The organism is Sporomusaceae bacterium (assembly GCA_031460455.1).
GTDB lineage: Bacteria > Bacillota > Negativicutes > Sporomusales > UBA7701 > Anaeroselena.
Map to the genome: position 1 here is coordinate 1 of JAVKTQ010000012.1, position 57,671 is coordinate 57,671.

A 57,671-nucleotide genomic window follows, 5' to 3' on the forward strand; every position below is an offset into this window, starting at 1 on the left:
AAGACAGGGAAAAGTGTATCACAGATCATTTTCGACCGCCGCAAATATGCAATTTTATATCGCCACTTTCCTACATTTTATCGTCGGCGCTGACACAAAAATACTGCCGGGAAAAAAGGGTGCAAGTACTGAGGCGCCAACCATTGAATCCCCCACTGGAGGCGATACAGGCCACAATAAAAAGGGCGATTGCCGCGATTCATGCGGCCGGTTTGACAACAGTTCACTGTGATGGTAAAGGGCGCGTTTATGGACTCTACCCCGATGGACGTAAAGAGTACTGTAAGCCAGATATATCGGTTCCTGAGGAAGAGGCGGATGATTGACTGGACAAAAGATGTAAAGATATTTTAAATCGGATTATTACTTACATTCGATTTAAGGTTGGTCATCTGTGTACGAATACTTGAAATGTGACAGTTGTAGGTACACTCCCGATGAATTCGATCTGGCCCAGGTGCGATAAAGCGTTTTGAGGTAAATTTTTTTTGCAGGATTTATGAATTTAAAGTCAAACAGAATAATGCTAGGGCCAAGAGTTATGCCAGAGTATTGGATTCGAGAGGTGGGCTACTATGAGTAAGTGCAAAGCGGAGCCTGTCGTAATAAGTGACTACTTTGATAGTATTCTTGATGTACTGAACGACGGTATCTATATATCAGATCGCTCAGGCAAGACTTTGAAAATTAACAGCACTTACGAGAAACTCACCGGCCTGACAAAAGAGGAGCTTATGGATCGGCTGGTGACCGACCTCATTAAGGAAGGTAAGTATGATGTGGCCCTGAATCCCGAAATCGTGAAGACTGGCAAGCCCAAAACATCGGTCCAGATTACTAAGGTTGGACGACAGGTCGTTCTCGAGGGCCATCCGGTTTTTGATAAGTCCGGGCAGGTTGTGCTTGTTGTCACCTTCGTCAGGGATATTATTTCGCTTAACCAGATGAAAGAGCAGTTGGCCTACCAAAAGGAGCTTATCGCCAGGTATAACGAGGTACAGTGTTTTAAGAAACCGGCCTACAGCACCAAGGTCATTGCTGAAAGTAAGTCGATGCAAAAGGTCCACAATTTATTAGGTGTTGTCGCCGTAACCGACGCTACGGTGCTGATTCTCGGTGAAACCGGTGTAGGTAAGGACGTGCTGGCCAGAAAAATTCACGAAAAGAGCTCGCGGGCCAGCCATCCGTTTTTTAAGGTAGACTGTGCTTCGATTCCGACGAACCTTGTCGAGTCGGAGTTATTCGGCTATGAAGCCGGGGCGTTTTCGGGGGCAAATACCAAAGGGAAACCGGGTTTTTTTGAGATGGCCCATAAAGGGACATTATTTTTGGACGAAATCGGCGAATTGCCTCTGACGATGCAGGCCAAATTGCTAAGGGTTCTACAAGACCAGGAAATTATCCGGGTAGGTTCAACGAAGGTTAAGAAGGTTGACGTCAGGTTTATTGCCGCGACTAACCGCGATTTAGAGGCGTCTGTGCGGGAAGGGTCATTCCGTAGTGATCTGTTTTACCGCTTGCAGGTGGCGGTTATTAAAGTTCCTCCTTTGCGGGACCGTAAAGAGGATGTGCTGCCGCTTGTGGCAAATTTCCTCCAGGGTTTTAATAATAAGTACCGGGCTGGAGTGAAGATTTCCCAAGAGGTCGAGAATATATTCCTGAACTACTCGTGGCCGGGCAACATCCGCGAGATGGAAAACCTCATCCAGAGCCTTATTATTACCAGTCAAAAGGGAATAATCGAGGTGGGGGATCTCCCTAATCATATGCTGCCGTCGACGATTAACAAAGACAACAATCTTTCGTTGGCCGAAATCCTCGATAATATCGAGCGGGAACTGCTGAAAAAGGCGCTTGAAAGCCATGATTCAATTTTGGCTGTCGCAAAATATTTTAAGGTTGATCGTACGACGATTTTTCGCAAAATTAGGAAATATGGATTAATTAAGGGTTGATGTTGCAGGATGGCCACTGTTGAGTGGCAAAGTTGCAACGTTGATAGAAGGGCTAATTATCACGCTATTCGGGCTATTTATGACCCGGATAGTGGCAAGGTTGCACAACTAAATAGTAAAATGCGTGCAAAAATGCCGATTTCCGGGCTTCCGGGGGTTGGCATTTTTCTTGCTTATAATATGTTCCGTATTGAACGCAATTCGATGGGGTATTTGGGTAACGTGTTTTGAGAGGTGACATTATGGAACTGTCCGCAGTTTCGCTGGAGCATTACATTCACATATTGCCGCAGGCTGCGGAGCTGGTACAGGCGGATATCAGCATCTCGATAGCCGACAGGGAAAAATTCTTGTATTATTGTCCCGGCCGGACACTGGACCTCAAGATAAAGGCCGGCACCGTCCTTAGCCCGGAAATGACCATCAAGATAGCGCAGGCGGAGCGGCGGAAGGTTGTTAAGCGCATGGATGCTTCTTTGTGGGGCGTCCCGTTCATCGCCGTGGCTACGCCTGTTTTCGGACAGGACGGCGAAGTGACGGGGGCGATATCCTTCCAGCAGGCGGTGACTTTGCAGGACGACCTGCGTAAAATGGCAGGGCAACTCACTGATAGTATGACAGCGATGGCGGCGACGATGGAAGAAATCAACGCCGAGACGGAGGAGATTTCTTCCAATTTTCACGTTATGGCCAGCCTGGCGGCGGAGGCCAAGCGACAGGCCGGCGATACCGGCCAGGTACTCACCGTCATTAAGAATGTTGCCGCTCAGACCAACCTTCTGGGTCTGAACGCCGCTATCGAAGCCGCCCGCGTAGGCGACGCGGGGCGCGGGTTCGGCGTGGTGGCCGACGAGATTCGTAAGCTGGCGGCCCAAAGCGCCGATTCGGTAGGCGAGATTTACGCCGTGCTGCAGGCCATTCAGAAAGGCAGCGGCCAGATGCACGAGCAGACCGAGCAGCTTAATCAGGCTATCGCGGTTGTTGCTCAGGCCATGGGCAATATTGCTGAGGCCGTCCAACAGGCGGCTGTCACCGCCGGCGAACTGAACGCGCTGGCCGAGTCGTTGTCTAATCAGCAGTAATGGCTGATGGTAGACGACACTGCTGCTTGAAGGAGGGATGTAGGAATTGGCCGCGCTCTGGCGTATATACTTCCTGTCGTGTCAAATAACGCCAGTCGTGGTCGAAAAACGAAAATAGATATGGGTCGACCAGTCAGGTTATTATTCTTTTTCATTATAACAATGCGTCCAACAACTGAAATCGGTCGACCGGAAGCGGCTTAGGCCGCGGCAAGTCAGCAGCTCGAGCATCGAAGGAGGAACGGAAATGGAAAATACCAACAAGCAAATGGTTAAACGGGTGGTAACCGCGAGCCTCATAGGAGCTACGATCGAGTGGTATGATTTCTTCCTTTACGGCGTGGTGGCCGGGATAGTGTTCAATAAGCTGTATTTCCCAACCGGGGACCCGCTTGTTTCCACCATGCTGGCGTATGCCACTTTTGCGGTTGGTTTTCTGGCCCGGCCATTCGGTGGCATAATCTTCGGCCACTTCGGCGATAAGATCGGCCGCAAGAGCATGCTTGTTATGACCCTTATGATAATGGGCGTATCCACTGTGGCTATCGGCCTAGTCCCCACATATGCCCAGATCGGCGTCTGGGCGCCGATCATACTGCTGGTGCTGCGAGTCTTCCAGGGGATCGGTCTTGGCGGCGAGTGGGGCGGCGCGGTACTCATGACCTATGAATACGCTGCTCCTTCCGAACGTGGTCTTTACGCCAGCATCCCGCAAATCGGCCTGTCAATCGGGCTTTGCCTGGCTTCGGGCGTCGTCGCTCTTTTGTCCTACACCCTGACTGACGCCCAGTTTATGGCCTGGGGTTGGCGGGTCGGCTTCCTCGTCAGCGTCGTACTTGTGGCGGTGGGTATCTGGATCCGGTTGAATGTCATGGAGACGCCGGAGTTCCAGAATGTCAAGAAACAAAATGCCGAAGTCAAGATTCCCTTCGTTGAAATGATCAAGAAATACCCCGGCAACGTGCTCGCAGGCATGGGCGCCCGCTATATCGACGGCGTGTTTTTCAATATCTTCGGGGTATTCATTATTGGTTACCTGGCCAATACCATCAAGATCTCCCGCACCGACGCTCTGCTCGGCGTCATGATCGCCTCGATCGTCATGTGCTTCTTCATCCCCTTGTTCGGCCACATGTCCGACAGGCTGGGGCGCACGAAGGTGTATTTCTGGGGCAGCCTTATCACCGGCTTTTCCTCGTTCCCGGCTTTCTGGTTGATAAACAGCAGCAGTGGCAATGTCACGCTCATCTGGATGTCGATCATCATTCCCTTCGGTATTTTCTATGCTTCGATCTACGGGCCGGAGGCCGCGTTGTTTGCCGAACTGTTCGATACCAGGGTCCGCTATACCGGCATATCCTTTGTCTATCAGTTCTCAGGCATTTTCGCGAGCGGCATCACGCCGATGATTGCCACGGCGCTACTGAAATACGGCAATGGGGACACGACGATGATCTGCGCTTATGTGGCCTTCGCTGGCCTGGTCAGCGCCTTGTCGGCCCGCTGGATAGGCGCCCGCGCCCGCGCCCGCCAGACCCAAGTCGCCGAAGCACCGGCCGCAGCCGTGCCGGAAAAGGTTTAACGCACCCGGCCGCCCAGCGCGAGGCTGCAGTCTCAAAGTTAATGTTAAGTTACAGATGAGGCCAGCCTCGCGGCTGGGAAATGAAGGAGGAGAGAAAATGACTACCTGCTGTACCGTACTTTCACCGCAAGAACAACGCATTCAAGAAGAGCTTCTGGGCAAGTCCCAATTTGGCACTTGCACCCGGGCATACGACATTCTCCAGTCAGTTAAGAATGTCCGGCCGCGCATCGATGTGGAGCGGGCGAAATACTTTACCGAGTCTTTCCGGCAAACCGAGGGCGAGCCCCTTATACTCCGGTGGTCGAAAGCGATGAAGTACATCGCCGAGAACATCACCGTTTACATCGACGATAATCAGTTGATCGTCGGCCGGGCGGGAACTCAGGGGCGCTACGGGATTCTTTATCCCGAACTTGACGGCGACTTCCTCGATCTGGCCATCGAGCAGCTGCCATACCGGGTGGAGTCACCCTTCAGCATCAGCGAGGCCGAAGCCAGGGTGGTTGTGGAGGAAATCGCTCCCTACTGGAAGGGCAAGACTTTCCACGAGAACCTGACCAAGTCGCTGCCGAAAGATACGCTGAAGCTGACCTATGATCCCAACGACCCGCTGAAGTCACGGTTCATCGTCAACGAAACAGCGTCCTTCCGCTCCTCGATCCAGTGGGTTCACGATTATGAAAAGGTCCTTAATAAAGGTTTCAAAGGAATAAGAGCAGAGGCTCAGGCAAAACTGGATGCTCTCGATTCGCTCAGCCCTGTCGACAATATGGAGAAAGCGCCCTTCCTGCAGGCGGTCATCCTGATCGCCGACGCGATGGTTATCTGGGCCCAGCGGCACGCAAAGCTGGCGATGGAAAAAGCCAAAGCCGAAAAGGATGCCAAGCGGAAAAAAGAGTTGCTGCAAATCGCCGAGATCTGTTCATGGGTGCCTGAGAATCCGGCCCGTAATTTCCGGGAGGCCGTGCAGTCCCAGTGGTTTACCCAGATGTTTTCCCGCCTTGAGCAGAAGACCGGGACGATAATCTCCAACGGCCGGATGGACCAGTATTTTTACCCCTTCTACAAGCGGGACGTAGAAGCCGGTCTGATTACCGACGAACAGGTGCTGGAAATTATGGAGTGCATGTGGGTCGGCATGGCCCAGTTCATCGACCTGTATATTTCGCCGACCGGCGGCGCCTTCAACGAAGGATACGCCCATTGGGAAGCGGTCACTATCGGCGGCCAGACTCCTGATGGTCGCGACGCCACCAACGAGCTCACCTATCTTTTCCTGCAGTCCAAGCGGGAGTTTCCTCTCCATTACCCCGACTTGGCGGCGCGTATTCACGGCCGGTCGCCGGCCCGCTACCTCTACGAGGTGGCCGAGACCATCAAGGAAGGCTCTGGTTTTCCGAAGCTGATAAACGACGAAGAGGTCGTGCCACTGCTGCTGGCTAAAGGGGCTCAGTTCGGCGAGGCATATGATTACGCTGTCTCCGGCTGTTCGGAGTGCCGCATGCCCAACCGGGATACCTACACCAGTCCCTGCGCCTATATTAATTTCCCGGCGGCCCTGGAAATGACGATGTACAATGGCAAGATGCTGCTCCACGGCGACGAGGTTATCGGCCTGGAGACCGGCGACCCCTGCAGCTTCAAAACCTGGGAACAGTTCTGGAACGCCTATCTGGCCCAGCATATCAATTTCCTCAAGCATGCTTTTGTGCAGCAGCATGTCATCATCAACCTGCGGGCCAAGCATTTTGCCTGGCCGCTGGGATCGGCCCTGCACGACCTGTGCATGAAGGAATGCAAGGATATCCACACGCCGGTTATCGAAGGCGGTATCGACCTCGGTTACTTCGAGTTTATGGGTTACGGCACGCTGGTCGACTCCCTGGCCGCCATCAAGAAGCTGGTGTTCGAGGACAAAAAGCTGACAATGGCCCAACTGATCGAGGCTATGAAGACCAACTTCGAGGGCAAGGAAGTCGTCCGCCAGCTGGTGGCCAACGCGCCCAAATACGCCAACAACGACCCATACGCCGACGGGATCGCCAAAGAACTTGACGCGGTATGCCTGGAGTTCACGCGCAAATATTCGCAGGAGCTTGGCGTGCACCTCGACCTTCGCTATGTGCCGTTCACTTCCCACGTACCTTTCGGCAAGGTTGTCAGCGCGACCCCGAACGGCCGCAAAGCCTACACGCCGCTGTCGGACGGTTCCTCGGCCTCCCAGGGCGCCGATGCCAACGGCCCGACCGCCGTCCTCCTGTCCAACTATGCTTCGAAAAACTACGACTATCGCGAGCGGGCGGCTCGTCTGCTCAACATCAAATTTACCCCGGCCTGCGTGGCAGGCGAGGAGGGCACCGAAAAGCTGGTTTCCTTCATCAAGAGCTGGTGCGACCTCAAATTGTGGCATATCCAGTTCAATGTAATCAACAAGGAAACGCTTTTGGCAGCCAAGAAGGACCCAGACAAATACCGGGGCCTCATCGTGAGGATAGCCGGCTACAGCGCCTATTTCACCGATCTGTCGCCTGACCTGCAGGACGACCTGATCGCCCGTACCGAGCACGCTGCCATCTAGCGCCTGCCATAGCGATGTGAGTCCCGTATCGGTTTGGCTGATTTCCGGGACGGGACTTACACGCTCTTTTTTAGGAGGAAGCATGACCGGACAATTTGGCTCAGGCCAACCACCAAAAGGCTTGGTATTCAATATTCAGCGCTATTCCGTCCATGACGGCCCGGGTATTCGCACAATTATTTTTTTGAAGGGGTGCCCGTTGGTCTGCCGGTGGTGCAGCAACCCTGAATCGCAGAACGGCACCCCTGAACTGGCGTTCAACGCCACCAAGTGTATCGGCGACACCGACTGCGGCCTGTGCCGGCAGGCATGCCCCCGGCAAGGAATAAAGGCGGCCGACGACGGCAAGATCGCTATCGACCGCCATACTTGCGCATCGTGCTTCAGCTGCGTCGATGTCTGCCCGGCGAAAGCTTTGCATACTTTCGGCAGAACGATGACGGTGGACGAGGTACTGAAAACGGCCGAGGCCGACGGTGTCTTTTACGGCCGCTCGGGCGGCGGCATCACCCTGTCCGGCGGGGAGCCGCTGGCCCAAGGGCCTTTCACGGTCGCTCTCCTGAAGGAGGCCAGGCGCCGGCGGATCAACACCGCCATGGAAACTTGCGGCCTGGGCGACTGGGCGGTGCTGGCCGAAGCCGCCAAGCATCTGAACACGATCATTTTCGACATCAAAACAATCAATGCTAAGAAACACAAAGAGTACACAGGCGCCGGCAACGAGGCGATATTGGCCAACTTTACCAGGCTGTGCGAGGAGTTCCCGGCGCTGCCGAAGCTCGCGCGGACGCCGGTGATCCCCGGGTTCAACGACAGCAAGGAGGATATTGCCGCGATTGCCGGGTTTCTTGCCGGCAAAGCCAATGTCGATTATGAACTGCTTGCTTATCACCGGATGGGCCAGCCCAAATATCGGTACCTGGACCGCGACTACCCGCTGGGCGACAGCAAGCTAGGCGACGACAGGTTCAAATCCCTCAAGCAACTGGCGAAAGAGCGGCTGGGAAAACAGTAAGCTCCCGGTTGCCCAACCCCCGAAGGAGGAGCTTCATGAAAATAATCGACTTTCGTTTCCGGCCGAACACGGCCGCCGTTCTCGACGGTATCGCCAACAACACGGCCTTCAAGGGCCTGTGCGCGGCTATAGATTTTACCAAGATGAAACCGCAGACACTGGAAGACGTGGTGTCTGATCTGGACCGCCATGGCGTCATCAAGGCGGTAATAACCGGCCGCGATTGTGAGACAACCTACGCGTCTAAAGCCAATAACGGCAGCGTGGCCGAATTTGTCAGCAAATTCCCCGACAAATTCATCGGCTACTGGGGCCTCGACCCCCATAAAGGCATGCGGGCGGTGTATGAGCTTAATAAGGCTGTCGAAGAGCAGGGGTTCAGGGGGGCGGCCATCGACCCCTATCTTGCCCAGATCTACGTGAACGACGCCAAATACTATCCCCTGTACGCCAAATGCTGCGAACTCGATGTGCCGCTGGTGATTACGACGGGGCCGGCGACTCTTGTGCCCAACGCGGTCATCGACCACGTCGCTCCCCGCTATATCGACTTTGTGGCCCGCGATTTTCCTGAGTTGAAAATCGTCGTCAGCCACGGCGGCTATCCGTGGGTCAACGAGATGATAATCGTCGCTCAGCGCAATGAGAACGTTTATCTCGAGCTGTCGGAGTACGAGTTCTTCCCGATGTCGGAAGCCTACACCCACGCCATAAACACTATCATCAGCGATAAGGTGATGTACGCCAGCGCCCATCCGTTCGTCGACTTCAAGGACGCGCTGCGAAACTACGAGAAGCTGCCTTTCAAACCTGAGGTCCGGGAAAAGGTGATGTACAAAAACGCCGCCCGCCTGCTGGGGCTGGAAGTAAAAGAAACAGCGGCCGCCGACAAGCAGCAGTTGGAAAGTATCATTATCGAGACCGTCATGAAGGAGCTCGCCAAGCGCGGAGTGGTCGGCGCACGCGCGTAGCTTGGAGATAAAGATTACGGGAAGGGGGGGCGGAAATGCGGATAGGCAAGGTTATCGACAACGTGTGGGCAACCCGCAAGGATGAGGCTTTGGTTGGGGTCAAGCTGATGATTGTCCAGTTGTTTGACCGATCCCGGGGTGAGGAAGGGGCGGTCATTGTGGCTGCCGACCTCATCGGCGCCGGCATCGGCGAAAAGGTAATCGTGACCGAAGGCAGTTCGGCCCGTCAGATGGGAAATCTCGACTGTTCCCCCATTGACGCAATAATTGTCGGTATCATAGACGCTGAAAAGAAGACCCCCGGAGGGGTAAGTTAGCATGCGTGAGGAAATCATCGCCAAGATCAGGGCGGCGGGAGTCGTCGGCGCCGGCGGCGCCGGGTTTCCCACCCACGTCAAGGTGGCGGCGAATGCCGACACGGTGATTGTCAACGGCGCCGAATGCGAGCCGCTTCTCCGCGTGGACCAGCAGCTTATGGAAATGGCTGCCGCCCAGGTTGTCAAGGGCCTGGCCGCCGTGATGACAGCCACCGGCGCCGCCGAGGGGATCATCGCTCTCAAGGGCAAGCATAAGGGGGCAATCGCCGCCCTGGAGGCGGCTGTCGGCAAGAATATGCGGCTTAAAATCCTCGGCGACTTTTACCCGGCCGGCGATGAGCATGTGCTTGTCCACGAAGCGATCGGCCGGCTGGTCCCCCAGGGGGCCATACCCCTGAGCGTCGGCTGCGTCGTGACCAATGTGGAAACGCTGCTCAACGTGGCCGCGGCCCTGGAAGGGGGCGCGGTGACCCACAGCTATGTGACGGTTGCCGGCGAGGTAGCTCAGCCGGTGACCATGAGGCTGCCTGTCGGCACGTCGGTGGCCGATGCGCTGGCCCTCGCCGGCGTCAAGAAGCTGGAAGGCCTGCGGGTGCTCGACGGCGGGCCGATGATGGGCAAATTGGTTGCCGACCTAAGCCAGCCGATCACCAAAACCACCAAGGGCCTTGTTGTATTGCCGGCAGAGCATCAGCTCATCAGGAAAAGAACTTTGCCGGTGGAAACGCTGTTCAAGCGGGCCCATGCGGCCTGCATGCAGTGCCGCTACTGCACCGATCTGTGTCCCCGCTACCTTTTGGGGCACCGGCTGGAGCCGCATAAAGTCATGCGCGGCGTCAAGCACATTAACGGCCAGGAGGCGCTTCTGAAGATGGCGCTGGCTTGCTCGGAGTGCGGCGTCTGCGAGCAGTACGCCTGCTCGCTCGGCCTGTCGCCGCGGACTATCAACAGCGCACTAAAACAGGCGCTGGCCAAGCAGGGGATAAAGGCTGACGGGCCGCCGGTCGAACAGTGCTGCGACAGGATGATGGACTACCGGAAGATTCCGGTCAAGCGCCTGATCGCCAGGACCGGCCTCGGCGGCTATGACCGCCAGGCGCCCCTCGACAGCCGGCCGCTTGCCGTCAAGCGGGTGGAACTGCTGCTCAAGCAACATGTCGGCGCTCCCGGCCAGCCGGTGGTCGAAGCAGGCCAGACGGTGCGTCAGGGCGACCTGGTGGCCCGCATCCCGGACGGGGCCCTCGGGGCCAGCCTCCACGCCAGCATCGCCGGCGTGGCGACGGTGGCGGCCGACCGGATTGTGATAACAGCAGCGGAAGGGAGTGCCGGCAGATGATTCGCGCCATCGGCTTTGTTGAATTCACCAGTATCGCCAGAGGCATGGAAGCCGCCGACGCTATGGTCAAAGCGGCACAGGTCGAGCTATTGGAGGCCAAGCCCACCTGTTGCGGGAAGTATCTGGTCATGGTCTGCGGCGAGGTCGCGGCTGTTCAGAGCGCGGCCGACACCGGCCGCAGCATCGGCGCCGAAGCGGTTATCGACGATTTTGTCCTGCCGAATGTTCATCCGTCGGTTATCGAGGCTATCAGAGCGGTGACGCCGGTTGCCGAGATCGGGTCGCTCGGCGTTATCGAGGCATTTTCTGTAGCGTCGCTGATTGTTGCCGCCGACACCGCCGCCAAGGCTGCGGCGGTGGAGATACTGGAAATCAGGGCCGGAACGGGCATCGGCGGCAAATCCTTCGCCACCCTCACCGGCGATGTCTCGGCGGTGGCGGCGGCGGTGGAAGCCGGTGCGGCCTCGGCGGCCGGCAAGGGCATGCTTGTGGACAAGGTGGTTATCCCTTCGCCGCACCCCAGTCTGAAACAATACTTGTGCTGACTAACGGCGGAAGCCGACGGGAGGTGAAGGAATATGCGCAATTTGGTTACAGCGGCTGATGTCAAGACATGGCTTGATAATAAGGAGAAGAGCGTCTGCCTGGAAGCCGGCACCATAGTAACGCCGGCGGCCCGCGACGCCGCCCGCGACTACGGCATCGAGATCGTCGAGGGAGCGGCGGTCTGCCAGCGTCCCGCTGGCGAACGGCCGGGCGGACCGGGACCGAAAGTCGTTGATCAGGCGACGATTGCCAGGATCGTCGAAGAGGTTATCGCCGCCATGGGGCTGGCGAAACCGGCGGCGCATGAGGCAGACCCCTGCGGTTTCAAGTTGGCGCGGGGCGAGTGCCTGAATATCGGCGACGGCAACGGTAAGGAAACGGTGAGCAATATTTTCGGCGGCACCGACTGTGCCCCGCTTTCAGCCGGCTTGCTGGTAGCGACGGCCTCCCAGGCCAGGGAGGTCAAGGGGAGTGAGATTCATTACGTGCTGTCCGGAGTGGTGAAGTACCGGATCAATGATCGAGAATACACCGGCCGGGCCGGCGATACGGCTTTTTTACCGGCTGGCGCCAGGGTAAGCTTGGCGGGGGCCGACACTGCGAAGATATTTTTTGTCGCCGGCCCGTAAAACTGGCTGGGCAGTATCTCCGGTGACCGCCAGGGCGGCGGATTAAACGTGAGGAGGAACTTTACGTGACCAATATTGCTTTAGGTATGGTGGAAACCAAGGGTCTGGTAGGGGCGATCGAAGCCGCCGACGCCATGGTGAAAGCGGCTAATGTGCAGCTCATCGGCAAGGTGCTGGTGGGCGGCGGCCTGGTAACGGTAATGGTACGCGGCGACGTGGGCGCCGTCAAGGCGGCTACCGATGCCGGCGGCGCGGCGGCCAAGCGGGTGGGCGAACTGATGTCGGTTCACGTCATTCCCCGGCCCCATGGCGATGTCGAGTTTATTCTGCCTGCCGATAACAATAATCAAGGATAAACGGCAAACACAGATAACAGGAGGTTTGGCTAATGGAACTGGCAGCTTTGGGTATGGTGGAAACAAAAGGCATGGTTGGCGCAATCGAAGCCGCCGACGCCATGGTGAAAGCGGCTAATGTGCAGCTCATCGGCAAGGTGTTGGTGGGCGGCGGCCTGGTAACGGTAATGGTACGCGGCGACGTAGGCGCCGTTAAGGCGGCTACCGATGCAGGGGGCACGGCTGCCAAACGGGTGGGCGAACTGATCTCGGTCCACGTCATCCCCCGGCCTCATAGCGATGTGGAAATGATTCTGCCGAATGATTGCCAGAAAAAGGCGAAATAGAAGAGTTTAGGAGGATCATCATGGAACTTGAAGCTCTGGGAATGGTTGAAACAAAAGGCTTGGTAGGCGCCGTCGAGGCTGCCGACGCCATGGTTAAGGCGGCAAACGTCCGCCTCATCGGCAAGGTGCTGGTGGGCGGCGGTCTGGTGACGGTAATGGTGCGGGGCGACGTGGGCGCCGTCAAGGCGGCAACTGATGCCGGTGCGGCCGCGGTTCAGCGGGTGGGCGAACTGATGTCGGTTCACGTCATTCCCCGTCCTCATGGCGAAGTGGAAATGATTCTGCCCAACGATGTTGCCAAAGCGGGGCGGTAGGCAATGGCTACGCAAGCTCTGGGCATGATTGAAACCAGAGGGCTGGTCGGCGCGGTGGAAGCTGCCGATGCCATGCTCAAGGCCGCTAATGTGATGCTGCTTGGCAAGGTGCATGCGGAGGGCGGGCTGGTGGCGGTTATGGTTGAAGGCGAGGTCGGCGCCGTTAAGGCGGCCGTTGACGCCGGGGCGGCGGCCGCCAAGCAAGTGGGCGAGCTGTTCGCCGTGCATGTCATCCCCCGTCCGGACGAAAGCGTCGCTGCGATTCTACCGCAATTGCCTGCCTGTCCGCCGGTCGCTGAAGAACAGGGCGACGCCGGCGGCGTCATGGATGAAATGACAACCGTTGATACTCTGGCGGCGATGACGGTTGACGATTTGCGGCGGTTGGCCCGCTCCATCCCCGATCTGCCCATCAAGGGGCGTAATATCACCTCGGCCACCAAGGCGATGCTTCTCGAAGCCATCATCAAGGCCAGCCGCTGAATAACAGACACAGGAAGGAATGATTGCCGGTGGCACTGGATTTTGACCTGAGTTCCATCCAGGAGGCCAGAGACCTGGTGCGCAAGGCGAAGAAAGCCCAGGAAGCTTTCTGCGAATACGGCGAACAGGCGATAGAGAAAATTGTTGCCGCGATGGCAGCAAAAGCGGCCGCAAATGCCGAACTGCTTGCCAGGGCGGCGGTCGAGGAAACGAATTACGGTATTGTTGAACATAAGGTCATAAAGAACTTGTTTGCCGCCCGCGATGTCTATGATTATATCAAGATGATAAAAACGGCCGGCATTATCGGCGAGGATAAAAACGGCAAGGTTGTCGAAGTGGCTGTGCCCATGGGGGTTATTCTGGCCCTGACGCCGACTACCAATCCCACGTCGACGGTTATTCACAACGCGCTAATTGCGGTGAAGGCCGGCAACGCCATAATTTTTTCACCGCACCCCAATGCCGCCAAATGCTCCGGGGCCGCTGCCCGGCTTCTTCAAGAGGCGGCTGCCGAGGCCGGTGCTCCCGACGGACTTATCGGCTGTCTGTCGCAGATGACGATGCAGGCCACCGAAGAACTCATGCACAATGAAGATGTTTCAGTCATCATCGCCACCGGCGGCTCGGCCATGGTACGGGCGGCTTACAGCGCCGGCAAGCCGGCTTTCGGCGTCGGGCCGGGCAACGTGCCGGCGTTCATTGAGCGCAGCGCCGATGTGGCCCAGGCGGTGCGGGATATCGTGACAAGCAAGACGTTTGACAACGGCATGATTTGCGCCTCCGAGCAGGCAATAATCGCCGATAAGCCGATCGAAGGGGCGTTGATTGCCGAACTGAAACGGCAGCATTGCTACTTCCTGAACGACGATGATGTCCGCAAGGTGAGCGGTGTGGTGATGACGCCGCGGGGCGGAATGAACGCAGCCATGGTCGGTAAGACTGTCAAGGAGATAGCCGATAAGGCGGGGATTAGCGTGCCGGCAGGCACGAAACTGCTTATCGCTCCCCTGCAGGGCTGCGGGTCGGCTTATCCGCTGTCCTATGAGAAACTTACGCCGGTGCTCGCCTTTTACACGGTTAACGATTGGCACGAAGCCTGTCTTCTGAGTATTGAGCTTTTAAAACTCGGCGGCATCGGCCACAGCTTTTCCATACACTCGACCGACGAGCGGGTCATTCGCGAGTTTATCCGCAAACCGGTGTTTCGGATACTTGTGAACACTCCGTCGGCGCTCGGGGGGATAGGCTACTCCACCGGGCTGACGCCGTCGATGACCCTTGGCTGCGGTACCTGGGGCGGCAGCAGCATATCCGAGAACCTTGGGCCCCGTCACTTAGTTAACGTTAAAAGGCTGGCCTACGGCACCAGGAAGGTCGAACTGGGAGAAACGCGGGAGGATCAGGTCGCCAGCGCTTTCTCACCCGACGATATTGCCGGTGTCGTAAGGCAGGTCCTTAAACAGATGCAGCTGCAATAGATATCGAAGGCTGGTGAGCCCGTGGATTCGAAACAACTGGCTAATGTTATCACCGAGGCGGTGATGAAGCGCCTGCAGCAGGACGGACAAGCGCCTTTACCGGTCCGGACGGCAACGTCCATTCCGGTGGGCATTTCCAACAGACATGTTCATCTGGCGCTGGCCGACATGCTGGTTCTTTTCGGCAGCGACCGCCTGACTCTTTGCAAGGATTTATCACAGCCTGGACAGTTCGCCTGCCAGGAGAAGCTGCTGGTGGCCGGGCCGAAAGGGGCGATAAGCGATGTAAGGGTTCTCGGGCCGCTGCGCGCTAAAACCCAGGTGGAACTTGCCCCTTCCGACTGCGTGCGCCTGGGGATAAAGGCCCCGGTGCGCGACTCGGGCGACCTGGAAGATTCCGCCCCCCTGACGCTCGTGGGGCCGACGGGAACGGTGACCGTCAAGGAAGGGGCCATCGTCGCCGCCCGCCACATTCATATGCAGCCTGCGGACGCGGGCGTTTTCGGCTGCCGGGATGGCGAACGGGTGAGCGTCAGGACAGGCGGTTCCAGAGGACTGGTTTTTAACGAAGTGCTGGTCAGGGTGAGCGATATGTTCAGGCTGGAGCTGCATCTCGATCTCGATGAGGCGAACGCCGCCGGCCTCAGGAACGGCGATACCGTTGAACTGATGAAAGAAAGCTGCTAGGCAGCTTTCTTTGTTCGTGGCGGAACGGCGCCCAGCAGGGGAAAACATTGCCGGGAGGAGAGGAAAACTTGGCATGGGATACGGGCAATAAAACAAGGGTGCTTGTGCTGCTGTGTCTGGCGCAATTTGCCGCTATGCTTATCTGGTACAATTTTGCCGCCGTTATTCCCGTGCTCAAAGAGGCATGGCGGCTGACGAACGATCAGACAGGCACGATCCTTGGGGCCTTTCAGTTTGGCTACGTTGCGGCTGTTCTTTTCACCGGCTGGCTTACCGACAGGATAGGCGGCCGGCTTACCTTTGCCCTGTCGGCGGTGGAGACCGGACTGGCGGGACTGGGGTTTGTCTTTTTTGCTCACGACTATACGTCGGCATTGTTGTGGCGGACTTTGGCCGGGTTTGGGCAGGGCGGATTGTACGTACCCGGCATGCAGCTGCTTTGCCGCTGGTATCCGGGCCGGGAGCGGGGACGGGTGATCGGCATCTATACCTGTTCGACCGTGGCGGCATATGCCGGCGCTTATTTTGTCGCCTCGCCGCTGGCATCGCTATTTTCCTGGCAGGCCGCCCTGCTCGCGACCAGCGTATGGGCTTTTCCGGCTGCCGCTCTTGTCTGGTTCAGGGTCTCGGAGCCGCCGGTCACAACGATGATTACCCGGGTGGACAAAACGCCCAGCTCCCGTCTGCCGCTGAAATCCAACCAAGCGGCCTGGCTGATTATCGGCGGCTATGCCGGCCATATGTGGGAACTCTACGCTTTCTGGGGCTGGATCGGCGCGTTTTTCAGCTATGCCCTGACCATGAAGGGGTTTGACGCCAACTCGGCTCTGGCTTTCGGTGGGGTAATCGCCGCCGCCTGCACGGGCATGGGGGGGATATCTCCAGGATTGGCCGGTTGGCTGTCAGACAGGATCGGCCGCAGTATTACCGCGGCCGTCGCCATGCTGGTAAGCGGGGCGTGCGCGCTAGCTTTCGGCTGGCTGGCTGCCGCGCCAATGTGGTTGTTCACGGTGATCGGCCTTGTTTACGGATTTTTCATTGTGGCCGACTCGGCCATTTTCAAAGCCGGCCTCACCGAACTCGTACCGGAGAATGGCCTCGGTCTGGCATTGGGTTTTCAGTCGGTGATTGGCTACAGCATGACAGTAATAACTCCGAAACTTTTCGGGATACTTCTCGATGGCTACGGTTGGGGGATTGCCTTTGCCAGCTTGGCGGCAGGGCCGTTTATCGGTGCGGTCTGTATGCTTTCTTTGCGAAGCTTGCCGGCCTCCAGGGCTATGGCTGGCGGCAGGCGCTAATCGTGGCAAGTACGGCGGGAAGCCGGTGATAAAATGATAGAATGGCTATATGCCGCGATAATTGTGCTTTTAGCCGCGACATTACAGGCGGTTACCGGCTTTGGTTTCGCGATTACGGCGACGCCGTTGTTGCTTTTGCTTTATAATTCGCGGGAAGCTATTCAAATAAGCATTTATCTTTCTTTTTTCATAGCGGTCATTTTACTGCCCCGAATCAGACAGAAGATTGACTATGGGCTGTTTCGCCGGCTTGTCGCCGGGAGTATTCCGGGGGTTCCGCTGGGTTTATGGATTTATCTGTTCATAAACCTGGATTCTTTAAAGGTAATAATTAGCGGTATTATTCTCGGGGTAACGATTTTTTCACTATACGGTCAATATAAAAAGAGGGCCGGCAAGAATAATAATGCTATCCGGCAAAAACATAATTCGCGCTGGGAATTGGCGGCGGGTATTATCTCAGGCATTCTTGCCGCAAGTATCGGCATGCCCGGCGTCCCGCTGGCGCTCTATTTTATTGCCAACAATACCGACAAAGAGGTCGCCAGAAGTACAACGCTTGCCTTCTTCGGCATTGTCTACACGGTTACTTTTGTGGCCCAGGCGGTGACCGGAAGTGTTGAAGCCGATGCCATCTTTGCGACGCTGATGCTGGCGCCGGTCACGGCTGCGGGGGTGTTTTTGGGGCATTCGATTTTTCCGTTAGTGCGCCAGGGGCTGTTTCAGGTGATAACAAATGTCATACTGATTTATACAGCGATATATATGCTGACAAAGGTACACTGATCTGGAGCCAAACGCCAAAACGATGAACATCGTATTGTTCGGGGCCCTGGTGAAAGGCATGGGGCTGACCGACATCGACTGGGGAGGCCGCCATCCGCGAGAACGTCAAGGCAAGCACCGCCGAGATAAACATCAAGGCCTTCCGGGCCGGTATGGAAGCAGGTCTCTAACGGAAAAACGCCCCGACATTTTGTCGGGGCGTTTTTAGTCGTCTCCCTCCTTGCACATATAGTTTGTGGGATGAGGGGGGCGAGGTGCGGCCTATTGACAAATAAAATAACAGTTGAAAGCGCGACCGCAATAAGAAGACGGCATTCCGCCTGGGCGTGACGGTCTGCGGCAAGTGGGCGGACAAAGACGGGGCCTGCCGCCAGTTTTACCGCAAGGTTAAATAAGAACGGTGTGTTTTGCTTAGGCAATTCATTTCAGGGGAATATGATTTCGACAATTCTGCTCGGGCGGCCCTTGGTCAGGACCCGTTTTCCGACTTCGGTACAGAACCCGTGAAGCGCCAGCTTGGACAGGATCCGGTTTATTGTTCGCGTCGTTACGCCTGCCAGGTCGGCCAGTTCAGCGGTGGTAAACCGTGTTTTTCCCTGATGCTCAAGGATGCTGTAAAGCCGGAATATCGTATTTATGCTGACGCCGGATTTTTCGGATATGGTAAAAAATTTTTTATCGATCTTTTCGCCGGTTTTTTCTTGGCGCTCATCGACGGTGTGGTGAATCGGGCCGACGATTTTGTTGCCGCCATAGACGATGAACGCTTTATTGCCGCCAAGTTTGCTGGCTCTTTCCATGCCGAGACTGGCGCTTTGCCTGGCCTCTTGAGCCGTTTGGCCGTAGCCTATGCCGATGCTGACCGTGCTGGAGGTGTTTTTCTCTACGGTTTCCAGCAGCTCGATTTTTTCGAAGTTATCGGTTACGCTTTCCAATAGCTGCTTGGTGGAAAAGAGAAGGAACTCCCGCATGCCTACCTCAACCACCGCCGCCTGGATGCGCTGGGCGAACAGGTAGATTTGCCTGGCGATATTGGTTTTGTCGATAATATACTGGTATTCATTTTCCCGCAGGAGCGAATACTCGCCCGGAGAGTCTGTCCGGACACAAAGGGTCACGATCTGGCTCTGCTGGCTTACCTGGATGAGATGATTGAGCTGCATTTTGTTCAAGGTTTGGCGAATGATACTGGCAGTGGGGTCGACGCGAAAACAGGGGATGTTTTTGGCGGTAAGCCAGTTATGGACATTGGTAAAGCCGGTAATGCAGCAGGAGGCCTTATTACAGCGATAAAGCTGCTCGTGAAAGGCGCAGATATAGTCAAAATAATCGGCGTCGAACGGGTTCTTGCTGACGGTGTACACTTTGACCTCGTCTTTGGTGAAGCCGATTTCTTCGAGAATTTCGGACAGCTGGTCCACACTGTATAAATCGAAGCTGATTCGCCGGATATCATACTTTCCCGCCAGGGCGATCTGCAGCAGCGTCCGGGCGAGAGCGCTGCCGCTGCGGGGGATGAACTCCCAGGGGATGGTCGGCTTAATCTGCTTTTCCGTATACGACATAATGGTCGCGCCGGCGAATAAAAGGGCGTTCAGATGCTCCTGGCGGCCGGCGATGAGCGTGGGTACATCGCTGTACTCACGGTACGGAAAAATCGTTGCCTCAATTTGATGAAAATCCCGCCCGATAATTTGGGTGATTTTCTCGACGACCGCCGGCGGTCCCACAATGCCAACTTTCATGTTTGGAGCCCTCTTTCCCGGAAGTTTTTACAGTCGAATTAAGGACATATTAAAGTCAAAACCATAGCTATATAATAACATTAACCGAATAAAAGCCACAATTCGAAAATCGATGTTGACAAATATTCGCGCGTTTGGTTGATATGGCAAGTTTACACCAGGAAGATAGGTGACCGGGCGTGATTAGGCGGGTAAAGAGGCGATGCAGCCACTATAGCTGAGGTATTCAGTTCTAGTGGCTATTTTTTCTAGGTGGGTAACCAGGAGATTATAGATTTTAAAGTTTATGAAGCAGGAGGGGTTGTCAATGGAAACGGCAGTTAAGAAAATCAAAGAGCCCACCGGAAAGTATCTCGTTTTTATCCTTTTGTATGTTGGCTGGTGTATTTCGTATATTGACCGGGCCGCCATCAATATCGCCCTGGCCTCCATAGGCAAGGAGTTCAGCCTGAATCCTTCGGTAATGGGGATGGTTTTAAGCGTCTTTTTTGTAGGCTATGCGCTCATGCAGCTGCCGGGAGGCTGGCTGGCCGACAGATTTGGCTCCAAGCGGATTATCGTCATTTCGCTGTTGGTATGGTCCGCGTTCACAGCCGTTACCGGCCTGGCGTGGTCGCTGACGGCGCTCATTGTCATTCGCCTCCTGTTCGGCCTTGGCGAAGGCGCTTTTCCCTGCGCCAGCCTGAAGGGCGTAGCCGAACATTTTCCGCGGAGCGAAAGGCCGAAAATGACCGCCGGCCTGTTATCCTCGAACTATGTGGGCAGCGCCATCGCACCGATGATTGTTGCGCCTCTCTTGATTTACCTCGGCTGGCGGCATATGTTCGGCGTAATCGGCATCGCCGGCGTCGCTTTTGTTCTGGTGTACTGGTTTGCAGTCCGGCCGGCTCAGGCCGAGGAAGTGCAGGAAAAGCCAGGCCAAACGGAAAAGGTTGGCCTCAGGGTACTGCTGAAGATGCCCCTGATGTGGCAGCTCGTTCTTGCCTGGTTCGGGCTGAGCCTTGTCAACAAGGGGCTCGACTCCTGGATGCCTACCTACCTGTTGACGGTGCGCCATCTGGATCTGAAGGCTATCGGGCTATTAACGCCGCTGCCATTTATCGCCGCCGGAACTTCTACGGCTATTGGCGGATGGGTCATGGACCGCTTTTTCGACGGCCGGGAGAAGTATATGTTGATGTTCAGCGCTCTGCTAACCGCATTTTTCCTTTACTTCATGTACACGGCGGAAACCGTTTATATGGTTATCGGCTTTCAGTGTCTGGTTTATTTCTTCAAGTCCTTCGTGCTGGCGGCGGCGATGTCATTGCCGACCAAGCTCCTCCCGGGCAAAGTGGTCGGTTCGGCCAGCGGCATGATAAATGTCGGCGGACAGTCGGCTGGCTTTATTTCACCGGTAATTATCGGCTTTATGATCAGTATCTTTGACGGCTCTTACGACGCGGCCTTCTGGTTCCTGATCGGGGCCGCCTGCCTGTCGGCTTTTGCCAGCATGACGATGAAAAGCGGTAAACACACCTATATAGACTGATACGCGCTTGGTTATAAACGGGAGTTTGCGCGGAAGCGGCCTGAACTATGAAGGGGGAAGGTATTGTGAAAGTAAATAAGATTGTTCTGCGGCGAATGAAAATGACGTTTAAAGCGCCTTTTGAAACCAGTTTCGGGGCTATGCACGAAAAACACTTCATCCTGGCGGCGTTGCATACGAAGGACCATGTCGGCTACGGCGACTGCCCCGCTTTCGCCGCTCCGTGGTATAACGAGGAAACCACCACCACGGCCTGGCATATCATTGAGGACTTCCTTATTCCGCTGCTTTTCAGCAAAGACGAAATCAATCACCCGGAAGAAATTCAGCAGCTTTTCGCCCAGATCCGCCGGAATAACATGGCTAAATCGGCTCTGGATTGCGCCCTGTGGGATCTGTACGCGAAGGAGCGGAATATTCCGCTGGCTAAGGCACTGGGCGGCACGCGCGACAAAGTTGAATCCGGCATCAGCATCGGGATTCAGGAAACTCCCGACGCTTTGCTGCGGGTTGTCGAGAAATTTATGGCCGAAGGCTATCAGCGGGTAAAGATCAAGATCAAACCCGGCAAAGACCTGAAATATCTCGAAGCCGTTCGCAAGCGTTTCGGCGACATCATGCTCATGGCTGACGCCAACTCCGCCTATACCCTGGACGACATTGACCTGTTCAAGGAAATGGACCAGCTTGACATGATCATGATCGAGCAGCCGCTGGCCCATGACGACATCGTCGACCACGCCAAGCTGCAGGCGATTATGAAGACCAGAATCTGCCTGGACGAAAGCATCCATTCGGTCGAAGACGCCCGCAAGGCGATTGAACTCGGCAGCACGAAAACTATCAATATCAAAGTCGCCCGCGTCGGTGGCCTGACCCAGGCCAAGAAGGTTCACGACCTGTGCGAAGCCTACGGCATCCCGGTATGGTGCGGCGGTATGCTGGACTCGGGGCTGGCCAGGGCCCACAATATCGCCGTGGCATCGCTGCCCAACTACAAATTCCCCGGCGATCTGCCCGCCTCCGACCGTTACTGGCATCAGGACTTCATTACGCCGCCCATTACGATCGACAACAAGGGCATGGTGGCGGTCCCCACGAAACCGGGCATAGGTTTTGACCTGATCCCGGAGCTGGTGGACGCCTTCACCTATGAGAAGAAGGAAATACTCAGGTAGATAAAGAGGCGCTTCCGGCCACGGCCGGGGAACTGCTGAGAGAGGGCTAGCATGATAATTGACCGCATTGATATTATCAACGTAAAAACGCCGTTTACCCATCCGTTCGAAACAAGCTTCACCCGCTTTGTCGAACGCGATGCCCTAATAGTCAAGGTATATTCGGAGGGGCTGGCCGGCTTCGGGGAGTGCAAGGCTTTTTTCGCGCCGCTTTATAACCCCGAAGATAACGGGACCTGCTTCCATATCATCAAAAACATGATTGCGCCGGCCATCCTCCACAAGGATATCGAGGGGCCGGAGGACTTCCTGCGCCAGGTGGCGTTTATCCGCGGCAACCGGCTGGCCATCGCCAGCGTTGAGAACGCGCTGTGGGAGCTGAGGGCGCAGCGGACGGGGAAATCGCTCAAGACGCTGCTGGGCGGCGCCCAGGATGAAGTCAAGGTCGGCGTCAGCCTAGGTATCGAAACTACCATCCCGGCGCTGCTGGCTAAAATCGAAAAGTACCTGGCTGAAGGATATCACCGGACCAAGATCAAAATTAAGCCAGGCTGGGATATCGAAGTGCTGCGGGAAATCCGCCGGCATTATCCGGATATCACGCTGACGGTGGATGCCAATTCGGACTATACGCTGGACGATATCGACCTTTTCCGGGCGATGGACGACCTGAACCTTCAGTATATCGAGCAGCCGCTGGCCGAGGACGATATTATCGACCACGCGGTGCTGCAGAAGGCTATCAAAACGCCGATCTGCCTTGACGAGAGCATCGTTTCCGTCGCTACTGCCAGGCATGCCATCGAGCTTGGAAGCTGCAAGATAATCAACATCAAGTCCAGCCGCTGCGGCGGTTTGTGCGAATCGGTCAAGATTCACGACCTGTGCATGGAGCATAACGTGCCGGTCTGGGTCGGCGGCATGACCGAGCTGGGCATCGGCCGGGTGCAGAATATCTCTTTCGCCAGCTTGCCTAACTTCGGGGCCCTGGCCCATGATATCGCGGCAAGCAAACGGTATTTTACCGAGGATATTACGCTGCCGGCGGTCGATATTACTTCCCGCTGCACGCTCATCGTGCCCGACGAAACCAACGGGGTACGGTATGCGGTGGATGAGAAGGCGCTGGAGCGGATGATGGTCAGCCGCGAAGTGATAAAGTAGCCGGCTAAGATTTTTTGGTAGCGGAAAGGATGTGGCCTACTTGAAAGAAAAAGCGTTTCGCTTTATTGATGACCACCGGGAAGAGATGCTGGCCTTATGGCGCGACTTGGTCAACCGGGACAGCGGGTCGGCTGACAAAGCCGGAGTGGATGAGCTCCAAAGCCGTATCGGCGGTATTCTGGCAGCGGAAGGCGCCGGCGTCCGCACGGTAAATTTCGAACAGGCCGGCAATATGCTTATTGCCGAGATCGGCAGCGACCGCGCCAAGCCGGCGGTGATTTTTCTCGGACATATCGATACGGTGTTTAAGGCTGGCACTGCCAATGCGCGGCCGTTTACCATTCGCGAAGGCAAAGCTTACGGTCCGGGGGCCCTCGACATGAAAGGCGGTGTGGTGGCTTTTCTGTATGCCATTAAAGCTTTGAACGCGGCGGGCTTTTCCGAGCGGCCGATAAAGGTGCTGCTGGCCGGCGACGAAGAAACCGGGCACGCCAATTCGAATGCGCCCGAGCTGTTTATCGCCGAGGCCGCCGGCGCGGCAGCGGCCTTTAACTGCGAGACCGGCTTCACCGACGACGCCATTGTCGTCGGCCGCAAAGGCGTGGCCCAGTTCGAAATGGAAGCGCGGGGCGTGGCCGCCCATGTGGGTAATGACCCGGAGAACGGCCGCAGCGCTATTGTCGAGATTGCCCATAAGCTACTGGCGATAGAAAAGCTCACCGACTGGCAGGAAGGCACCACGTTCAATGTTGGGGTCATCGAAGGCGGCACCGTGGTCAACGCCACCCCCGACTACGCCAGGATCAAAATCGACGTCCGCTTTGTCGACGAAAGCGCCGTCGCCAAGTTTACCAGCCTGCTGGAAGCTATCGCCGCGCAAACTTACGTGCCGGGAACGACGACGACTCTTAGGAAGGGCGCCTGCTTCCAGACCATGAAGACCACCGACGGCGTCAAGCGCCTTTTTGCGCTTGTCAAGGAGACCTATGCCGAGAACAGTTTCGGACTGCCGTACGAGAAGACAGTGGGTGGCGGCTCGGATTCGGCCTATACGGTGGCGGCCGGTGTACCTACCGTCTGCGCCATGGGCGTTAAGGGCGGGCGAAACCACAGTACCGATGAATACGCGGTGGTCGATACGCTGTTCGAACGGGCCAAGCTGCTGGTCGCCTGTGTGCTGAATCTGAAAAGCTGGTGAGCGGGCTTTAAAATGCCGGTAATTGTTGCAAAGCAAAGAGTTATTGCGTGTGTTGTATACAATCGAAAATTTGCTGGCTGCAATGAAGCCGATGAATGTATAATTAAGTTATGAAAAACTTCAATCAGCAGATTCATAAAAAAATACCCTATCGTACGCTGCCGGGTATGATTGCCAACATCCTGCGGGAGGAAATTGTATCCGGGGCCCTGGGCGGCGGGCTCCAACTAAAGCAGGAAGAGCTCGCCACGAAGTACGGCGTGAGCCTGAGCGTCCTGCGGGAAGCGCTGAAGAGCCTTGAGGCCGAAGGGCTGGTGGTCTTCTTTCCTAACCGAGGGGCGATCGTCAGCGAGTTATCGGCGGCAGAAGCCAGGGAAATCTTCGATATCAGGCTGTATCTGGAGCTGGGGGCGCTGGAGCTGTCGATTCCCAACCTGACCGCCGACGACCTCGCTGAGGCCGAAGGGCTGCTAAGGCAGGCCGACACCGAGGATGGCGGCCTGCGCCTGGGCGAACTCAACTGGCAGTTTCACGAAACCCTTTACCGGGCCTCGAACCGGCCAAAGCTTTTATCGCTTATCCAGAACATGCACAACAACGTCGAACGCTATATGCGTCTTTATCTGTCGATCCTGAACTACCGGGCGAAATCGCAGGAGGAGCACCGCCGGCTGCTTGATGCCTGTTCAAGGAGGGACGTCAAGGCGGCCCAGGAACTGCTGCGCCGACATATGGCGGAGGCGAGCGCCCTGTTGAGCGGTTACCTGAGCCGGTAGGCCCGCCGCCACAGGGGTAATTATCCGGTATACATTCGAAAATCGAAAATATCGCCAGCGAAAGAGGGTTATTAGTATTATGTCGACTAAAAGAGTCGAAGAGTTCAAAAAGGCGTACCTCGAAGGTAAGCCTTCCATTAGCATCAAACGGGCCGAAGCCTTCACTGCGTCCCATAAAAAAACCGAGGGCGAGGCTGTTATCATCCGACGGGCTGCCGCCTTCAAGGCGGTGTGCGAGACCATCCCGACAACCATTTTCGCCAACGAGCTTATCGTCGGCGCGATCGGCGAGTTCCGGAAATCCGGTATCGTCTGCCCCGAGTATTCCTGGAAGTGGGTCGACGACGAACTCGATTCCTTCGAGAGCCGGACTCAGGACCCGTATCGTATCGACGACGCGGCCAAAGCGCGGCTGCGGAGCGAGATTTTCCCCTACTGGCAAGGCAAGTCGCTGGAAGAAACCTTTTTGACGCGGATCAACCCGGAAACGGCCAAAATTCTCATCGATACCGGGATCATCGACAACGACTCCAAGTGGCGCAGCGCCGTCGGCGAGGTTACCGCCGACTATCAGGACGTAATTTTCAAAAAAGGCTTTGGCGGTCTGCGGGATGAGGCGCAGGCACACCTGAAAGAGCTTGAGCCGACCACCCCGGAGGCTCTCGAAAAAATTGCCTTTTACCGTTCGGCCGTGCTGGTGAGCGAAGGCATCATCACCCTGGCCGGTCGCTACGCCGACAAAGCCCTGGAGTTGGCCGCCGCCGAGACCGGCGCCGCCCGCGCCGCCGAGCTGCGGGAAATAGCCGCCGTCTGCCGACGCGTGCCCGCGCAGCCGCCGGCAACCTTCCGCGAGGCCATCCAAACCGTCTGGTTCACCCAGCTCGGCTCGATCCTGTCGGAGAACTCGCTGGCCCTCAACATCGGCCGCTTCGACCAGTACATGTATCCTTACTACGCCCAAGATATAAGTGCCGGCACGCTTACGCCGGATGCAGCCCAGGAGCTGATCGAGGCCATGTGGATCAAGCTGTCGGAATGGGTTTGGGCCATTTCCAGCAATACGGCCAAATTCTTTGCCGGCTACAACTCCTTCCAGAACCTTACCGTTGGCGGCCGCACGCGCGACGGGCGCGACGCGACCAACGAACTGTCTTACATGTGCCTTAAGGCTACGGAAAATGTGAAGACCCATCAGCCGGGTCTCAGTGTCCGGATTCATCCCGACAGCCCGGAGGAATTTTTGCTGGCGGTCTGCAAACTGATCAGCGCCGGTACCGGCTTCCCGGCCGTCCATAACGACCGGGTCGGTTCGGCGATGCTGCTGGCCGCCGGCCTGTCGCCCGAGGATGCGCGGGACTGGAACAATTGCGGCTGCGTCGTGCCGCATTTCCGCAAAGTGGGCGAGTGGACCTCGGCGGTGAGCGTCAATCTGGCGGCCGCCATCGAATACGCCCTGAACTGCGGCAAGAGCCGTATCACTGGCAAGGAAATGGGGCTGCCGGAAAAACCAGCCGGCGAATTTGCCAGCTTCGAGGAAGTAAAGGCGGCGTATTTCAAGCAGCTCGCCTACCTGATAAAACACTCGGTCATTGGTTCGGTCACCGCCCAGCAAATCCACGCCGAGATGGTGCCGCGGCCCTACCTGTCCCTGTTGGTGGACGGCTGCATGGACAAGGGCAAGGACCTCAGCCGCGGCGGCGCCAAGTATAACGTCGGCCCCGTTCTTACCGGCATCGGCGTGGCCGACTCGGCAAACTCGCTGGCGATGATCAAAAAACTTGTGTTTGAGGAACAAAAGTATACGCTGGCGGAAATATGCGAAGCGCTGGCGGCCGACTGGCAAGGGTACGAAGAGCTGCGGCTGGCGGCGCTGGCCTGCCCGAAATACGGCAACGATATCGACTACGTCGATTCGATAGCGGTGGAAATCAGCGAGTTCTACTATAGCGAAATCAAGCGATACAAGGACTACTTCGGCTCGCCGTTCAACTCGGCCTTCATGGGTATTTCCAACTATATACCCGCCGGCAGCGTTATCGGCGCGACCCCTGACGGCAGAAAGTCCGGGAGCCCGCTTACCGAAGGGATTTCGCCTCATGCCGGCACCGACCTGACGAGTCCCACCGCCGCCATGCGGTCGGTCGCGAAAATCAACCATGACGTCCATTCCGGCGGCACGCTGCTCAATATCAAGTTTGCGCCGGAACTCCTTAAATCGGAGCGGAACCTTAGAAATTTGGGGTCACTCATCAGGGCGTACTTTGCTCTCGGGGCGTTCCATGTCCAGTTCAACGTCATTTCGGCCGACATCCTCCGCAAAGCCCAGGCCAATCCGGACGAATACCGCGACCTTCTGGTCAGGGTCGCCGGCTACAGCACCCAGTTCGTCAACCTGTCCCGGGAAGCGCAGGACGCCATTATCGCCAGGACCACGTACGAAACGCTGTAAGTCCCGGGGGTAAATGATGGATAATGTTTCGGGAACGATTTTTCAGGTCCAGCGGTGGTCGATCCAAGACGGCGACGGGATAAGAAGCACCGTTTTTCTGAAAGGCTGTCCGCTGCGCTGCCAGTGGTGCGCCAATCCGGAGTCGTGGACCGGTAAGCCGGAGGTGCTGTTTTTCCGTGAGCGCTGCACAGGTTGCGGGCGCTGCGCCACGGTTTGCGACACCGGGGTGGCCCGGCCGCCGGACGACATTGCCAGTGCCTTTTCGCGGGACAGCTGCCGCGGCTGCGGGGCGTGCTGCGCGGTCTGTGCCAGCGGGGCCCGGAAGCTGATCGGCTCCACCGTCACGGTCGCCGATGTTCTAAAGGTTATTAGCCGGGATTCTGTTTTCTACCGCGAGTCGGGCGGCGGGGTGACGTTTTCCGGCGGCGAGCCATTCGCCCAGCCCGAATTCCTGCGGCAGCTAGTGGCCGCCTGTGGCCGCCTGGGTATCGATACCGCCGTTGAAACCTCCGGCTACTTCGATTGGGAACAGGTAAAAGACATAATCGAACAGCTGGACTGCGTTTTCATCGACATCAAACATATGGACGATGCTGTTCACCAGCGGCTGACCGGGGTCAGCAACCGCCGGATACTCGAAAATATAGCGCGGATAGCCCGGCTGAAGCCGCGAACGATCGTTCGCGTTCCGCTGATCGCCGGGGTTAACGCCGACGAACGCAATATCCGGAAAATGTGCGAATTCCTCATTCGGCAGGCACTGATAAACGGGGTGGAGCTTTTGCCATACCATGACTACGGCCAGGCCAAATGGACGGCGGTGGGCGTAGCGGCGCAAGTTTTTACCGCTCCCGACGCCGCGGCGATCGATGCCGCGAAAAAAACGATAGCCGACTATGGACTGCACATCGTCGACTTTTCCTGAAGCTTGACACTGATCCATGGCGGGAAACCGACCGCATATATTAAGGAGGCTGAAAAATGGACCAGAGGAAACAGGTGGCATTTCAGTTCGTGGACGATCACCGGGAAGAGATGATGGCCCTGTGGCAAGAGGTGGTCACAATGGAGAGCGGGCCGCACGAAAAGCCGGGGATCGACGCTGTCGGCGCCCGCTTCCGGCAGGTGCTGGAGGCGGCCGGCGCAACCTGCCGCGCGGTCGAGTTCAAAAACGCCGGCAACATGCTGATCGGTGAGTTCGGGGTAAAGAGCGCCCAGCCGGGGGTGATTTTCCTCGGACACATGGATACCGCCATCGCGGCCGGCGCCATCGCCGAACGGCCGTTCACCATAAAGGACGGCAAGGCTTACGGCCCCGGAGTCCTCGATATGAAAGGCGGCATCGTCGCTTTCCTCTACGCCATAAAGGCGCTGAAGGCGGCCGGTTATGACGCGCGGCCGATCAAAGTCCTGCTGGCAGGCGACGAAGAAGTTCTCCACGCCAACTCCACCGCCCCGGACGCGCTGATCGCCGAAGCCGCCGGCCATGCCGCGGCCTTTAACTGTGAAACCGGCTTTGTCGACAATGGAATTGTCGTCGGCCGTAAAGGCGTAGCCCGCATCATGATGGAGGTCAGGGGGGTAGCCGCGCATGCCGGCAACGACCCGGAAAACGGCCGGAACGCCATCATTGAACTTGCCCACAAGGCGATCGCCGTTCAGGGGCTGACCGATAGGGACAAGGGCATATACTACAACGTCGGTGTTATCCAGGGCGGCAAGACTTCCACCGCCGTGCCCGACTATGCGAAAATCTACATCGACGTGCGCTACAAAGACCCGGACGATCTGCCCGGCGTTATCGCCCAGATCGAGGTGATCGCCGCCAAAACCTATATTGAGGGTACCTCGACGAGCGTTGCTATGCTCGATGGCCTGAAACCGATGAAAACCACTGATGGGGTCAAAAAACTGTATGAGTTGGTGGAAAAGGTCAGCGAAGAAAACGGTTTTGGCAAGCCTTATGCCAAATATGTGGGCGGCGGTTCCGATTCCGCCTATACCGTGCTGGCCGGCGTACCCACCGTATGCGCCATGGGGGTGAAGGGCGGCCGCAATCACAGCCCGGAAGAATTCGCCCTTGTCGATACACTGTTTGAGCGGGCCAAACTGCTGGCCGCCTGCGTGCTGAAACTCGACGTCATTTAGGGGACAGCTGCCAGGGGCGTAGGTGAAAACAAATCGTTAGGAGGGAAACCATGGAAGGCCAAAAGAAGGAAGAGTACAAGGTTACCTGGAAAGGCTGGCTGTCGCTGGCGATACTGATTATCGCTTTCTCGGGCGTCTTCGCTAAAGCCGACGGACCATTGCGGGCCCTGGATTTTCAGGTGCTGACCGGCGAGTTCGGTCAAGTGGCTAAAGGGGTCATTTTCACCGGAAAAGGCGGCATGGGAGCGCGGGACGGTTTTATGTTCGCCTTGACGCTTTTCCCGACGCTGATGTTTGCCCTGGGCTGCATCCAGGTCGCTGAGTCGCTGGGGGCGCTACGGGCGGCCGAGATACTGTTTCGGCCGATACTGAGGCCGTTTATGGGCATCCCCGGCGCCAGCGGCCTGGCCTTTGTCAGCAGCTTCACCAGCTCTGACGTGGGGGCGGTAATGACCAAGGGGCTGGTCGAGGATAAGATGATGACCGACGAAGAGCGGACGATTTTTGTCGCCTATCAGTACGCAGGCTCCGCGCCTATCACCAATACATTCGGAACCGGCGCCGCCCTGCTGCCGATCACGGTCTTACCGGTGGGCGTGGTTATTGCCCTGATCTTCATCGTCAAGGTAATGGGGGCGAATATCGTCCGTCTGTACCTAAAGTGGCATTTTTCGAAAAATAAGCCGGAGGGGTGTGGCGTCAATGGCTGAGCAAACCGCCGGGCTGGATTTACAGAAAGTAAGACCCAGTATTGTTGAGGAATTTGTCGCCGGCGCCAAAAAAGGCTTTTACATCGGCGCGGAAATGATCGCCCCGGCCATGGTGCTGGCCTATGTACTGATTCAGTTTCTCGATATCACCGGCCTCATGACCATCGTCGGCAAGGCGCTTGGTCCGGTCATGGGCATATTCGGCCTACCCGGGGAAGCCATCGTGGCCTTGGTCGCCGCGTTTTTCGCCAAGGCTGCCGGCTGCGCCACCGCGGCCACACTGTACTCCAAAGGCGTCATTACCGCTGCCCAGGCCACCATACTCTTCCCGGCCTGTGTCACCATGGGCACGCTGATCGGCCATTTCGTGCGGATCGTTATTGTATCGAATGCGAACAAGCGCTGGCACCCACTGCTATTGTGCGTGCCTATCGTGGACGCGGTGGTGGTTATGCTCATGACCAAGCTGGTCTTGAGTGTGATGGGGATCAGCGGCTAGCGCCACGGGTTCGACTGAGATGTACAGGGGCGGGAAGTGGTGACTACCATGGACAACCAGGAGTTATACGGGGCACAGCGATGCTTGTTCTCCAGCAGAAAAGGCTCGTGAGTAGACCGATCTCGGTGGGATTGTCGGGCCATGGATCGCCTCCACCATGCAAATCCCATTTAAAATTATCACAAAGACATTGCCAGCCTCGTTTTCCGCTATAAAGCGGATGACGAGGCTGGCTTGTATAAGTATGCAGACGAGAGCCTGATTTTGGTTACTTTTTTCGGCAAGCTTATGCTTCTGATTTCTACTTTCGGCAATATTATGGTTCTTTTTGCTCTGGTGGCTGAAAAAGGAAATGCCGGTTTGAAGGAATTTTTCCGGCAAAATTATGATTCCAAGCCTGGCAATATTATGAGTAAAGTAACAGCCAACTGAATTGCGGCTGCAAGCCTTTTTTCATTTTAACTATAAAAATTGTCTTGTGGTGAAGAAGTGGTGATTGAGCTGTCCCCCCAAAGTAGGTCCACTTTCAATGAGAAAAATTGACCCCTTTAAATGGCTTCAGACCTTGCGCCGGCTGCGAATTCAGCCGGCGTTTTGTATGTTAGTCCGCTATGCGGTCTGAACTCGTTATAATCTTTTCGCCACTTTTCGATCTTCTGTTTCGCATCCTCCAGGGACATAAACCAGTGGATATTCAGGCACTCGTCCCGCAGGCTGCCATTAAATGATTCGATATGGGGATTGTCCGTCGGCTTCCCAGGGCGCGAGTAGTCTAGTTTAACCTTGTTGAAGTAGGCCCAGATATCCAAGGCCCTGGAGATGAACTCCGGCCCATTATCCACCTTGATTTTCTTGGGCAGGCTCCGGCTTTCCCTAACCCCCTCCAATACCTCGACTACGCTATCGCCTTTGATTGCCTTGTCCGCGTGTATGGCAATACACTCCCGGCTATATGTATCGATAAGCGTTAAAGCCCGGATGCGTTTACCGTTGTAGAGCTGATCAGACACGAAGTCCATAGCCCAGCATTCATTTACGGCGGCGGCCATGGTTTTTTCGGGAACCCTGGGGGCACTAACCTTTTTGCGCTTGCTTCTACTTCTCAGGTTAAGTCCTTCTGTTCTATAGAGCCGGTAAACCCGCTTATGGTTGATTTGCCAGCCCTCCCGGCGTAGTAGCAAATGAATCCGCCTATAACCGTACCGAAGACGGGTAGCGGCAATTTCCTTGATCCTCATGCGTAAAAAGGCCTGCTCATCCTTTTTCGGTTTTCGCCTGTAGAGGGAACGGTTTAACTTCAGCACTCTGCAGGATCGGCGCTCGCTTACGGCATAAGTCCGCCCGAGATACTTAACCGCGTCTTTTTGGGCAGCAGGCTTTAGAACTTTTTTGATAATACATCTTGCAGCATGATTTTATCCAGACTCAGGTCAGCAACCAACTGCTTGAGCTTCCGGTTTTCCTCTTCAAGCTGTTTCAGCCGCTTGATATCGCTGGGGAGCATGCCGCCAAATTTACTTTTCCAGCGGTAAAAGGTCTGCTCCGATACGCCAACTTTCCGGCAGACCTCGTCAACGGGTGTCCCCAGTTCCACCTGCTTGAGTACAAAAGCGATCTGCTCATCCGTAAATTTTGCCTTCTTCACGTTCATCCACCCCTTCTTCATATTAGCATTTTTCTCATTTGGAGTGGGCTATCTTTTTAGGGTTAAGGTCAAAGTGTCTGGCAGGTATTGCTTTTCAGAATATGGAATAAAAGGGCAATTGACGGGCTTCGCTTAATAATTAACTAAGATGAGCAAAGAAAAGAACACGCGATTTTCGAAAAAACAAATAGTGCAGTTTGAGACCACCTGCTTTAATCTTAGAATTTTGGGTAAGGAGAACAAAAGTGGTAACTTCAGATAAGAGCGCGCTGATGTTTTTGTTCTGTTCGGATGAAGGGACTATATTATATGCCGATTCCCGCTTGTCATCCGAGCTTAAGGTCGGCACTAAGATCAAAGGCCTGGCGGGGAAGCGACCGACAAATCCTGGCGATTTTTCGGTGCTGAAGATTGGCGGCGGCATTCTGGAGTTCTGCCATGTTGATAGCGAGTTCTTCCACGGCTATATCGGGATAATGTGCAACGCCGAGCTCAGGGATTCGGTGATCAATAAGTTGGAGGAAATCAACAAGGAGCTTGAGGCTATTTTTGAGTTTTCCCATGACGGCCTTGTGGTCGCCGATGAAAACGGTGTTTTTATCCGCATCAACTCCAACTATGAACGGATAACCGGCATACCCAAGGAGGAGATCCTTGGCGAGACGGCACATTCAATCATCGCAAAAGGCTTGGTTTCCGATTCGGCCACGCTGCACGTGCTGGCGAACAGCCAGCCGCATACTTTCAGCCAGACTTTCCGCACAGGCCGGCAGAGTGTCATCACCGGCAGCCCGGTCTTCGACAAGAACGGGAAGATTATCCGCGTCGTGACCAATGTGCGCGATATGACCGAGATAAACAAGCTGAAGGAAGAGCTGGCCGAGTCGCAGAAAAAGCTGACCCAGTATAGCAAAATTGTCGAGACGCTGACCGAGGAGCAGATGTTCAACGAAAAGCTGGTTTTTCGCAGCCGGCAGATGGAACTGGTGCGGTCGAGCGCCATTAAATTCGCCAAGGTGGACGCTCCGCTGCTGATTACCGGCGAGTCGGGCGTCGGCAAGGAAGTAATCGCTGATCTCGTTTATAAGAATAGCCTGCGCAAAGGCCGGCCGTTCCTGAAGATCAACTGCGGCGCCATTCCGGAGACGCTGCTGGAATCTGAGCTCTTCGGCTATGAGGGCGGCGCTTTCACCGGGGCCAAGAAGGAGGGGCGGACCGGCCTGTTTGAGATGGCCAACGGCGGTACGTTGATGCTTGACGAGATTGGCGAGTTGTCGCTGCAGCTGCAGGTAAAGCTTCTGCGGTTTGTTCAGCAGAAGGAGTTTTACCGGGTGGGGGGCAAAAAAGTCGTGCAAGTCGATGTGCGATTGATCGCAGCCACAAACCGCGACCTCAGGGCGATGGTCGAGCAGAAGCAGTTTCGTTCCGATCTGTTTTATCGTCTGAATGTGCTGAAGATCGGCATACCGCCGCTGCGGGAGCGGTCGGAAGATATAATTCCGCTGACCAATTACCTGCTGAATAAGTATAACGCTAAATACGGCGTTGCCAAGAGGCTGGCCGGCGATTTATACCGGGCCTTCGTCAGCTACTCCTGGTCAGGTAATGTGCGGGAACTGGAAAATCTCATCGAACGCCTGGTGCTTATCTGTGACCGCGATGAGATCACTGCCGAATATTTGCCGGACGAGATGAAAAAGGCGCTGCCTGATTTTGGCGGCGCTAATGCCGGACGGGAACAGCGCTACAAGGAAGCCCGTGATGAGTTTGAAAAGGAATTTCTCAGGCGGGCGGTAGAAAAATATAAAAGCGCCCGGCAAACCGCGGAGAAGCTGGGGCTCGACCATTCGACGATTGTGAAGAAGGCCGCAAAATACGGCATCGATTTGTTGCCGCGAAACGGAAACTTTGGAGGAGATGAGGGAAGATAAGCCCCCAAACACAGCGGTACGGTGAAATTAATCACCAATGGTGATTAATTTCACCGTACCGCTGTGCGCTTTTACTGAGCTTTGTGCCAACGCGAAGGTGATTTTTTTCACCATCGCGCTTTTTTTGTAACCGGAAAGTGCGCGAAAATACTGAATTGCCAGACTGGCATGATAATTGCGAATGGTAATGTTTGCCTGAAACGGCGCGATGAGATTTTAATTATGAGAGAGGAGTTAGCTTATGAGCGTTATCCAAAGCGGGGCTAAGAAGGTCTGGGGGTACCGTTGGGTCATTGTTATCATGCTTTGGTTATTGTACATCATTAACTACTTTGACCGCATCAGCGTGCTCACCTTTTTGCCGCTCATCAGGAAGGATCTCGAGTTGAGCCATCAGGAGATCGGTTTTGCGGCTTCGATCTTTTTCTTCGCCTATGCCTGCGCCCAGGTCAGCGCCGGCTACCTTGCCGACAAGTTCGGTCCGAAAAGGGTCATGGGGATTGCCATCGTCGTGTTTACCGTGGTCACCTTCCTGACCGGCATGGTACGCAGCTACACCCAGTTCGTGCTTTTAAGGCTCGGCCTTGGTCTCGGTGAAGGCCATCATTTCGCGCCGGCCAACAAGACGATCGGCGATTGGTTCCCGAAGAGCGAGAAAGGTCGGGCTACCGCTTTTTTCTCGACGACCTGGGCGGTCGCGCCTGCAGTCATCCCGATAGTGATAACCTCGCTGGCAGCGGCGATGGGCGGCGACTGGCGGACGATTTTCTACATCCTGGCCTTGCCGGGGATTTTGGGCATCGCCCTGCTGTGGTATTATGTGGCCGATAAGCCGGAAGATATGCTCAAGCGCGGCCGGCTGTCCCAGGAAGAGTACGACTATATCAAAGCCGGCCTGGTGACCAATGAGGCCGCCGTGAAAAAACTCGGCGTCGGCGTTATCTTAAAAGACGCTTCGCTGTGGATGTATGCGGCCCAGCTCTTCTTCCTGCTGGCTATCTATTGGGGCAGCACCTCGTGGATTTCCTCGTTCCTGTTTGAGCAGCACGGTTTCAGCCTTGCCAAGATGGGGGCCCTCGCCGCCCTGCCGTATGCGGTGGCCATTGTGTCGACGATGTGCGGCGGCTGGCTGATGGATAAGGTTTTCCACCGGACCAAGCAGGTGGCGCTTATCTCCTTCCTCGTATCCATCCCGGTCCTGATGTATCTGGGCCAGGTGCCGAAGGGCAGCACCGGCACCCTTATCGCCATGCTGATCCTGAACGGCTTTTTCGTGAATATGATCTGGGGCGTTATCTATGCTTATCCCCAGCTGCGCTATCCGAAAGAAGTGGTCGGTTCGGCGGTCGGCCTGACCAACGGCATCGGCCAGCTGGGCGCGTTCCTGTCGCCGCTGGCGGCCGGTTACCTGGTGGAAAAGACGGCCCAGGGCATTTTCTATGACAAGGTTTTCTATATGTTCGCCGCTTGCGCCGCCATGGGGGCACTGGTGACGTTCCTGCTCAAGGAAGACCCGCTGAATATCGAGGACTTGGTCGACGCCAAGGACAACACTGCCGAGGGACCGAAAGTATCAGGTTAGTAAAGCTTCGCGATCAATTTTCAGGAGGTGGATATATATGAATTTTCCCAGTAGCGATCTGAGTGGCAAGGCGGCGATAGTCACCGGCGGCAGCAAGGGCATCGGCTTCGGTATGGCCTGCGCCCTGGCCCACGCGGGCGCCGATATCGTCATCGTCAGCCGCAACCTGGCCGAAGGGGAAGAGGCGGCCAAGGAGATCCAGGCCATGGGCCGCAAGGCTGTCGCCGTTTCCTGCGACGTTACGTCGCCGGAGGCTGTCGACGCCATGGTCACAAAGGCGGTGGCGACTTTCGGCAAGGTGGATATCCTGCTCAACAACGCCGGCATGAATATCCGCAAGCCGGTGGTCGAGCTGGCCGCCGACGAGTGGGATAAGGTGCTGAATACCAATCTCAAGGGTATTTTCCTGGTGGCCCAGCGGGTCGGCAAGGAGATGATCAAGCAGAAAAGCGGCAAGATCATTAACATCGCTTCCATTCTCGGGCTTATCGGCCTGCCGATGCTGGCGCCCTACGCCGCCAGCAAGGGCGGCATCGTGCAGCTCACCAAGGTGTTGGCCCTCGAATGGGCCCCGTATAACATCAATGTCAACGCCATCGCCCCTGCCTATATTCGCACGCCGATGACCGAGGGCTGGCTGACCGACAAGGAGCGGTTGAACGCTATCTTGTCGGCGACGCCGATGGGCCGCCTGGGCAGTATCGAGGATCTTGCAGGCCCGGTGGTTTTCCTGGCGTCGGACTGGGCCAGCTATATAACCGGCCATACGCTGATGGTCGATGGCGGTTGGGTCGCCCGTTAACACTACAAGGGGGAAGAAACATGAAAACAGGGAAAGAGTACAAAGACAGCCTACGCAAGCGCAATATCAAGGTGTATCTTAAGGGACAGCTCCTCAAAAGCGACGAGGTGATCGACCATCCGTTCATCCGCGGCCATGTCAATTCGGCGGCCATGACTTATGATCTGGCTAACGACCCGGCCTATGAGGACCTGATGACCGTCAAGTCCAGTCTTACCGGCAAGAAGATCAACCGTTTCACCCATATCCACCAGAGTGTCGACGACCTGGTGAAGAAGGTCAAGATGCTGCGGATGATCTCCCAGAAGACCGGCACCTGCTATCAGCGTTGTGTGGGTTTTGACGCCGTCAATGCCCTTTATACGGTGACCTTCGAGATGGACAAAAAACTGGGAACGGATTATCACCAGCGGCTCAAGAAGTTCCTGGAATACTGGCAGGAGAACGACCTGATGGTGGCCGGAGCCATGACCGACCCCAAGGGCGATCGCAGTCTGCGCCCCAGCCAACAGGCCGACCCCGACCTTTTTGTCCATGTCGTCAGGAAAGACGACAAAGGCATCGTCATCCGCGGCGCCAAGGCCCACATGACTGGCATGGTAAACTCCCACGAGATGATTATTATGCCGACGATGGCTATGGGCGAGGAGGATAAGGAGTACGCCGTTTCCTGCGCCATACCGGTCGACGCTCCGGGGATCCTCCACATTTTCGGCCGCCAGACTAACGACGACCGCAAGTGCGAGGGCGATATCGACCAGGGCAACGCCCGCTACGGCATTGTCGGCGGCGAGTGCCTGACCGTTCTCGAAGATGTGTTCGTGCCGTGGGAAAGGGTATTCATGTGCGGCGAGTATGAGTACAGCGGCCTGATTGTCGAACGGTTCGCCTGTTATCACCGCCAGAACTACGGCGGCTGCAAGGGCGGAGTGTCCGACGTGGTCATCGGCGCTGCCGCCGTCATGGCCGATATGAGCGGCTACGGCAAGGCCGCCCATGTCAAGGAAAAGATCAACGAGATGATCCATCTGACCGAGACGCTGTACGCCTGCTCGATCGCCTGCTCGGCCGAGGGTAAGCCGACCGCCGCCGGCTCCTACTACGTCGATCCGCTGCTGGCCAATGTCGGCAAGCACAATGTCACCCGCCTCATCTACGATATCGACCGCCTGGCCCAGGACATCGGCGGCGGCATCACCGCCACCATGCCGTCCGAGTCCGACCTGAAGAGTCCGGAAATCGGCAAGTATGTCGAGAAATACATGAAGGGCGTGGCTTCGGTGCCGGCCGAATACCGGCTGCGCATCGGCCGCCTGATCGAGAACATGACCGGCGGTACCGCTCTGGTGGAAAGTATGCACGGCGCCGGCTCGCCACAGGCCCAGAAAGTATTTTATTCCAAGCTGTCCAATCTTGAGCATAAGAAACGCTGCGCTATGGATATAGCCGGCGTGCCGGCCGAGGCCGCCAAGGCGATGCATGAGGCGGCGGCCGGTAAAGGCAAGTAGTAGGAGGCGGCGTGAGGGTCGGCGTAAAGTTCTGCGGCAACTGTAACCCGTACATAGATATGCCGGCGCTGGTGGGGGATATGGCCGCGCAGGCTGCGGGGGTAACGTTTGTCCGCTGGGAGGATGCGGGTTATGACGTCCTCCTGGTGCTCAGCAGCTGCGGCTGCGATTGCGCCACCCGCCCGCCGTTCGCCGGACCGGTGGTCATTGCCACCAGCGAGGCCGTCGACCGGTGGCCGGTGGCGGCGGCGGAGCTGCCGGCGGCGATTCTGGCTACCCTCAGGCGATACGGTACCGTCGGATAGGACGGAGGCGAAGCGGTGTGGGCAAGCCCACACCGCTTACTAAAATCAGCCGATATGGGAGTGAAAATGATGGTCGAACAAAATCTCGCCGGCATCCGCGTGCTCGATTTTACCCGTGTGCTGGCCGGCCCCTATCTTACGCAAATGCTCCGCGACTTGGGAGCCGAGGTGATAAAAGTCGAACAGCCCGGCAAGGGAGCCGATGAGCGGGGAATGCCGCCGTTCGCCAAGGGGCAGAGCGGCTACTATATGATGCTTAACCGCGGCAAGAAATCGATAACTCTCAACCTCAAAGCGCCGGAAGCTAAGGAAATAATTTTCGAACTGGCCCGGCAGTCGGATATAATCACCGAAAACTTCAAACCGGGAGTTATGGCATCGCTTGGCTTCAGTTATGAAGCGTTCAAAAAGGTAAAACCCAACATTATTATGTGCTCGATATCGACCTTCGGCCAGGAGGGGCCGTATTCACAACGGGTGGGCTACGACATCGTGGCCCAGGCGATGAGCGGGCTGATGTGGATGAGCGGCGACAGCGACCGGCCACCTACCCGCTCGGGCACTTCGATCGGCGATGTCAACGCCAGCGCCCACGCCCTCGGGGCTATCGGCGCGGCCCTCTACTACCGGGAAAAGACCGGTAAAGGCCAGTATATCGATATATCGTTGCGCGACTGCCTGTCGGCCATCATCGAAACCGCCATTCCCCGTTTCACCATGAGCGGCGGCACTGACAAGCCCATGCGCAGCGGTCGCCATCACGCTACCATGGGACCGTACGGGGTATTCGATGCCGGTCGCGGCAACTATGTCGTTCTCGGGGCCCTGAATCCGGCGATTTGGTCCCGCCTGTGCACGGCCATGAAGCGGCCGGAGATGATCGACGATCCCCGTTTCGGCGATGCGGGGCTGCGCGGCCAGAATCGCGACGCTGTCGTCGCTGCCGTCGAGGAGTGGCTGCAGTCGTTCGCCGCGGTGGAAGAACCGCTGGCCATATTGGAACAGTACGAGGTGCCGTCGGCGCCGGTGCTCAGTATCGATAAGCTGGTGGATGATCCCCAGTTCCTGATGCGGGATATGCTCGTCGAGGTCAATGATCCGCTGTTCGGGTCGGTCAAATTGCCAGCCACGCCGATGCGGTTTTCGGAGACCACGGTCGTCAACAGCGAAGCGCCGCCGCTGCTAGGCGGGAATACCGCCGAGGTTTTAAAAACGCTGCTCGGCATGACCGACGGCCAGATCGCCGCTCTTAAAGAGAAGAAAGTAATTTAGCGTAAGGAGAGGTTTAGCATGCGTGAAGTAGTTGTCGTCGGTGCGAAACGGACCCCTATCGGCGATTTCCTCGGGGCGCTCAAGGATGTTTCCGCCGTTGATCTGGGAGTGGTGGCCGTCAACGCCGCTCTAGCCCAGGCCGGCGTGAAGCCCGATCAGGTCGGCGAGGTGGCCTGCGGTATGATTTACAAGGCCGGCGTCAAAGGCAATCCCGGCCGTCAGATTCAGCTCAAGTGCGGCATGCCTGAAAGCGGCTACGCTTACACCGTCGATCAGCAGTGCGGCTCTGGCATGAAGGCTTTCGAGCTTGCCAGCCAGTCCATCCTGCTCGGCAAAGCCGACATCGCGGTTGCCGTCGGGGTCGAGAGTATGAGTCAGGCCCCCTATCTGCTGAAAGGGGCCCGCGAGGGCTATCGCATGGGCCATGGCGAGATATACGATTCGATGCTTTACGACGGGCTGGTCTGCGCCCTGATGGGCTACCACATGGGGTTGACTGCCGAGAACCTGGCCGAGCGCTATAGTGTCACCCGCCAGGAGCAGGACGAGCTGGCCTTCATGAGTCATCAGCGCGCCGTCAAGGCTATAAAGGAAGGCACTTTCAAGGAAGAGATCGTTCCCGTGACCATCCAGACCCGCAAAGGGGCGGTAATCGTCGATACTGACGAACACCCCAGGGTCGACGTGACGCTGGAAAAGCTGGCGGCCATGAAGCCGGCTTTCAAAAAAGACGGCACCGTCACCGCCGGCAACGCTTCCGGCGTCAACGACGGCGCCGCCGCCCTGGTGCTGATGAGCGCCGACAAGGCCAAAGAGCTGGGCGTCAAACCCGTGGCCAAGTTGCTGGCCACCGCCAGCGCCGGCGTCGAGCCGTCGGTCATGGGCATTGGGCCGGTGCAGGCCGTGCCCAAGGCGCTGGCATACGCCGGACTGAAGCAGGCCGATATCGATTACTTCGAGATCAACGAAGCTTTCGCTGCCCAGTTTTTGGCCGTCAACCGCGAGCTGAAGATACCTTACGACAAGGTCAACACCAACGGTTCGGGTATCGGCCTCGGCCACCCGGTGGGCTGCACCGCCGCCAGAATAATCGTCTCGCTCATCTATGAGCTGGGCCGCCGCGGCGAGCGCTACGGACTGGCTTCGCTGTGCGTGGGCGGCGGGCCGGCCATCGCGAGCGTGGTCGAAAACTGTAGTCAGGCATAGGAAGGGACAATAGTGTTTACGGTCATCAAAAAGAGGGCTGAACCGCCGTCGGCGGCGCAAGCACCGGAAAATAGGAATCATGCAAGGAGGGAAAGAGATGGCCATTAAGAAGCTTTTGGTGGTCGGCGCCGGCCAGATGGGCAGCGGCATTGCCCAGGTAGCCGCTGCCGCCGGACTGGAGGTCGTGATTCAGGACATCAAACAGGAGTTTATCGACCGCGGGCTCAAGGGCATCGCGAAGAACCTGGCCAAGCTTGTGGAAAAGGGGAAACTGGCGGAGAGCGACAAGCAGGCCATGTTGGGGCGGATCAAGGGCCAGGTGGATCTGACCGTCGCCGCTGCCGACGTCGATTTGGCCGTGGAAGCGGCAACCGAAAATTATGAAGTCAAGAAAAACATCTTCGCCACTTTGGATCAGACTGCACCGGCCCGCGCCATCCTCGCCAGCAACACCTCGTCGCTGCCGATTACCCAGCTGGCGGCGGTTACCAAACGCCCGGACAGGGTTATCGGCATGCACTTTTTCAACCCGGTGCCGGTCATGCAGCTGGTGGAAATAATCATGGGCCTGGCGACTTCCCAGGCTACATATGAGGCGACGCGCGAACTGGCTCTGGCTCTTGGGAAGACGCCGGTCAGGGTCGAGGACTTCCCTGGCTTTTGCGCCAACCGGATCATGGTACCGATGATAAATGAGGCCATTTACGCCCTGATGGAGGGGGTGGCCACCGCCGAGGATATCGATGCCTGCGCCAAGCTGGGCTATAATCACCCGATGGGGCCGCTGGCCCTGTGCGATCTGATCGGTCTCGATACCGTCCTTTATGTCATGGAGGTACTGTACAAGGGTTACGGCGATCCCAAGTACCGGCCGTGCCCGCTGCTGCGCAAGTACGTCGATGCCGGCTGGCTCGGCCGCAAGAGCGGCCGCGGTTTCTACGACTATTCGGTTAAATAGGGGGGGCGCCGTATGTATCAGAATATCGTGCTGGAACGGGACGGTAAGCTGGCGATCCTCGCGATAAACCGTCCGAAAGAACTGAACGCCCTTAATCTGGCGACAATGCGGGAGCTTGACGACGCCATCGGTAAGCTGGCTGGCGATGAGGGCCTGGGAGCCCTTATCATAACCGGCGGCGGCGAAAAGGCCTTTGTGGCCGGGGCAGATATCAGCGAAATGGCCAATATGGGCGCAATACCGGCGAAGGAGTGGGCCCGGCTCGGGCAGGAGGTGTTCTCCCGCATCGAGAACTTCCCCCGCCCGGTCATTGCCGCCGTCAACGGTTTTGCACTGGGCGGCGGCTGCGAGCTGGCTATGGCCTGCGATGTCCGTCTGGTGTCCGATAAGGCCAAATTCGGCCAGCCGGAAGTCAATCTGGGGATAATTCCGGGATTCGCCGGCACCCAGCGACTTACCCGCCTGGTGGGGAAAGGCCAGGCCAAGATGCTGATCTTCAGCGGCGAGATCATCGGCGCTGACGAAGCCTTGCGCATCGGGTTGGCGGATGCGGTCGTCCCCGGCGGCGAGCTCATGGGGGCGGCCAAGTCGCTGGCCCAAAAGTTTATGGCCAAGGCCCCGCTGGCTGTCAGTCAGGCCAAGCTGGCCATCAACAAGGGGATCGAGATGGACTCTGAAAAGGCGTATGCTTTTGAGGCCGAGGCCTTTGGCATGTGTTTCACCACCGCCGATCAGAAGGAGGGCATACAAGCCTTTCTGGAAAAAAGGAAGCCGGTGTTTAAGGGTAAATAGCGGTAGCGGGGAACGGCGGCTTTGCCGACCGTTCCTCGTTGTTTCGGTTAGGAGAAACAGCTGTGGCAATACTCGATTCGTTGGTGGAATCGGCAGGCGTGATTCAAAAACGGATTCCGCTGGATTGCTCGGTGACGCTGTGCGACGCTGAGGGAACGGTGGTGGCGTTCGTTGCCGCCAAGACTTTTGCCCTGAGCCTGGTGGCAGGCGGCAAGGTGGCCCGCCGGCGGTTCGCTGCAGGAATGCCTGCAGACGGGGCAGCCGAACCAGAAGCTCATCCCGGCCGAAGTCTACGGTGTCCCGGTGAAGGCTATCAGCCTGCCTTTACAGGAAAACGGCGTGTTGGCCGGCGGCGTGTCGGTCGGCCTCAGTCTGGAGTCCCAGTCGATTACCGGAACGGCCCAGCAGATCGCCGCCACCGCTCAGGAACTGGCCAGGGCGGCGGCTGAGCTGGCCGAAGCCCTGGCGTCGATGCGGGAATACGGGGCGAGTGTTGTCGGTGGTGGCTGGTCACATGAAATAATTATAGCCACTTTATGGTTCCACCGCCCCAAAGCACTAAAAAACGGGACCCGCGTAAAACGCGGGTCCTGCAATGTATTTCGGCCATTTTGTGGTTCCAACCCCGGCCAAAGATGTGGTCATATTCACACATTTATCGGGGCCGCTTGGACAGGCTTTTGCGAGACGATCAGACAGGAATTAGGAAGAAAAGGACGAAAAAATTAAAGCACTAATTTGGATTTTCCACAAGATTTGAGTTTTTAATATGTTATCTATACAGTCTTTATGTTTCTGTTGTTTAATTATGGGGGTGATACGATGATAAATATTGACGAATGTACACACAATAGGCTGTTAACTGCTAAATCTCTTTTAGATGATATTACGGAAGGTTATTCGGATGGTATCTTTATTACTGACGGCGAGGGGATGGGTCTTTATATTAACCGAGCCATTACAGAGATAACGACTGTAACTGAAGAGCAGATTGTTGGTCGAAATATTAGCGATGTGGTCGCGGAGGGGATCCTTTCTGCATCGTCGGTTTTAGAGGCGCTTAAGACAAAGAAACGCGCAACGGTTTTACAGGTTACGCCAAATAAAAAAACTGTTTTAGTATCAGGTTTCCCGCTTTTTGATGAAGCGGGAAATATTCGACGGGTGGTCGTAAGTACTCGGGATATAACTGAGCTGAATCATTTGAAAAACCAGTTGGAACACGCCCAAATGTTGAATAATAAATATTATTCGGAACTGATGTCTCTTAAAATGTCAAATCTCAGCGAGGTTAAAGACAGCATTATTGTAAATTCAAATGCAATGCGTAAAGTAGCTGAACTTGCTCTGCAGGTCGCCCGAGCAGATTCAACGGTGCTGATTACGGGGGAATCCGGCGTGGGCAAAGAGGTGGTCACCCGCTTGATCCATAGCGAAAGTCTGCGGGAAAAAGGGCCTTTTATTAAAATAAATAGTGCGGCAATACCCGATACTTTGCTTGAGTCGGAACTTTTCGGGTATGAAAGCGGCGCCTTTTCCAGTGCTAAAAAGGAAGGTAAGGCAGGATTAATTGAATTAGCGCATAACGGTACGCTTTTTCTTGATGAAATCGGCGAATTGCCACTCCCTTTACAAGCAAAAATGTTACAGGTTCTTCAGGATAAAACGTTTTATCGAATTGGCGGAACAAAGCCGCGGAGTGTCAATATCAGGATAATTGCGGCAACCAATGTGCCTCTAGAAGAGTATGTTGCCCAAAAAAGATTCAGAGGAGACCTATATTATAGATTGAATGTAGTGCCGATTGCCATTCCTCCGCTAAGAGAACGGATAGAAGATATACCGCCTCTTACGCATACGTTTTTGTCCAGGATGAATAAGAAATATGATATGCATAAGACCATTTCCAGCGATGCCCTTGATTTGCTGCAATCCTATTCTTGGCCAGGGAATGTACGTGAACTTGAAAATATGATTGAGAGAATATTCGTGATGACGCCGGACAATGAAATTACTTCAGACTATTTGCCGCCAACGATAAAAAGGCAGAAAAATAAACCCGGAGTTGTTTTGAATGGTGTCATGTCCTTGGGTGAGGCGCAGAAAGAAGTCGAGAAACAATTGCTGGAGCGTATTTACGGTGAAACCCAAAGCACCTACAAAACTGCGAAAATACTAGGAGTGAGCCAATCGACTGTCGTTCGTAAACTTAAAAATATAATAAAATGAAAGCCGGTAAGGGCCGCTCGTCGAGCGGCCCTTACTGTATGATGCGAAAGCGACTTAATATAATGCAAAAATGACTCGGCTCTTGCTCCTTGATATTGTTGTTAAACAGTAAAGCACTGAGTCAAAAATGACTTAATGCCTATTCGCTTCTTAGTACGAAAGCTTGATATTAAGCCATTTCTTAGGTTGGCACAGAAAGTGCAAAAGTATTATTGCGGAGGTGATAATGCGAATAGTCAAAAAAAAAGGACACACTTTAGTTAAATACTATATCTGGAGGTTGATAGCTACATGATACCATCTAGTTCGGACATTCAAGGAAGGCAGACAATCGTAAAACCGATGTCAAACACGCGCTGGCTTGCCGTGGCATTGGTTTGCGGATTAACAACCATCAACTATATTGACAGAGTCAATATCGGTGTCGCTGCTCCTATTCTCATGAAGGAGTTCGCGCTGACACCAGCTTCAATGGGTCTATTGATGTCCGCGTTTTTTTGGTCCTACTTTTTCGCAATGGCTCCGACCGGCTGGTTTCTGAATAAGTACGGTCCAAAGCTCGTTATGTTTTGGTCTTGCTTCGGTTGGGGCGCAACAACAATGCTTACTGGCTTAGTACAAGGTTTTTATTCTTTGTTTGCAGTCAGGGTGGCGCTCGGTGTAACTGAGGCTCCCGGTTTTCCTGGCTCAATCCGGGTCGTCCAAGTTTGGGTTCCTGAACGAGAGAGGACGCTGGCGTCTTCGCTGTTCGACAGTTGCGCGCGGTTGGGCAATGCGTTTGCGCCCCCGTTGGTTGCCTACATTATCGTTCTTTGGGGTTGGCAATGGTCCTTCGCGGTTACCGGTGGCCTGGCGGTACTATATAGCTTTGTCTGGTTGGCTCTGTATAAGGAACCGGATGATCACCCGAAGATCACTGAATCCGAGCTTGCTTACATCAGGCAGAATGAGAAACTGACCAACGAAGGCAAAGTCATGTCCCAGCCCATATCTATGATGAAATTGCTGACCTATCCACGCGTGATACTGGCCTGCTTGGGAATGGTTTTCTATATGTATTTCTTTTCCACCTTCAATATGTGGATTCCCAGTTATCTCGTTTCCGTGCGCGGGTTTGACATCAAGGCCATGGGAATTGCGGCAATGTATCCGTACATTGCCGGCGTGGTTCTGGAAATCATCGGCGGATATATTTTTGATCAGTGGTACAGGCGTGGAGCAACGATCAGTGCATTAAGGCGCACGGGAATGGGTGTCGGTCTTTTAGGAGGAGCGGTGGGAATGTATCTTACCGTAATGGCTACTTCGCCGGAAATGGCCGTATTCTGGCTTACCGTCGCCATGGGGGTTACTTCTTTCGGCGCTTCCAACGTATCGGCAATTCCTAGCGATATTGCTCCTTACGGGCAAAGCGGCGGGGTTGCAAGCGTAATTTTTGCCGCTGGAAGTATCGGTTCGATGCTCGGACCAATTATTACCGGTATTTTTGCCAGCGGCTCGTTGGGCTATAACGGCGGACTCCTCGCAATGGGCTTTTGTACACTCCTCGGGGCGATTTGCTATATGGTAAATACCTACAAACGGCTCGAACCACGTACAAACTAGCATCCTGGCAGTGTTGGCGGGGGTTAACCCCCCCGCCAAGCTACGCAGGAAGTTAAGAGGTTAATATGAACAGTATTTATTGGGCGGTTGCTTTTGTGATTGTGCTTATCGCTCTTTATTATATCGGAAAGCGAAAGCAAATGCAGACGAAGTGCGTTGATGATAAGGTACTAACTGAGGTTAATAATGCTAAAGTGATTGGCCGGATTATTTACCACGGCGGTATGCCGCAAATGCCAAAACCATCTTCATTGGCGGCGGGGGTTCTGCCAGATTCGCTTTTGCTGTGGAATCACCGCGGGGAAAAAGCCATTATTAATTTCGCCCGTTGGATTCAATGCGAAAAACTCACCATGGAGTTGCGACCGAATACTCGCGGTTTGTTGATTACCTTGCTCGGGCCACTAGTTTTCTTGTTTACAAAGCACAAGATAAGACATTTTATTGTGATAAAATACCTCGACTGCAACGACGAGGAGAACAATATTCTTTTTGAGTGCAATGGGGAGACTAATCAACAACATGTATACGATATTTTACACAACAGCTGGCAGGGGGTAAAAAAACAGCGCCTGTTTAAAAGAAACGCCTGTAAAGCGTTGAGTGAATCATGCTAGATGGCCGAGAAATACTGTTAGCAACGTTATGTATATTATGGGAGGAGACAAAACAAAATGAGAGACAAAAACCTCAGCGATTTACGTGTCCTTGATTTCGGCAGGGTAATGGCCGGTCCCTATTTAGGGCAAATATTCGCCGATCTGGGAGCGGAAGTGATTAAAGTCGAGCAACCGGGGAAGGGAGCTGACGAAAGGCACTTCACCCCATTTGGTAAAGGTCAAAGCGGTTATTTCATGCTTGTTAATCGCGGTAAGAAGTCTATTACTCTCGATTTGAAGAGTCCGGCTGCAAAGGATATTATCTTGAAATTAGTGCGTATTTCCGACATCGTAATCGAAAATTTCAAGCCAGGTGTAATGAAGTCGTTGGGGTTGGATTATGAGGAATTACGCAAGGAGAATCCGCAAGTTATTATGTGCTCGATCTCAACATTCGGGCAAACTGGACCGTACGCTCGGAAGGCGGGCTATGATATTGTTGCCCAGGCTATGAGCGGCATCATGTGGATGACTGGAGATTCGGACCGACCGCCGATGCGTTCGGGTACGACTATTGGCGATTATAATGCAAGCAGCCACGCCTTTGGTGCGATTATGGCGGCATTGCATTACAAAAATCGGACCGGTATAGGGCAGCACATTGATATCTCGCTCCGAGACTGCATGACCGCAATTCTGGAAACAGCTATACCAAGATATACGATGTCAGGCGGAAAAGATCAGCTTATGCGAACCGGATCGCATCATGAGACAATGGCTCCCTACGGCATATTCGAGGCGGGAGATGAGAAGTATGTGGCCATTGGCGCACTCAACCCATCTTTGTGGGAAAAACTTTGTATGGCTATCGAGCGTCCGGATCTCATTAGCAATCCCGACTTTGCCGATTCGTTGACACGCGGTAAAAACCTGCCACAGGTGATATCGATTATCGAAGGATGGTTAAAAAGCTACGAAGATGTGAAAGAGCCTCTCGAAATACTTGATAAGTATGGAGTCCCGGCAGGACCGGTTTTGGATATCGCGGGGTTATTCAACGATCCTCAGCTTAAAGTGCGGGATTTATTCGTTGAGGTAACTGACCCGAAATTTGGTAAAGTCGTTCTTTCCGGTACGCCGATGAAATTCTCTGCAACGGACTCGGTAACTACTAACCCGCCGCCGATGCTTGGTGAGCATACTGAAGAGGTTTTAAAGAATCTGCTGGGATATAAGCAGAGTGATATAGATAATCTGCATGCTCAAAAGGCAATTTGAATATTGTTCAGAAATCGTGGGAAGGGCAAGATACATCCGGCTAAAGCCGTGAGGATGGCGATCATCCTGGGAGGCTTGTCAGTCGGAGAATTGGGGTGATTTTAATGGCTGAATTCAAGAACTTGCTGTATGAGTGTGAGCGTGGTATCGCCATGATCAGCATGAACAGACCGGAAGCGATGAACGCATTTAATGCCGACACCCTCGGAGAGCTGGAGGCGGTGTTGGCTGTGGTGGAAGAAGACCCGGCGGTTGGGGCGGTTATTATCACCGGTGTAGGCAAAGCGTTTGTCGCCGGCGCTGATATTGCGATGAATAAAGGCCTTGCGCCCATTGAGGGGCGGGAGGTGTCCGTCCGCGGCCACCGACTATTTTCGAAGATCGAGAATCTTGGGAAACCCGTAATCGCTGCCGTTAACGGTTATGCATTGGGCGGCGGCTGTGAATTGGCTCTGGCTTGCGATATCCGGGTGGCCGCGGAAAAGGCCAAATTCGGTTTGCCGGAAGTCAGTCTGGGGATTATTCCTGGATGGGGAGGGACCCAGCGGTTACCGCGTCTCATAGGCAAGGGAAGGGCAAAATACTACGCCATGACGGCGGAGATGATCGATGCCGCGGAGGCCTGCCGAATCGGTCTTGTTAACAAGGTCGTAGCAGCCGAAGAGTTGCTGCCTGCTGCCAAACATATTGCCAATGTCATTATGAGCAAAGGGCCGGTTGCCGTTCGCCTGGTTAAAGCGGCAATTAACAACGGATTGAAAATGGATCTTGATTCGGCGCTCGCCTATGAGGTTGAAACCTATACCACCAGTTTCAGCTGTGAGGACCGGACTGAAGGCATGACGGCGTTTCTGGAAAAAAGGTCCCCTAGGTTTCAGGGACGATAATGCGTTGTATGGCCGGATTGAGTACAGCCTTGTTTAGTATGGCTAACGGCTGCGTGTATGAACACGAGCGCGTCTTTGATTAAGGAGGAGGAATTTACGATGTCGAAAATCAAAAAAGTAGCGGTCATCGGCGCTGGTGCGATGGGAAGCGGAATAGCACAAGTTGCTGCCAGTTCAGGATATGAGGTGAATTTATTTGACTTGCATGAGGCGGCGTTGGGAAAAGCGCTGCAGGGGATAAAAGGAAATCTGAGCAAGCTGGAAGCAAAAGGGAAGCTCAGCGCGCAAGATGTGGCGGCATGCCTGGGGCGTTTGCATATCACCCAAGAGTTTGTCGGAGCCGTGCAGGATGCCGACATCGTCATCGAAGCGGCCCTTGAAGACATCCAGACAAAGCAAAACATTTTCCGGCAGTTGTGTCAGCATTGCAAAAAGGAAGCCATACTGGGTACGAATACTTCGAGTCTATCGATTACCGAGATAGCGTCGGTGACCGACCGGCAAGGCAACGTAATCGGCATCCACTTTATGAATCCGGTACCGGTCATGAAAGGCGTGGAAGTCATCCCTGGCAAGCTCACCGATAAAAAGACGATTGACGCCAGTGTGGAGTTCGTAACAAGTTTGGCGAAGGAGGCTATTTTGGCGGTGGATTACGCCGGGTTCATCGTATCGCGCCTCGTGGATGCCCTGTTCAACGAGGCAGCCAGATGCATCCAGGACGGGAATAGTCCGGAGGAGATCGATAAAGCGGTGAAGCTTTGCCTCAATCATCCGATGGGGCCATGCGAATTGATGGACCTGGCCGGGATAGACATCGTGTACAACGGCCTGCTAACTATGGAACGGGATTTCGGCGATCAGTACAAACCGGCAAAAATGCTGAAGCAGATGGTGCGGGCCGGTACGCTGGGCCGCAAAACCGGCCGGGGATTCTATGCCTATTGAGCAGCAGACGTTAGTCAATAATCGATTAGGAGAGTTTTAAATGAACTATACGGCAGACGAAGTTGTTGTTGTAAGCGGGGTCAGGACGCCCTTCGGCAAATTTGGCGGGCTGATGAAAGACATCGATATCTATGATTTGGGCGCTATCGCTATGCGGGAGTCGCTGGTCAGGATCGGCCTGAGCGCGGAGGCGATCGATGAGGTGTGGTGGGGCTGCGGCGATACCACCAATTGCAAGGATCCCTATACGCCGGTCGTAGCCCGGCAATCGCTGCTGAAAGCGGGACTGCCTGTTTATACGCCTTCCGTTACCATTGATAAAGCCTGCGTTTCCGGAACATCGGCGGCTTACTATGCCATGAGCAGAATTAAAAGCGGCGAGGTAAACGCCGTCCTCACCGGCGGGGCGACGAGTTTCAGCACGGTGCCTTATCTGGCCCGCAATTTGCGGTGGCAGGGGCATAAGGCCGGCGGGTTTACCCTGGAAGATCCGCTTTTTCCCCTTGGCTATAAAGATTTTGCCCCCGTGGCCGTCGATTCCGGCAATGTCGCCGTCAAATACGGGGTTTCGCGGGAAGAACAGGATGAGTTTGCTTATCATAGCCACCAGAAGTACGGCAAGGCCCATGCCGCCGGTTTTTACGAAACGGAAATGGCGCCGCTGGATATCGCTGTGAAAAAGGGCAGAGGGACGGAAATTGTACGCCTGGATATCGACGAACAGTATCGACCGCAGATAGCGCCTGCGGATTTGGCAAAGCTGCCGACTATCTTCGACAACCCGACCGTCACCGCGGGCAACGCCCCCGGCCTTAACGACGGGGCGGCGGCGCAGATCCTCATGCGTAAGAGTACCGCCGACAAGCTCGGTTTGAAGCCGCTGTATACCATCGTCGGCATGTGCTCGATTGCCGCCAATGCGGATCTGCTGCCGGTAGCGCCGGCGTTGGCCGTGAAAAAGTGCCTGAACGGCCTGAACATGTCGATCGACGATATAGATGTGTTGGAAATTAACGAGGCTTTCGCCTGTGTGCCGCTGGTATCCTGCAAGCTGCTGGCCTGCACCAGCTTCCTGGAGGAAGACTATCCGGCGGCGGCCGGTAAGATTGACAATTACCCCTTGGACAGTTTCGGCAAGGACCGGTACAACCAGCTAATGGAAAAACTCAATGTAAATGGCGGGGCAATTGCCGTCGGCCATGCCAATACGGCCAGCGGCGCCCGTATAATGATGACCGCGGCTGCCGAGCTCAGGCGGCGTGGCGGCGGGGTCGCCGCCTGCGCGATATGCGGCGGCCTTACTCAGGGAGATGCCTGCATTATTCGCGTTTAGACTTGGGCTGAAATGTCCTGCAGACACGTACCGCTGCCTGAAGTAAAAGGTTTGTACCCGAGAGAGCCATAAATTATTAAACAAAGTCTTAACAATGGATCGCGAATTATTTGATGCGATGTTGGGTTGTTTTTATACGACCTCCCCCGTCCATGCCGTGGACGGGCTTTTTTTTGCATTTAGCAGTCCAATATAACTCAAAACAAAGAATGTGATAGTAAAATGCAAGTGATATCTTCGCCCGGCGGGCATCGGAAAATGGAGGCAGAAAATGTTTCAGAAGCTCCGTCTCAGGCTTACGCTTATTAACGCTGCCATCATTTTGACGCTTTTTCTTTTTCTTACGCTCGGGTCGTATTTTTTTTCGCAGGCAGATATGTCCAGGAGGGCTGATTTCCTGGAGAGGAGGCTAGTGGCGGATATACAGAGGGGGATGATAACCGATTTGCCGCCCCGGTTGCAAAAAGACGGACCCCCTAGTGGGCCGGAGCGTGACTCTTTAACCGGTGGTCCAGCGGACCCGCCTCCCCCCGGTTCGCCGTTGTCGGATTTCTTTTTTGTGAAGATATCGCCTGCGGGGACGATCGTTTTTCGGTCGTCCGGCCAGCCGCTGGCCGTCAGCCAACTGGAGGAACTGACGAAAGAAGCGATGCAATCCGGTAAGCCGCGCGGGAGAATCAATTTTGCGGGAAACAATTATAATTACCTGAAGGCTCAGCTGGAAGGTCAATCCGCAGGCCAAGCCGGCACGCTGGTTCTTTTTCACGACTTTTCGCGGGAAACGGGTATGATGGGGATTGTGCTGACGGCTTTGACAGGTGTTGGTTTTATCTGCGTGTTGCTTTCCTTTGGCGCCAGTTTCTGGATGGCGAACCGGGCCATGATTCCCATCCAAAAAGCGTGGCAGCAGCAGAAGGATTTCCTGGCTGACGCCTCTCACGAGCTAAGAACGCCTCTGACGGTTATCCGGACAAACCTGGACGTTGTGCGGGGAAGCCCGGAGGAGAGCGTGTCAAGCCAGAGCAAATGGCTGGATAACATCCAGGAGGAAACCGTCTCGATGGCGAAGCTTGTGGATTCTCTGCTTTTCCTGGCGAGGGTCGATTCACAGCAGCCGTTGCTCCTCAAGCGGTTTTTCTTTTTCGATGAAGCGCTGATGGAGGCTGTTAGTCCCTTCGAAGCTGTTGCGGCTGCCAAGGGGGTGTTTCTTAAGGTTTCTTCGGATACTCCTGTAGGTTATGATGGCGACGAGGCGCGGATAAAGCAGTTGGTAGGCATCCTGCTTGACAACGCCATCCGCCATACCCCGTCAGGCGGCGTAGTATCGGTAAGCCTGCTGAAGATAAACGCAAAAATCACGTTGTCTGTGGCCGACACCGGCGAAGGCATCGACGCGGCGGTTCTTGAAAAAATATTCGACCGTTTTTTTCAGGCGGATAATTCGCGGAGCGGCGGAAGCTCAGGGTTAGGCCTGGCTATTGCCAAGGTGGTTGCCGAAAGCCACGGCGGAAAGATAAGCGTGAGTAGCGCTGCCGGCGAAGGAGCGACTTTCGTCGCGGAGTTTCCCGATGGCGACACGGCAGCGACAATACCAAGACGAAGAGGGAAAAAGTTTAGCTTTTGTTAAAAAAACCTGGGTGACGTCCGGAAAATAAACATAATCTTAACATTGTGGGGCGAGTTAATTTGTGATGTCCATGGATGGATAATATCTCACACGGTTGTGGCATAAAAGGGACGTCATGAATGAAGGTATTGCTTGTCGAAGACGAAAACAAGCTGGTCGATGCGCTGTCACACTTGTTCAAGAAAAACGGCTTTGTGGTCGATGCCGCTCTGGACGGTGAAATGGGCATCGAGATGGCATGTACCGAAGCGTACGACGTGATTGTCTTGGACCGGATGCTGCCCTGCCGGGACGGTCTCTCTCTGCTCAAGGAATTCCGCGGGTTGGGGTACGATACTCCGGTGCTCTTTTTGACCGCGAAGGATTCGCCTGAGGAGCGGGCGGAAGGGCTGAACGCCGGCGCGGACGATTATTTGGTAAAACCGTTTTATACTGTTGAATTACTGGCGAGACTGCGAGCGTTGACCCGGCGGAAGGGCAAGGAATTGCAGGTAGACGTGCTGGCCACGGACGACTTTGTTTTCGATCCCGAGCGCAATCAGGTCATAATAAACGATAACGTTATTCATCTTACTTTCAAAGAAGCCCAGCTACTCGAATTGCTGATTCGCAACCATGGCCGCGTGGTCACAAAGGAGAGGATTGTCCAGAAGGTCTGGGGCTACAACGCCGACACGGACTTCACCACCGTTAATCTTTACGTGCACAACCTGCGCAAAAAGCTCAGTCTCTCCAATATCAAGACGGTGCGCGGCGTAGGCTATTATCTGCAGAAAGGCGGCGCGGTTACCTGCTAATTATCCCAAGTCCCGGCGAGAGCCGGGGCTTGATTTTTTCTGCACGCGGATTACTAAACAAATACTTAACATTGGCGCCCGAACATAAGGACAGACGACAGCGAAAGGAGGGCGCCGCCAATGTAACGGGACGCGTTATCCCCCCAGAAAAACCGGTTACCAAGGCAGAAGTGCTGGGCATGGAAGCCCAAGCAAAATTCAAGGAGGAAGAAAAAATGGGTATGATCATCAACCACAACCTCTCGGCGCTGAACACGTACAACCAGCTCAATCTCAACAACACGGCGATGAACAAGTCTCTGCAGAAACTCTCGTCCGGCTACGCCATCAACAGCGCCGCCGACGACGCGGCCGGCCTGGCGATTTCCGAAAAGATGCGCGGCCAGATCCGCGGCCTCGATCAGGCCAGCAGCAATTCCCAGAATGCCATCTCGCTCGTGCAGACGGCGGAGGGCGCCCTCGAAGAAACCACCGAGATCCTTCAGCGCATGCGCGAACTCGCCGCCCAGTCGGCCAGCGACACCAACACCGACGCCGACCGCGAAAGCATCCAGACGGAAATCGACGCCCTGGTGGAAGAGATCAACCGGATCGCCGATACGACCGAATTCAACACCAAGAAGCTGCTCGACGGCTCGATGGGCAAGGCCGTCGCCACCGCCGTCGCCAACGTGTCGACCAACGAGGCGCTTTACACCGGCACCGCGACCACCGATCTGCTGACCGCCCTTACCGATGTCGACAACAACTCGCTCGGCATTGTGTCCGGCGACACCATCACCGTCCAGTACATGATGAACGGCACGCTGGTGTCCAATTCCGTGACGGTCGCGTCCGCCACGGCGGTAAGCGACCTCGACGACGCCAACTTTACTTTGTCAGTCTCCGGCGGCGAGCTGCTCGCCACCGCGGCGGCCACGGGCACGACCAGCGCCGTATACGGCCTGACGGTCACCGTCGCGAACGCCAGCGGCGAGACCAAGACTGCGGCTACCAACGCCCTGTCGTCTTTCACCCAGACCACGGCGGCCGCCGATGTCCGCAGCGACGGTTCGGCTTCCGTCCTTATCGGCGCCAACACCGGGCAGAGCATCAAGATCAACATCGATACGATGGACGCCAGCGCCCTCGGCGTGCAAGGCCTCAAGGTCGACAGCTACGGCGCGGCCAATGTCGCCCTCAAGGTCATCGACACCGCCACTGCGACGGTATCGCAGGCCCGCTCCGAGCTCGGCGCCGTCCAGAACCGCCTCGAACACACCATCAACAACCTGACAACCACCAGCGAAAACCTGACCGCCGCCGAGTCGCGCATCCGCGACGTCGACATGGCGTCGGAAATGGCCACCTATACCAAGCTGAGCGTTATCAGCCAGGCGGCGACCGCCATGTTGGCCCAGGCCAACCAGCAGCCGCAGCAGGTGCTGACGCTCCTCAAATAACTGCCGAACGCACAAGGAAAGGACCTTGCGAATATCGCAAGGTCTTTTTTTTTCCGCTTTTTACGCTTTCACATTCAGGCAGTTGCCCCAGGCCATCACTTGCCATTTGTTGATGTAGCGGTTTTTCACCTGGCGCGTCAGGCGGCTGTTGTTGATCTCGGCGGCGATGCGCGCCCGCTCGGCTAAAGCTTGCTGCAGGACTTGGTCGCAGGCGCCGAGCAGTTCTTTCTGCCTGGCTTCGATGGCTCTAAATCTGGCGGCGAGCGAGCCCCTGAGCGGTCTGAGGCCGTCGTCAGCCAGCAGGCGGTTGACGGTGGCGAGTTCGTCGATCAGCGCGGCCCGCTCGCGGAGCAGGCGGCGGAGGCCCCGCATTTCCCGCTTGGCGACCACCAGCCGCTGTTTTTCTGTATTGGCGCCGATCCGCTCCAGGAGGGCGGCTTTCGTTTCCAGATAAGCGGTCATTTCTTCCCTGTTCATCTTATTCGTCAACTCCCGTCGTCGATGTAGGATAGGAGGGCTGTGAGCTGGGTGTTCATCTCGTTGATATACGTCTCCAGAGCGGAGTATTTCGCGTACAGGCGCTCCTCGTAGTCATTCAGCCGGTCCTCCTCTGCGGCGAGCGCCTTCTGGTATTTACCGATCATCTCGGTCAGCGCGTTGTCGGTTTCCGAGGTGTCGTTCTCCGCCCCCGCCTTTTCGAGCAGCAGGCCTTTGCTGCCGCCGGTGTCGCGGACGGTGGAGGTGTATTTGGCGAGCACGTCGTAGAAGCGGTACGCGATCCCTTCTTCGCTGTAGCGGGTCGCCAACTGGGCGGACGAGAGTTTGCGGACGGTGGCCGTTCCCTTGTAAGTGGCGGACTGCTGGGCGAAGAGATTCATGATTCCGTCGGGGTCGCTCTGCAGTGCTTCTTTCAGCGCGTCCTCGTCGATATAGAGCTTGCCGTTCTCCTCGTAGCTGCCGGTGTCGATGCCGATGCTGAAAATGCTTGCGGAAACGCCGGCGATGGCGTCGACGATGCTGGACCGCAGCTCGCTCAGCAGCGACTTCAGCAGCGCGTCGTTCTCGAGCAGCCCCGTCTTGGCCGTGGCCTCCCAGTTTTCGATCTCCTCGTCGGTCATCGCGGCCTTCTGGTCGTCGGTGAGCGGCGGGTAATCGCTGTCGTAGTCCGCGGACAGCTCGCCGTGGATCGAGTCGATCAGGGCGTTGTAATCGTCCACGAAGCCGCTGATGAGCTCGTAGACGCCGTCGGTGTCCTGAGTGAGGGTGACGGTGGCCGCTTTGTCGGTGACGGCGTTTAAGGTGTAGGTCACGCCGCCGGTGGTGACGGTATTGGCGCAGCGGGTCATGGCCTGCCCGTCGATCGTCAGTTTGGCGTCCTGGCCGTCGGTCGTGACGCTCAGTGCTTTTGTCAGGAAGTCGCTGCCGTCGCCTTCGCTAATCGCCAGCAGGTTGCCGGCGCCGGTGGCGTCGGCGGTCAGCGCCAGCTTGCCGGTGGTCTCGTCGTACGCGAGCGTCGCCCCGCAGTCGGCGTCGTCTATTTCCGCGATCATTTCGCTGAGGGTGATGCTTTTGTCGAAACTGAAGTCGGCGCCGTTGATGGTCAGGTCCACACCGTCGGCGCTGTTCAGCGTAATCCCCAGGTAGTCGGCGATGTCTTCCATCGTCGCGGTCGACGCCGTCAGTCGGTTGGAAAGCACGGCGCCGTTGGCCGCGACGAACCCGAGACCGGACAGGCCGCTCTCGCCGGAGGAGGGGGCGCTGACGGATATCGCCTGCACG

The 57,671-nt window shown here is 55.8% G+C and carries 55 protein-coding genes and 1 pseudogene (1 of these 56 running past the window's edge); 52 read left to right on the top strand and 4 right to left on the bottom strand.

Features of this window, described 5'->3' with window-relative positions; all coding sequences use genetic code 11:
- The 21 genes and pseudogenes from RIN56_15440 to RIN56_15540 form a co-directional block, all read left to right on the top strand.
- A partial coding sequence (locus RIN56_15440; protein ID MDR7868190.1) for a hypothetical protein occupies positions 1-232 on the top strand: 232 nt, incomplete at its 5' end.
- A 343-nt stretch (positions 233-575) separates the two neighbouring features.
- Complete coding sequence (locus RIN56_15445; protein MDR7868191.1) at positions 576-1,955, top strand: sigma 54-interacting transcriptional regulator; 1,380 nt, start codon at positions 576-578, stop codon at positions 1,953-1,955.
- A 9-nt stretch (positions 1,956-1,964) separates the two neighbouring features.
- Entirely contained in the window at positions 1,965-2,186 is a 222-nt protein-coding gene (locus tag RIN56_15450) for a hypothetical protein (protein ID MDR7868192.1), read from the top strand.
- 11 nt (positions 2,187-2,197) lie between these two features.
- Positions 2,198-3,037, top strand: coding sequence for a methyl-accepting chemotaxis protein (locus tag RIN56_15455; GenBank protein ID MDR7868193.1), 840 nt, complete (start codon positions 2,198-2,200; stop codon positions 3,035-3,037).
- Between the two features lie 247 nt (positions 3,038-3,284).
- Entirely contained in the window at positions 3,285-4,619 is a 1,335-nt protein-coding gene (locus RIN56_15460) for an MFS transporter (GenBank protein MDR7868194.1), read from the top strand.
- A 97-nt stretch (positions 4,620-4,716) separates the two neighbouring features.
- A complete protein-coding gene (locus RIN56_15465; protein ID MDR7868195.1) occupies positions 4,717-7,200 on the top strand; it encodes a glycyl radical protein in 2,484 nt (827 codons plus the stop codon).
- An 82-nt stretch (positions 7,201-7,282) separates the two neighbouring features.
- Positions 7,283-8,215, top strand: a complete 933-nt coding sequence (locus RIN56_15470) for a glycyl-radical enzyme activating protein (protein ID MDR7868196.1) — start codon at positions 7,283-7,285, stop codon at positions 8,213-8,215.
- Between the two features lie 35 nt (positions 8,216-8,250).
- Positions 8,251-9,186, top strand: a complete 936-nt coding sequence (locus tag RIN56_15475; protein ID MDR7868197.1) for an amidohydrolase family protein — start codon at positions 8,251-8,253, stop codon at positions 9,184-9,186.
- Positions 9,187-9,221: 35 nt separating this feature from the next.
- Positions 9,222-9,503 carry a EutN/CcmL family microcompartment protein gene (locus RIN56_15480; protein ID MDR7868198.1) on the top strand — a complete coding sequence of 94 codons (282 nt, stop codon included), beginning with the start codon at positions 9,222-9,224 and terminating at the stop codon, positions 9,501-9,503.
- A 1-nt stretch (position 9,504) separates the two neighbouring features.
- On the top strand, positions 9,505-10,839 hold the full coding sequence (locus tag RIN56_15485; protein ID MDR7868199.1) for an SLBB domain-containing protein: 1,335 nt from the start codon (positions 9,505-9,507) through the stop codon (positions 10,837-10,839).
- On the top strand, positions 10,836-11,384 hold the full coding sequence (locus RIN56_15490) for a BMC domain-containing protein (protein ID MDR7868200.1): 549 nt from the start codon (positions 10,836-10,838) through the stop codon (positions 11,382-11,384). Before RIN56_15485 ends, RIN56_15490 begins: the two co-directional genes overlap by 4 nt.
- Positions 11,385-11,417: 33 nt before the next feature.
- Entirely contained in the window at positions 11,418-12,014 is a 597-nt protein-coding gene (locus RIN56_15495) for an AraC family ligand binding domain-containing protein (protein MDR7868201.1), read from the top strand.
- Between the two features lie 65 nt (positions 12,015-12,079).
- Positions 12,080-12,370, top strand: a complete 291-nt coding sequence (locus RIN56_15500) for a BMC domain-containing protein (GenBank protein MDR7868202.1) — start codon at positions 12,080-12,082, stop codon at positions 12,368-12,370.
- Positions 12,371-12,402: 32 nt separating this feature from the next.
- On the top strand, positions 12,403-12,696 hold the full coding sequence (locus RIN56_15505) for a BMC domain-containing protein (GenBank protein MDR7868203.1): 294 nt from the start codon (positions 12,403-12,405) through the stop codon (positions 12,694-12,696).
- A gap of 20 nt (positions 12,697-12,716) precedes the next feature.
- Positions 12,717-13,010: a BMC domain-containing protein gene (locus RIN56_15510; protein MDR7868204.1), complete on the top strand. Its 294-nt coding sequence runs from the start codon at positions 12,717-12,719 to the stop codon at positions 13,008-13,010.
- Positions 13,011-13,013: 3 nt separating this feature from the next.
- Positions 13,014-13,253: pseudogene (locus RIN56_15515) on the top strand (BMC domain-containing protein).
- 269 nt (positions 13,254-13,522) lie between these two features.
- Positions 13,523-14,974, top strand: a complete 1,452-nt coding sequence (locus RIN56_15520; GenBank protein ID MDR7868205.1) for an acetaldehyde dehydrogenase (acetylating) — start codon at positions 13,523-13,525, stop codon at positions 14,972-14,974.
- 21 nt (positions 14,975-14,995) lie between these two features.
- Positions 14,996-15,661, top strand: coding sequence for a phosphate propanoyltransferase (locus RIN56_15525; GenBank protein ID MDR7868206.1), 666 nt, complete (start codon positions 14,996-14,998; stop codon positions 15,659-15,661).
- A gap of 68 nt (positions 15,662-15,729) precedes the next feature.
- Positions 15,730-16,962 carry an MFS transporter gene (locus RIN56_15530; GenBank protein MDR7868207.1) on the top strand — a complete coding sequence of 411 codons (1,233 nt, stop codon included), beginning with the start codon at positions 15,730-15,732 and terminating at the stop codon, positions 16,960-16,962.
- 33 nt (positions 16,963-16,995) lie between these two features.
- Entirely contained in the window at positions 16,996-17,748 is a 753-nt protein-coding gene (locus RIN56_15535) for a sulfite exporter TauE/SafE family protein (protein MDR7868208.1), read from the top strand.
- 22 nt (positions 17,749-17,770) lie between these two features.
- Entirely contained in the window at positions 17,771-17,956 is a 186-nt protein-coding gene (locus RIN56_15540; GenBank protein MDR7868209.1) for a hypothetical protein, read from the top strand.
- Between the two features lie 217 nt (positions 17,957-18,173).
- Here the strand turns inward: RIN56_15540 and RIN56_15545 are convergent, their stop codons facing one another.
- Positions 18,174-19,493, bottom strand: coding sequence for a helix-turn-helix domain-containing protein (locus RIN56_15545; protein ID MDR7868210.1), 1,320 nt, complete (start codon positions 19,491-19,493; stop codon positions 18,174-18,176).
- Between the two features lie 307 nt (positions 19,494-19,800).
- Between RIN56_15545 and RIN56_15550 the strand changes: the two genes are divergently transcribed.
- The 11 genes from RIN56_15550 (at position 19,801) to RIN56_15600 (ending at position 31,578) form a co-directional block, all read left to right on the top strand.
- Positions 19,801-21,024 (top strand): MFS transporter, encoded by a 1,224-nt coding sequence (locus RIN56_15550; GenBank protein MDR7868211.1) that lies wholly within the window; start codon positions 19,801-19,803, stop codon positions 21,022-21,024.
- Positions 21,025-21,089: 65 nt separating this feature from the next.
- Entirely contained in the window at positions 21,090-22,202 is a 1,113-nt protein-coding gene (gene menC, locus RIN56_15555; protein ID MDR7868212.1) for an o-succinylbenzoate synthase, read from the top strand.
- Between the two features lie 51 nt (positions 22,203-22,253).
- A complete protein-coding gene (menC, locus tag RIN56_15560; protein ID MDR7868213.1) occupies positions 22,254-23,366 on the top strand; it encodes an o-succinylbenzoate synthase in 1,113 nt (370 codons plus the stop codon).
- A gap of 31 nt (positions 23,367-23,397) precedes the next feature.
- Entirely contained in the window at positions 23,398-24,564 is a 1,167-nt protein-coding gene (locus RIN56_15565; protein ID MDR7868214.1) for a M20 family metallopeptidase, read from the top strand.
- Positions 24,565-24,674: 110 nt separating this feature from the next.
- Positions 24,675-25,340, top strand: coding sequence for a GntR family transcriptional regulator (locus RIN56_15570; protein MDR7868215.1), 666 nt, complete (start codon positions 24,675-24,677; stop codon positions 25,338-25,340).
- Between the two features lie 79 nt (positions 25,341-25,419).
- The gene (locus RIN56_15575; GenBank protein ID MDR7868216.1) at positions 25,420-27,789 is read left to right on the top strand and encodes a formate C-acetyltransferase/glycerol dehydratase family glycyl radical enzyme; all 2,370 of its coding nucleotides are present in this window, start codon (positions 25,420-25,422) and stop codon (positions 27,787-27,789) included.
- 13 nt (positions 27,790-27,802) lie between these two features.
- Entirely contained in the window at positions 27,803-28,714 is a 912-nt protein-coding gene (locus RIN56_15580) for a glycyl-radical enzyme activating protein (protein MDR7868217.1), read from the top strand.
- 56 nt (positions 28,715-28,770) lie between these two features.
- Complete coding sequence (locus tag RIN56_15585; protein ID MDR7868218.1) at positions 28,771-29,937, top strand: M20 family metallopeptidase; 1,167 nt, start codon at positions 28,771-28,773, stop codon at positions 29,935-29,937.
- Positions 29,938-29,987: 50 nt separating this feature from the next.
- On the top strand, positions 29,988-30,647 hold the full coding sequence (locus RIN56_15590; GenBank protein ID MDR7868219.1) for a hypothetical protein: 660 nt from the start codon (positions 29,988-29,990) through the stop codon (positions 30,645-30,647).
- Complete coding sequence (locus RIN56_15595) at positions 30,640-31,146, top strand: nucleoside recognition domain-containing protein (protein ID MDR7868220.1); 507 nt, start codon at positions 30,640-30,642, stop codon at positions 31,144-31,146. The genes RIN56_15590 and RIN56_15595 overlap by 8 nt, the downstream gene beginning before the upstream one ends.
- Before the next feature lie 234 nt (positions 31,147-31,380).
- Positions 31,381-31,578, top strand: a complete 198-nt coding sequence (locus tag RIN56_15600; GenBank protein MDR7868221.1) for a hypothetical protein — start codon at positions 31,381-31,383, stop codon at positions 31,576-31,578.
- A gap of 116 nt (positions 31,579-31,694) precedes the next feature.
- Here RIN56_15600 and RIN56_15605 read toward each other — a convergent pair.
- A protein-coding gene (locus RIN56_15605) for an IS3 family transposase (GenBank protein ID MDR7868222.1) occupies positions 31,695-32,791 on the bottom strand; the annotation gives its coding sequence in 2 pieces (ribosomal slippage) (positions 31,695-32,539 and positions 32,539-32,791; 1,098 coding nt in all).
- A gap of 245 nt (positions 32,792-33,036) precedes the next feature.
- Between RIN56_15605 and RIN56_15610 the strand changes: the two genes are divergently transcribed.
- The 20 genes from RIN56_15610 (at position 33,037) to RIN56_15705 (ending at position 55,892) form a co-directional block, all read left to right on the top strand.
- Positions 33,037-34,722 carry a sigma 54-interacting transcriptional regulator gene (locus RIN56_15610; protein ID MDR7868223.1) on the top strand — a complete coding sequence of 562 codons (1,686 nt, stop codon included), beginning with the start codon at positions 33,037-33,039 and terminating at the stop codon, positions 34,720-34,722.
- A 241-nt stretch (positions 34,723-34,963) separates the two neighbouring features.
- On the top strand, positions 34,964-36,304 hold the full coding sequence (locus tag RIN56_15615; protein MDR7868224.1) for an MFS transporter: 1,341 nt from the start codon (positions 34,964-34,966) through the stop codon (positions 36,302-36,304).
- 37 nt (positions 36,305-36,341) lie between these two features.
- Positions 36,342-37,106 carry a glucose 1-dehydrogenase gene (locus RIN56_15620; protein ID MDR7868225.1) on the top strand — a complete coding sequence of 255 codons (765 nt, stop codon included), beginning with the start codon at positions 36,342-36,344 and terminating at the stop codon, positions 37,104-37,106.
- 20 nt (positions 37,107-37,126) lie between these two features.
- Complete coding sequence (locus RIN56_15625) at positions 37,127-38,614, top strand: 4-hydroxyphenylacetate 3-hydroxylase family protein (GenBank protein ID MDR7868226.1); 1,488 nt, start codon at positions 37,127-37,129, stop codon at positions 38,612-38,614.
- Between the two features lie 11 nt (positions 38,615-38,625).
- A complete protein-coding gene (locus RIN56_15630; protein ID MDR7868227.1) occupies positions 38,626-38,919 on the top strand; it encodes a hypothetical protein in 294 nt (97 codons plus the stop codon).
- Between the two features lie 54 nt (positions 38,920-38,973).
- The gene (locus RIN56_15635) at positions 38,974-40,191 is read left to right on the top strand and encodes a CaiB/BaiF CoA-transferase family protein (protein MDR7868228.1); all 1,218 of its coding nucleotides are present in this window, start codon (positions 38,974-38,976) and stop codon (positions 40,189-40,191) included.
- Between the two features lie 18 nt (positions 40,192-40,209).
- Positions 40,210-41,397, top strand: a complete 1,188-nt coding sequence (locus RIN56_15640; protein MDR7868229.1) for an acetyl-CoA C-acetyltransferase — start codon at positions 40,210-40,212, stop codon at positions 41,395-41,397.
- A 97-nt stretch (positions 41,398-41,494) separates the two neighbouring features.
- Positions 41,495-42,355 carry a 3-hydroxybutyryl-CoA dehydrogenase gene (locus RIN56_15645; GenBank protein ID MDR7868230.1) on the top strand — a complete coding sequence of 287 codons (861 nt, stop codon included), beginning with the start codon at positions 41,495-41,497 and terminating at the stop codon, positions 42,353-42,355.
- 12 nt (positions 42,356-42,367) lie between these two features.
- Positions 42,368-43,147, top strand: coding sequence for an enoyl-CoA hydratase-related protein (locus RIN56_15650; GenBank protein ID MDR7868231.1), 780 nt, complete (start codon positions 42,368-42,370; stop codon positions 43,145-43,147).
- Positions 43,148-43,450: 303 nt separating this feature from the next.
- Positions 43,451-43,876: a hypothetical protein gene (locus tag RIN56_15655; protein ID MDR7868232.1), complete on the top strand. Its 426-nt coding sequence runs from the start codon at positions 43,451-43,453 to the stop codon at positions 43,874-43,876.
- A 93-nt stretch (positions 43,877-43,969) separates the two neighbouring features.
- Positions 43,970-45,376, top strand: coding sequence for a sigma 54-interacting transcriptional regulator (locus RIN56_15660; protein ID MDR7868233.1), 1,407 nt, complete (start codon positions 43,970-43,972; stop codon positions 45,374-45,376).
- Between the two features lie 342 nt (positions 45,377-45,718).
- Positions 45,719-46,981 carry an MFS transporter gene (locus RIN56_15665; protein MDR7868234.1) on the top strand — a complete coding sequence of 421 codons (1,263 nt, stop codon included), beginning with the start codon at positions 45,719-45,721 and terminating at the stop codon, positions 46,979-46,981.
- Between the two features lie 65 nt (positions 46,982-47,046).
- The gene (locus RIN56_15670; protein MDR7868235.1) at positions 47,047-47,598 is read left to right on the top strand and encodes a hypothetical protein; all 552 of its coding nucleotides are present in this window, start codon (positions 47,047-47,049) and stop codon (positions 47,596-47,598) included.
- Positions 47,599-47,655: 57 nt separating this feature from the next.
- Positions 47,656-48,858: a CaiB/BaiF CoA-transferase family protein gene (locus RIN56_15675; GenBank protein MDR7868236.1), complete on the top strand. Its 1,203-nt coding sequence runs from the start codon at positions 47,656-47,658 to the stop codon at positions 48,856-48,858.
- A gap of 104 nt (positions 48,859-48,962) precedes the next feature.
- Positions 48,963-49,745 carry an enoyl-CoA hydratase-related protein gene (locus RIN56_15680; GenBank protein MDR7868237.1) on the top strand — a complete coding sequence of 261 codons (783 nt, stop codon included), beginning with the start codon at positions 48,963-48,965 and terminating at the stop codon, positions 49,743-49,745.
- Between the two features lie 99 nt (positions 49,746-49,844).
- Positions 49,845-50,693: a 3-hydroxyacyl-CoA dehydrogenase family protein gene (locus tag RIN56_15685; GenBank protein MDR7868238.1), complete on the top strand. Its 849-nt coding sequence runs from the start codon at positions 49,845-49,847 to the stop codon at positions 50,691-50,693.
- A 40-nt stretch (positions 50,694-50,733) separates the two neighbouring features.
- A complete protein-coding gene (locus RIN56_15690) occupies positions 50,734-52,026 on the top strand; it encodes a thiolase family protein (protein ID MDR7868239.1) in 1,293 nt (430 codons plus the stop codon).
- Between the two features lie 271 nt (positions 52,027-52,297).
- Positions 52,298-53,653, top strand: coding sequence for a HAMP domain-containing sensor histidine kinase (locus tag RIN56_15695; GenBank protein MDR7868240.1), 1,356 nt, complete (start codon positions 52,298-52,300; stop codon positions 53,651-53,653).
- 119 nt (positions 53,654-53,772) lie between these two features.
- Positions 53,773-54,450, top strand: a complete 678-nt coding sequence (locus RIN56_15700) for a response regulator transcription factor (GenBank protein ID MDR7868241.1) — start codon at positions 53,773-53,775, stop codon at positions 54,448-54,450.
- A gap of 215 nt (positions 54,451-54,665) precedes the next feature.
- Entirely contained in the window at positions 54,666-55,892 is a 1,227-nt protein-coding gene (locus tag RIN56_15705; GenBank protein MDR7868242.1) for a flagellin, read from the top strand.
- A gap of 60 nt (positions 55,893-55,952) precedes the next feature.
- Here RIN56_15705 and RIN56_15710 read toward each other — a convergent pair whose 3' ends face one another.
- Positions 55,953-56,369 (bottom strand): hypothetical protein, encoded by a 417-nt coding sequence (locus tag RIN56_15710; protein MDR7868243.1) that lies wholly within the window; start codon positions 56,367-56,369, stop codon positions 55,953-55,955.
- An 8-nt stretch (positions 56,370-56,377) separates the two neighbouring features.
- Positions 56,378-57,671: the 3' portion of a flagellar filament capping protein FliD gene (gene fliD, locus RIN56_15715; GenBank protein MDR7868244.1), read on the bottom strand. Its footprint extends 626 nt past the window's final position; only the last 1,294 of its 1,920 coding nucleotides appear in the window; its start codon lies beyond the right edge, outside the window; its stop codon occupies positions 56,378-56,380.

Excerpts from the sequence above, each read along its gene's own strand:
- RIN56_15445 (MDR7868191.1), top strand. The coding sequence starts at position 576 with ATGAGTAAGTGCAAAGCGGAGCCTGTCGTAATAAGTGACTACTTTGAT.
- RIN56_15450 (MDR7868192.1), top strand. The coding sequence starts at position 1,965 with ATGGCCACTGTTGAGTGGCAAAGTTGCAACGTTGATAGAAGGGCTAAT.
- RIN56_15455 (MDR7868193.1), top strand. The coding sequence starts at position 2,198 with ATGGAACTGTCCGCAGTTTCGCTGGAGCATTACATTCACATATTGCCG.
- RIN56_15460 (MDR7868194.1), top strand. The coding sequence starts at position 3,285 with ATGGAAAATACCAACAAGCAAATGGTTAAACGGGTGGTAACCGCGAGC.
- RIN56_15465 (MDR7868195.1), top strand. The coding sequence starts at position 4,717 with ATGACTACCTGCTGTACCGTACTTTCACCGCAAGAACAACGCATTCAA.
- RIN56_15470 (MDR7868196.1), top strand. The coding sequence starts at position 7,283 with ATGACCGGACAATTTGGCTCAGGCCAACCACCAAAAGGCTTGGTATTC.
- RIN56_15475 (MDR7868197.1), top strand. The coding sequence starts at position 8,251 with ATGAAAATAATCGACTTTCGTTTCCGGCCGAACACGGCCGCCGTTCTC.
- RIN56_15480 (MDR7868198.1), top strand. The coding sequence starts at position 9,222 with ATGCGGATAGGCAAGGTTATCGACAACGTGTGGGCAACCCGCAAGGAT.
- RIN56_15485 (MDR7868199.1), top strand. The coding sequence starts at position 9,505 with ATGCGTGAGGAAATCATCGCCAAGATCAGGGCGGCGGGAGTCGTCGGC.
- RIN56_15490 (MDR7868200.1), top strand. The coding sequence starts at position 10,836 with ATGATTCGCGCCATCGGCTTTGTTGAATTCACCAGTATCGCCAGAGGC.
- RIN56_15495 (MDR7868201.1), top strand. The coding sequence starts at position 11,418 with ATGCGCAATTTGGTTACAGCGGCTGATGTCAAGACATGGCTTGATAAT.
- RIN56_15505 (MDR7868203.1), top strand. The coding sequence starts at position 12,403 with ATGGAACTGGCAGCTTTGGGTATGGTGGAAACAAAAGGCATGGTTGGC.
- RIN56_15510 (MDR7868204.1), top strand. The coding sequence starts at position 12,717 with ATGGAACTTGAAGCTCTGGGAATGGTTGAAACAAAAGGCTTGGTAGGC.
- RIN56_15535 (MDR7868208.1), top strand. The coding sequence starts at position 16,996 with ATGATAGAATGGCTATATGCCGCGATAATTGTGCTTTTAGCCGCGACA.
- RIN56_15540 (MDR7868209.1), top strand. The coding sequence starts at position 17,771 with ATGAACATCGTATTGTTCGGGGCCCTGGTGAAAGGCATGGGGCTGACC.
- RIN56_15545 (MDR7868210.1), bottom strand. The coding sequence starts at position 19,493 with ATGAAAGTTGGCATTGTGGGACCGCCGGCGGTCGTCGAGAAAATCACC.
- RIN56_15550 (MDR7868211.1), top strand. The coding sequence starts at position 19,801 with ATGGAAACGGCAGTTAAGAAAATCAAAGAGCCCACCGGAAAGTATCTC.
- menC (MDR7868213.1), top strand. The coding sequence starts at position 22,254 with ATGATAATTGACCGCATTGATATTATCAACGTAAAAACGCCGTTTACC.
- RIN56_15570 (MDR7868215.1), top strand. The coding sequence starts at position 24,675 with ATGAAAAACTTCAATCAGCAGATTCATAAAAAAATACCCTATCGTACG.
- RIN56_15575 (MDR7868216.1), top strand. The coding sequence starts at position 25,420 with ATGTCGACTAAAAGAGTCGAAGAGTTCAAAAAGGCGTACCTCGAAGGT.
- RIN56_15580 (MDR7868217.1), top strand. The coding sequence starts at position 27,803 with ATGATGGATAATGTTTCGGGAACGATTTTTCAGGTCCAGCGGTGGTCG.
- RIN56_15585 (MDR7868218.1), top strand. The coding sequence starts at position 28,771 with ATGGACCAGAGGAAACAGGTGGCATTTCAGTTCGTGGACGATCACCGG.
- RIN56_15590 (MDR7868219.1), top strand. The coding sequence starts at position 29,988 with ATGGAAGGCCAAAAGAAGGAAGAGTACAAGGTTACCTGGAAAGGCTGG.
- RIN56_15595 (MDR7868220.1), top strand. The coding sequence starts at position 30,640 with ATGGCTGAGCAAACCGCCGGGCTGGATTTACAGAAAGTAAGACCCAGT.
- RIN56_15615 (MDR7868224.1), top strand. The coding sequence starts at position 34,964 with ATGAGCGTTATCCAAAGCGGGGCTAAGAAGGTCTGGGGGTACCGTTGG.
- RIN56_15620 (MDR7868225.1), top strand. The coding sequence starts at position 36,342 with ATGAATTTTCCCAGTAGCGATCTGAGTGGCAAGGCGGCGATAGTCACC.
- RIN56_15625 (MDR7868226.1), top strand. The coding sequence starts at position 37,127 with ATGAAAACAGGGAAAGAGTACAAAGACAGCCTACGCAAGCGCAATATC.
- RIN56_15635 (MDR7868228.1), top strand. The coding sequence starts at position 38,974 with ATGGGAGTGAAAATGATGGTCGAACAAAATCTCGCCGGCATCCGCGTG.
- RIN56_15640 (MDR7868229.1), top strand. The coding sequence starts at position 40,210 with ATGCGTGAAGTAGTTGTCGTCGGTGCGAAACGGACCCCTATCGGCGAT.
- RIN56_15645 (MDR7868230.1), top strand. The coding sequence starts at position 41,495 with ATGGCCATTAAGAAGCTTTTGGTGGTCGGCGCCGGCCAGATGGGCAGC.
- RIN56_15650 (MDR7868231.1), top strand. The coding sequence starts at position 42,368 with ATGTATCAGAATATCGTGCTGGAACGGGACGGTAAGCTGGCGATCCTC.
- RIN56_15660 (MDR7868233.1), top strand. The coding sequence starts at position 43,970 with ATGATAAATATTGACGAATGTACACACAATAGGCTGTTAACTGCTAAA.
- RIN56_15665 (MDR7868234.1), top strand. The coding sequence starts at position 45,719 with ATGTCAAACACGCGCTGGCTTGCCGTGGCATTGGTTTGCGGATTAACA.
- RIN56_15670 (MDR7868235.1), top strand. The coding sequence starts at position 47,047 with ATGAACAGTATTTATTGGGCGGTTGCTTTTGTGATTGTGCTTATCGCT.
- RIN56_15675 (MDR7868236.1), top strand. The coding sequence starts at position 47,656 with ATGAGAGACAAAAACCTCAGCGATTTACGTGTCCTTGATTTCGGCAGG.
- RIN56_15680 (MDR7868237.1), top strand. The coding sequence starts at position 48,963 with ATGGCTGAATTCAAGAACTTGCTGTATGAGTGTGAGCGTGGTATCGCC.
- RIN56_15685 (MDR7868238.1), top strand. The coding sequence starts at position 49,845 with ATGTCGAAAATCAAAAAAGTAGCGGTCATCGGCGCTGGTGCGATGGGA.
- RIN56_15690 (MDR7868239.1), top strand. The coding sequence starts at position 50,734 with ATGAACTATACGGCAGACGAAGTTGTTGTTGTAAGCGGGGTCAGGACG.
- RIN56_15695 (MDR7868240.1), top strand. The coding sequence starts at position 52,298 with ATGTTTCAGAAGCTCCGTCTCAGGCTTACGCTTATTAACGCTGCCATC.
- RIN56_15700 (MDR7868241.1), top strand. The coding sequence starts at position 53,773 with ATGAAGGTATTGCTTGTCGAAGACGAAAACAAGCTGGTCGATGCGCTG.
- RIN56_15705 (MDR7868242.1), top strand. The coding sequence starts at position 54,666 with ATGGGTATGATCATCAACCACAACCTCTCGGCGCTGAACACGTACAAC.
- RIN56_15710 (MDR7868243.1), bottom strand. The coding sequence starts at position 56,369 with ATGAACAGGGAAGAAATGACCGCTTATCTGGAAACGAAAGCCGCCCTC.